37 protein-coding genes, 2 tRNA genes and 1 pseudogene are annotated in these 47,261 nt (G+C 63.7%); 26 read left to right on the top strand and 14 right to left on the bottom strand.

The genetic code is table 11. From position 1 onward, the window contains the following. Positions 1-161: 161 nt before the first annotated feature. Both GNK13_RS20105 and GNK13_RS20100 read right to left on the bottom strand, forming a co-directional pair. Entirely contained in the window at positions 162-1,049 is an 888-nt protein-coding gene (locus GNK13_RS20105) for a TlpA family protein disulfide reductase (RefSeq protein ID WP_164104344.1), read from the bottom strand. A gap of 523 nt (positions 1,050-1,572) precedes the next feature. Next, positions 1,573-2,130 (bottom strand): TlpA family protein disulfide reductase, encoded by a 558-nt coding sequence (locus tag GNK13_RS20100; protein WP_164104343.1) that lies wholly within the window; start codon positions 2,128-2,130, stop codon positions 1,573-1,575. Between the two features lie 299 nt (positions 2,131-2,429). On the opposite strand from GNK13_RS20100, the gene GNK13_RS20095 reads away from it, so the two are divergent. From GNK13_RS20095 to GNK13_RS20085, 3 genes are all read left to right on the top strand, one after another. Next, on the top strand, positions 2,430-3,110 hold the full coding sequence (locus GNK13_RS20095) for an FHA domain-containing protein (RefSeq protein ID WP_164104342.1): 681 nt from the start codon (positions 2,430-2,432) through the stop codon (positions 3,108-3,110). A 192-nt stretch (positions 3,111-3,302) separates the two neighbouring features. Further along, a complete protein-coding gene (dnaE, locus tag GNK13_RS20090) occupies positions 3,303-6,899 on the top strand; it encodes a DNA polymerase III subunit alpha (protein ID WP_235935355.1) in 3,597 nt (1,198 codons plus the stop codon). Positions 6,900-7,422: 523 nt separating this feature from the next. Next, entirely contained in the window at positions 7,423-8,799 is a 1,377-nt protein-coding gene (locus tag GNK13_RS20085) for a DUF1598 domain-containing protein (protein WP_164104340.1), read from the top strand. A gap of 175 nt (positions 8,800-8,974) precedes the next feature. Here the strand turns inward: GNK13_RS20085 and GNK13_RS20080 are convergent, their stop codons facing one another. Both GNK13_RS20080 and GNK13_RS20075 read right to left on the bottom strand, forming a co-directional pair. Beyond that, on the bottom strand, positions 8,975-9,613 hold the full coding sequence (locus GNK13_RS20080) for a response regulator (RefSeq protein ID WP_164104339.1): 639 nt from the start codon (positions 9,611-9,613) through the stop codon (positions 8,975-8,977). Between the two features lie 208 nt (positions 9,614-9,821). Beyond that, the gene (locus GNK13_RS20075; RefSeq protein ID WP_164104338.1) at positions 9,822-10,019 is read right to left on the bottom strand and encodes a hypothetical protein; all 198 of its coding nucleotides are present in this window, start codon (positions 10,017-10,019) and stop codon (positions 9,822-9,824) included. 189 nt (positions 10,020-10,208) lie between these two features. Here GNK13_RS20075 and GNK13_RS20070 point away from each other — a divergent pair, with 189 nt between their 5' ends. The 3 genes from GNK13_RS20070 to sucD all read left to right on the top strand — a co-directional run bounded on the left by GNK13_RS20070 (position 10,209) and on the right by sucD (position 13,963). After that, the gene (locus GNK13_RS20070) at positions 10,209-11,702 is read left to right on the top strand and encodes a sigma-54-dependent transcriptional regulator (protein WP_164104337.1); all 1,494 of its coding nucleotides are present in this window, start codon (positions 10,209-10,211) and stop codon (positions 11,700-11,702) included. A 109-nt stretch (positions 11,703-11,811) separates the two neighbouring features. Then, the gene (gene sucC / locus GNK13_RS20065) at positions 11,812-12,996 is read left to right on the top strand and encodes an ADP-forming succinate--CoA ligase subunit beta (RefSeq protein WP_164104336.1); all 1,185 of its coding nucleotides are present in this window, start codon (positions 11,812-11,814) and stop codon (positions 12,994-12,996) included. A 94-nt stretch (positions 12,997-13,090) separates the two neighbouring features. Continuing rightward, a complete protein-coding gene (sucD, locus tag GNK13_RS20060) occupies positions 13,091-13,963 on the top strand; it encodes a succinate--CoA ligase subunit alpha (protein WP_164104335.1) in 873 nt (290 codons plus the stop codon). A 66-nt stretch (positions 13,964-14,029) separates the two neighbouring features. Here the strand turns inward: sucD and GNK13_RS20055 are convergent, their stop codons facing one another. After that, positions 14,030-15,427 carry an undecaprenyl-phosphate glucose phosphotransferase gene (locus tag GNK13_RS20055; protein WP_164104334.1) on the bottom strand — a complete coding sequence of 466 codons (1,398 nt, stop codon included), beginning with the start codon at positions 15,425-15,427 and terminating at the stop codon, positions 14,030-14,032. A 92-nt stretch (positions 15,428-15,519) separates the two neighbouring features. Continuing rightward, positions 15,520-16,530: a nicotinate-nucleotide diphosphorylase gene (locus tag GNK13_RS20050; RefSeq protein ID WP_164104333.1), complete on the bottom strand. Its 1,011-nt coding sequence runs from the start codon at positions 16,528-16,530 to the stop codon at positions 15,520-15,522. Positions 16,531-16,684: 154 nt separating this feature from the next. On the opposite strand from GNK13_RS20050, the gene GNK13_RS21580 reads away from it, so the two are divergent. Both GNK13_RS21580 and uvrB read left to right on the top strand, forming a co-directional pair. Beyond that, positions 16,685-17,065: a ComEA family DNA-binding protein gene (locus GNK13_RS21580; RefSeq protein ID WP_203329164.1), complete on the top strand. Its 381-nt coding sequence runs from the start codon at positions 16,685-16,687 to the stop codon at positions 17,063-17,065. A gap of 231 nt (positions 17,066-17,296) precedes the next feature. Beyond that, positions 17,297-19,408 (top strand): excinuclease ABC subunit UvrB, encoded by a 2,112-nt coding sequence (gene uvrB, locus GNK13_RS20040; protein ID WP_164104332.1) that lies wholly within the window; start codon positions 17,297-17,299, stop codon positions 19,406-19,408. Between the two features lie 228 nt (positions 19,409-19,636). On the opposite strand, the gene GNK13_RS20035 is transcribed toward uvrB, so the two are convergent. After that, complete coding sequence (locus GNK13_RS20035) at positions 19,637-19,849, bottom strand: hypothetical protein (protein WP_164104331.1); 213 nt, start codon at positions 19,847-19,849, stop codon at positions 19,637-19,639. Between the two features lie 370 nt (positions 19,850-20,219). On the opposite strand from GNK13_RS20035, the gene GNK13_RS20030 reads away from it, so the two are divergent. The 7 genes from GNK13_RS20030 (at position 20,220) to GNK13_RS20000 (ending at position 27,238) form a co-directional block, all read left to right on the top strand. After that, entirely contained in the window at positions 20,220-20,585 is a 366-nt protein-coding gene (locus tag GNK13_RS20030) for a hypothetical protein (protein WP_164104330.1), read from the top strand. Between the two features lie 240 nt (positions 20,586-20,825). Then, entirely contained in the window at positions 20,826-21,821 is a 996-nt protein-coding gene (locus tag GNK13_RS21575; RefSeq protein ID WP_203329163.1) for a hypothetical protein, read from the top strand. A gap of 59 nt (positions 21,822-21,880) precedes the next feature. Further along, positions 21,881-22,120 (top strand): hypothetical protein, encoded by a 240-nt coding sequence (locus GNK13_RS20020; protein WP_164104329.1) that lies wholly within the window; start codon positions 21,881-21,883, stop codon positions 22,118-22,120. A gap of 23 nt (positions 22,121-22,143) precedes the next feature. After that, positions 22,144-23,043: a tyrosine recombinase XerC gene (xerC, locus tag GNK13_RS20015; RefSeq protein ID WP_164104328.1), complete on the top strand. Its 900-nt coding sequence runs from the start codon at positions 22,144-22,146 to the stop codon at positions 23,041-23,043. Between the two features lie 301 nt (positions 23,044-23,344). Then, positions 23,345-23,626, top strand: coding sequence for a hypothetical protein (locus tag GNK13_RS20010; RefSeq protein WP_164104327.1), 282 nt, complete (start codon positions 23,345-23,347; stop codon positions 23,624-23,626). A gap of 323 nt (positions 23,627-23,949) precedes the next feature. After that, positions 23,950-25,350, top strand: a complete 1,401-nt coding sequence (locus tag GNK13_RS20005) for a toxin-antitoxin system YwqK family antitoxin (protein ID WP_164104326.1) — start codon at positions 23,950-23,952, stop codon at positions 25,348-25,350. Positions 25,351-25,477: 127 nt separating this feature from the next. Next, on the top strand, positions 25,478-27,238 hold the full coding sequence (locus GNK13_RS20000; protein WP_164104325.1) for a CARDB domain-containing protein: 1,761 nt from the start codon (positions 25,478-25,480) through the stop codon (positions 27,236-27,238). A 65-nt stretch (positions 27,239-27,303) separates the two neighbouring features. Here GNK13_RS20000 and GNK13_RS19995 read toward each other — a convergent pair. Then, a pseudogene (locus GNK13_RS19995) lies at positions 27,304-28,308 on the bottom strand (glycoside hydrolase family 15 protein); the annotation flags it as partial. Positions 28,309-28,376: 68 nt separating this feature from the next. Here GNK13_RS19995 and GNK13_RS19990 point away from each other — a divergent pair. The 9 genes from GNK13_RS19990 (at position 28,377) to GNK13_RS21815 (ending at position 41,529) form a co-directional block, all read left to right on the top strand. Then, entirely contained in the window at positions 28,377-30,218 is a 1,842-nt protein-coding gene (locus tag GNK13_RS19990; protein ID WP_235935354.1) for a TolC family protein, read from the top strand. A 252-nt stretch (positions 30,219-30,470) separates the two neighbouring features. Next, positions 30,471-30,935: a hypothetical protein gene (locus tag GNK13_RS19985; protein ID WP_164104323.1), complete on the top strand. Its 465-nt coding sequence runs from the start codon at positions 30,471-30,473 to the stop codon at positions 30,933-30,935. Next, on the top strand, positions 30,935-32,557 hold the full coding sequence (locus GNK13_RS19980) for a TolC family protein (protein ID WP_235935353.1): 1,623 nt from the start codon (positions 30,935-30,937) through the stop codon (positions 32,555-32,557). The genes GNK13_RS19985 and GNK13_RS19980 overlap by 1 nt, the downstream gene beginning before the upstream one ends. A 335-nt stretch (positions 32,558-32,892) precedes the next feature. After that, the gene (locus tag GNK13_RS19975; protein WP_315853009.1) at positions 32,893-33,720 is read left to right on the top strand and encodes a multicopper oxidase domain-containing protein; all 828 of its coding nucleotides are present in this window, start codon (positions 32,893-32,895) and stop codon (positions 33,718-33,720) included. Next, positions 33,717-33,956 carry a hypothetical protein gene (locus GNK13_RS22010; protein ID WP_315853008.1) on the top strand — a complete coding sequence of 80 codons (240 nt, stop codon included), beginning with the start codon at positions 33,717-33,719 and terminating at the stop codon, positions 33,954-33,956. The genes GNK13_RS19975 and GNK13_RS22010 overlap by 4 nt, the downstream gene beginning before the upstream one ends. A gap of 127 nt (positions 33,957-34,083) precedes the next feature. Further along, positions 34,084-34,620 carry a hypothetical protein gene (locus GNK13_RS19970; protein ID WP_164104322.1) on the top strand — a complete coding sequence of 179 codons (537 nt, stop codon included), beginning with the start codon at positions 34,084-34,086 and terminating at the stop codon, positions 34,618-34,620. A gap of 170 nt (positions 34,621-34,790) precedes the next feature. Then, on the top strand, positions 34,791-36,869 hold the full coding sequence (locus tag GNK13_RS19965) for an efflux RND transporter periplasmic adaptor subunit (protein ID WP_164104321.1): 2,079 nt from the start codon (positions 34,791-34,793) through the stop codon (positions 36,867-36,869). Between the two features lie 10 nt (positions 36,870-36,879). Next, positions 36,880-40,440: an efflux RND transporter permease subunit gene (locus tag GNK13_RS19960; RefSeq protein ID WP_164104320.1), complete on the top strand. Its 3,561-nt coding sequence runs from the start codon at positions 36,880-36,882 to the stop codon at positions 40,438-40,440. A 78-nt stretch (positions 40,441-40,518) separates the two neighbouring features. Further along, positions 40,519-41,529 carry a hypothetical protein gene (locus GNK13_RS21815; protein ID WP_235935352.1) on the top strand — a complete coding sequence of 337 codons (1,011 nt, stop codon included), beginning with the start codon at positions 40,519-40,521 and terminating at the stop codon, positions 41,527-41,529. A gap of 185 nt (positions 41,530-41,714) precedes the next feature. On the opposite strand, the gene GNK13_RS19950 is transcribed toward GNK13_RS21815, so the two are convergent. The 4 genes from GNK13_RS19950 to GNK13_RS19935 all read right to left on the bottom strand — a co-directional run bounded on the left by GNK13_RS19950 (position 41,715) and on the right by GNK13_RS19935 (position 43,635). Next, a tRNA-Lys gene (locus GNK13_RS19950) sits at positions 41,715-41,787 on the bottom strand. A 174-nt stretch (positions 41,788-41,961) separates the two neighbouring features. Next, on the bottom strand, positions 41,962-42,729 hold the full coding sequence (locus GNK13_RS19945; protein WP_164104319.1) for an ArsR/SmtB family transcription factor: 768 nt from the start codon (positions 42,727-42,729) through the stop codon (positions 41,962-41,964). A gap of 353 nt (positions 42,730-43,082) precedes the next feature. Continuing rightward, positions 43,083-43,171 (bottom strand) — tRNA-Ser (locus tag GNK13_RS19940). A gap of 83 nt (positions 43,172-43,254) precedes the next feature. After that, positions 43,255-43,635: a DUF3127 domain-containing protein gene (locus tag GNK13_RS19935; RefSeq protein WP_164104318.1), complete on the bottom strand. Its 381-nt coding sequence runs from the start codon at positions 43,633-43,635 to the stop codon at positions 43,255-43,257. Positions 43,636-43,987: 352 nt separating this feature from the next. On the opposite strand from GNK13_RS19935, the gene GNK13_RS19930 reads away from it, so the two are divergent. Continuing rightward, positions 43,988-45,103 (top strand): FAD:protein FMN transferase, encoded by a 1,116-nt coding sequence (locus GNK13_RS19930; protein ID WP_235935351.1) that lies wholly within the window; start codon positions 43,988-43,990, stop codon positions 45,101-45,103. A gap of 277 nt (positions 45,104-45,380) precedes the next feature. On the opposite strand, the gene GNK13_RS19925 is transcribed toward GNK13_RS19930, so the two are convergent. Both GNK13_RS19925 and GNK13_RS19920 read right to left on the bottom strand, forming a co-directional pair. After that, complete coding sequence (locus GNK13_RS19925; RefSeq protein WP_164104317.1) at positions 45,381-45,791, bottom strand: hypothetical protein; 411 nt, start codon at positions 45,789-45,791, stop codon at positions 45,381-45,383. Between the two features lie 97 nt (positions 45,792-45,888). After that, positions 45,889-46,650 (bottom strand): NTP transferase domain-containing protein, encoded by a 762-nt coding sequence (locus tag GNK13_RS19920; RefSeq protein ID WP_164104316.1) that lies wholly within the window; start codon positions 46,648-46,650, stop codon positions 45,889-45,891. 263 nt (positions 46,651-46,913) lie between these two features. Here GNK13_RS19920 and GNK13_RS19915 point away from each other — a divergent pair, with 263 nt between their 5' ends. Next, a complete protein-coding gene (locus GNK13_RS19915; RefSeq protein ID WP_164104315.1) occupies positions 46,914-47,198 on the top strand; it encodes a hypothetical protein in 285 nt (94 codons plus the stop codon). Positions 47,199-47,261 lie beyond the last annotated feature (63 nt).

Raw genomic sequence — 47,261 nt, 5'->3', positions numbered from 1 at the left:
AGCGGGGAGCGGGGAGCGGGGAGCGGGGAGCGGGGAGCGGGGGGGCCACGGAAGGACACGGAAAAGCACGGAACAGTACTGAGGGCTGAGGGCTGAGGGCTGAGTACTGAGGGCTTTAGGGCTTAGGGCTTAGGGCTTTAGGGCTTTAGGGCTTTAGGGCTTTAGGGGGTGGGGAGGAGGTGGTCGACGATGGCGGCGAGTTGGGCTTCGGATTGCATTCCGGTGACTTTGTAGAGCACTTGGCCATCGGGGGTGAGGAAGAGCGTGGTCGGGTAGCCGCGGAAGCCGGGGATCTGTGCGGTCGTCGAGCCGTCATCGACGAGCAGCGGGTAATTCACCTGCAGCCGCTTGCCGATCTCGGTCGCTTTGCGGCGGACCTCGGCCGCTTCGGCAGGGTCGGCCGAGTCGCAGGTGATCCCGACGACCTGCACGCCTCGCGACGCGTACGCTGCTTGAAGGGCCACGAAATCGGGGATCGCCTTGCGGCAGGGACCGCACCAGGTCGCCCACACGTCGACGACGATCAACCGGTTGCGGGTCTCGCGGCTGCTGAGCGAGGAGCCGTCGAGCGTCGGCAGCTCGAACGCAAAAGGAAAGGGTTCGAAGGCGGCGATCTGGCGGGCCAGCTTTTCGTCTTCCGAGGCAGCCGGATTGGGGAGCGAAGCGACGACGGCATCGAACGCGCGGCGAGCAGCCCCGCTGACGCTCGACGCTGCAGCGAGTTGCACGTCCGGCGCTGGGGCGGCTGCGGGCGCCGGCGGCTCGCGGTCACTTAGCGGCTCGCGGTCGCTCAGCGGCTCGCGGTCGCTCAGCCGGGCTGTCGCTCCGGCGGCTTCGGCTTTGGCGGCTGGGGCTTTGGCGGCTGATGCTTCGGCGGCTGGGGCTTTGGCGGCTGGGGCTTCGGGCGCTGGCGTTTCGGCCGCAAGGGTCTCGGGAGCCGGCTGGTTGTCGCCGAGCGAGCCTCGGCTGCGGGCGAACCGGGAGAGCGAGTCGCAGCCGGCGAGGAGGATCGCGGGCAAGGCGAGCGCGAAGAGGATGCGGCGGGTCATCAGCAGGCTTCTGCGGGGCGAGAGATTGCGGAGGAATCGGCCCGCTGTACGGAAGACGCAAGATCGGCGTCAAGAGGAGCCCGGGAGGGCTGCAGTTTTCGGGTTTCGAGGATCTGAAATCTGCTGACTCTAACGGAATCGATGTGGGCGTACCTGGTCAGGGAAACAACCACGAATCACACGAATCACACGAATCACACGAATGGGGGCCACGGGAGGATACGGAAAAGCACGGAAAAGGGGAGGGACCGCCGATAGCACGGAGAACGCGGAGTTCGAAAGCTAATCGTCCGTGGTTCAGCTCCCCGCCTTTCCTTCATGCTCTTCGTGTCCTTTGTCGTTTCTCGGTCGTTCGGTCATCCGTGGGCTCACGCTCGCGTACCTAGATTCCGTCAGTGTCAGGAAATCTGAGATCCTGAGATTCTGAGATCTGAGATGGGGTTTCTTCTCGTGCTCGTGCTCGTGCTCGCTGAGTACGAGTACCGCTTCGCTGAGTACGAGTGCGGGTCGTGCTTGGCTGGGGCTAACTTTGGGGGAGAGGCTGGGTGGGTTGGGAGGCTTCTTCGAGGAGCGGTTTGGCGACCGCTTCGAGTTCTTCTTTGGAGTGGAGTCCGACCAGTGTGTGGCGGATTTTCCCTTGGCGGTCGATGAACAGGACGTTGGGGAAAGTTCCGAAGCCGGGGATTTGAGCTCCGGTCGCGTCGTCGCCGATCAGGAGCGGATAGTTCACCGGAACTTCCGAGGTGAATTTTTCGATCGCTGCCAGCGCTTCGTCGGGAGTCCCCATTTCGTAATTAATGCCGACGATCCGCAGCCCTTCTTCCCGATACTCGTCTTGCAGTTCGACGAAATGGGGAATGCCCATGCGACACGGGGTGCACCAGGTGCCCCAGACGTCGACGATCACGACTTGGCCGGCAAAATCGTCGAGCGAGACGGTTTCGCCTTCGGTGCTGACGAGCGTGAAATCGAAGGGGCCGTAGGTTCCGGCCGGTGGCAGGACAGCACGCTTCGGCGCGAACGCGAGGTAGGCGGCGACGGCCACGAGGAGGAGCAGAAGGAAGAGGAGTGCGGAGCGCATGGCGGGAAGTTCCTCAGCGGAGGGAGTGGCTCGGGGGTGAGCCGAATGGGTTGCGGGTGGAAACAACCGTACGGTTAAAATGACCAGGATGGGCGGAGTCCGGTGCCAGGGCGGGCCGGGTCCGGCGGCGGGGGCATCGGTGGAGGTCGGTCCAGCGTAGGAAAGGATGGCCTCGGGAGCGAGATGGCCGCCCGGTGTGGCACCGAACTCCTCAGGTGGTAGGCTGTAGCGGCTCGTGTGCAATTGAAATGGTTCGACTGCGGCATTTCGGCCGTCGCTTCCGGGAGGTTCCTCGTTCGATGGGACGCGTGACGATTACCGTTTTGCAGGGCGCGGACCGCGGCCGGGTATACCGCGACCTGGAAACGCCGGTGACGATCGGCCGCGAGGAGGGGAACACGATCCAGTTGAACGACGAGCGGGTGAGTCGCTGCCATCTGAAAATCCAGCAGGACAGCGACCGGTTTGTGCTGACCGATTTGGACAGCACGAACGGGACCAAGGTGAACGGCCAGGAGTGTCAGCTGCGGATCCTTCGCTTCGGCGACATCGTGACCGTCGGCCGCAGTCTGATGCGGATCGGGAGCGAATCGGAAATCGCCGAGCGGATGGCGGTGTTGCAGCCACCCGACGAAGGGGAGCGGACGCGGGGCCGCGACGTCACGGCGGCCAGCGAAGGCTTGGCTGCGTTCGACTTCGAGATCAACCACCTGAGCGGCGAGCAGACGGTCGGCCTGATGGGGCTGGTCGAACCGCCGGCAATCCCCGAAAAATTGACTCCGGGGCAAGCGGCCCAGTTGTGCGAGATCCTCGAGTACCTGCAGGGGCGTCTGCAACCGCTGATCGACGCCGCCGAAGTCAATGAAGCGGCGCACCGCGTCACCCTGCCCTTCAACGCTTGGCAGCGGATGCTCGACGCCCAGGCGCGTCTGGCGATGCTCGTCCGCCAAGTCGCCGATCCCGAGTGGCCGACCGGTTGAGAGTTCCGTCAGCGAGAGTCCCGTCAGCCGTCGGGCGCTAGCCCCCGGTTCCCAAAACGCTCGCGCGAGAACCGGACGCTCGCGCGTGGCGGCTGATGAACGATCCAGCCTCGCGCGTGGCGGCCGGTTTCCCCCGCTGTCCCGCATTGATACTTCGTTTTCTGATCCGCCGCAGCTTTCAGGATGACTGCCGTGATTGACGTGAATCCCACGCAACCGACCACTGCGCCCCGTCCGTTCGTGCACCTGCACTGCCATAGCCATTACAGTCTGCTCGATGGTGCCGGTTCGATCGGCAAGCTGATCAAGCGCTGCGTCGACCACGGGATGAACTCGCTGGCTCTGACCGATCACGGCAATCTGCACGGGGCGCTGGAGTTTTACCGCAAGGCAAAGGAAGCGGGCATCAACCCGATCATCGGCTACGAGGCCTACATCGCGCCGGGGAGTCGGTTTGAGAAGGGAGGGGCTGGGACGAGCAAGGATGCCAGCTACCACCTGACGCTGCTCGCCCAAAACCGCACCGGCTTTAAGAACCTCGTGAAGATGGCCTCGGCGGCGATGCTCGAGGGGTTCTACTTCAAGCCCCGGATCGACAAAGAGCTGCTCGAAGCCCACCACGAAGGGATCGTCTGCTTGTCGGGCTGCGTGAGCAGCGAGTTCAGCCGCGCCGTGCTCCGCGGCACCGACACCGCCGAAGCCGAGCGGGAGGCCCGCGAGGTTGCCGGTTGGTTCCACGATTTGTTCGGCGATCGCTACTTCATCGAAGTCATGAACAATGGCGTCGATATCCAGCGGATGCAGTTGGAAGGGGCGGCCGACATCGCTCGCAAAATGGGCTTGCCGCTGGTGGCGACCAGCGACACGCACTATGTCGATCCCGAAGATGCCGAAGCACAGGATGTGATGCTGTGCATCAACACCGGGAGGTTTCGCACCGATAGTTCGCGGATGCGGATGGATGGAAATCAATATTTCCTCCGCAGCCCGGAGCAGATGTATGAGAAATTTCCTGGGCTCGAGGATGCGGTCGCTCGCAGCCAAGAGATCGCCAACAAGGTCGACATCGATCTCGAACTCGGCAAGCACTACTTTCCAAAATTCGAATGTCCGCGGCAGCTGACCCCGGCAGAGTATCTCCGCGAACTCTGCATCAAGGGCTTGAAAGAGCGGTATGAGGGTCGGGAAGACCGGATCAAGGACGGGGAGTTGTCCGAGGAAGTCATCGCTCGCCTCGATCGTGAGATGGGGGTGATCGAGAAGCTTGGATTTCCCACCTACTTCTTGATCGTTTGGGACTTTGTCGAACACGCGCGGAGCAAAGGGATCTGGGCGACCGCTCGTGGCAGCGGCGTGGGGGCTCTGGTCTGTTATGCGCTCTACCTATCCCACGTTTGCCCGCTCCAGTACGACTTGCTGTTTGAGCGTTTTCTCGACGAGAGCCGGTTGGAGCCGCCGGATATCGATATCGACTTTGACAAGGATCGCCGCGGCGAGGTGATTCAGTACGTTAAAGAAACATACGGGCATGATAACGTTTGCCAGATCGGGACGTTCGGGACGTTGGCCGCCCGGGCTGCGATCAAGGACGTGGGGCGAGCGCTGGGCATACCGTTGGCGCGGGTCAACCAGATCACGGAGATGGTCCCCGACGAGCTGAAGATTACGATCGCCAAGGCGCTCGAGAAGAGCGACGATCTGCGGGTCACGTATGACAATGACCCCGAGATCCGCGAACTGATTGACCTGGCACAGCGGATCGAAGGATTGGCCCGGAACATCGGCACCCACGCCGCGGCGGTCGTGATCGCCGACAAACCGCTCACCGAGTACGTGCCGCTCGGCCGAGTGCCTGGCAAGCAGGACGTGATCACCCAGTGGGCGATGGCCGACGTCGAAGCGGCCGGCTTGCTGAAGATGGACTTTCTGGGGCTTCGCAACCTCACGATCCTCAGCAAAGCGGTCGGATTAATCGAGCAGACCACGGGCGAGAAGATCGACCCGCTGAAGTTCCCGCTCGACGACAAGCCGAGCTATGCGCTGTTGCAGCGTGGAGAGACCAAAGGGGTCTTTCAGCTGGAATCGGGAGGGATCCGCGATTTGCTGCAGCGGATGAAACCTGACCAGTTCAGCGACATCATCGCGACCGCCGCGCTCTACCGCCCAGGGCCGCTCGAAGGGGGTATGGTTGACGATTACGTCAACATCAAGCACGGGCGGCAACAGCCCGAGTACAAGCACCCGGTGCTGGAAGAAGTTCTTGCCGAGACCAACTCGATCATGGTCTACCAAGAACAGGTGATGCGGATCCTCAACCGCCTAGGGGGCATTCCCCTGGCAAACGCCTATACCTGTATTAAGGCGATCAGTAAGAAAAAGGTGGCCTTGATCAACCAGAACCGTGAGCAGTTCCTCAAGGGTTCGGTTGAAAACGGACTGAAGCAGGTTGAAGCGGAAGAAATTTGGAATCTGATCGAGAAGTTCGCCGGCTACGGTTTCAATAAATCGCATAGTACTGCCTATGCGTTGATCGCTTATCAGACGGCCTATCTGAAGGCCCACTATCCGGTCGAGTTCATGGCCGCGCTGCTTTCAAGTGATATATCTTCGCGGAACTTTAAACGCAAAGACGCCCTCGTCGAGCACATGGAGGATTGTGCTCGAATGGGAATCGAAGTGGTCAATCCCGACGTCAACCACAGCGATTCGGATTTCGCGGTCAACGACGGCAAGATCATTTTCGCGCTCTCGGCAATCAAAGGCTGCGGCGGTTCGGCTGCCGAAGCGATCGCCGCCGAGCGGGCGAAAGGGGGACCGTTCAAGGATCTGTTCGATTTCTGTGAACGGGTCGACCCCCAGGCCTGTAACCGGTCGTCGATCGAGACGCTGATCAAAGCAGGGGCGATGGACGGCTTCGGAGCGCGGCGGAGCCAGTTGGCTGCGATGGTCGAGCGGGCGATGCAGAGCGGTGCAGCTGCCCTGGCCGACCGGCGAAGCGGGCAGGCGAGTCTCTTTGGAGGTTTCGAGGAGGAGGAGAAAGCGCAGGAGACACCATCGATCGCCCTGCCCGATATTCCCGAATATCCCGAGAAAGAAAAGCTGTTGGCCGAGAAGGAAGTGCTGGGCTTCTATTTGGCCAGCCATCCGCTGGCGGAGTACGAACCGAAGCTCGCCGCCTTTCGAACGCACACGACCGACCAACTCGGTTCGGTCAAGGATCGTGCGGAAGTCATCGTCGGCGGGATGATCGGCTCGATCAAACTGGCCCACACCAAGAACAGCAAGCCCGGCGCGCCCTCGAAGTATGCGAACTTCGATCTCGAAGATATGGAGGGGGCCGTTCGCTGCATTCTGTGGCCCAACGGCTACGCGGAAATGGGAGAAGCGGTGCAGCCCGACGCGGTCCTCCTGGCGCGGGCGGTGGTCGACAAACGGGGCGGAGGTGACGAGGTCAACCTGATCATCAACGAGCTGATCCCGCTGGCCGAGCTCGACAGCCGCTATACCCGCGGGATCCGTTTGCAGATCGAGGAAGCCCAGCAAGAGTCGGGGCTATTGGCGCAGGTTCGCGAGATCATTCGCGGATACCCCGGCCAGCAGGAGCTGATGTTCTCGCTGAAGCTTCGAGACGGGGCCCTGGTGCATCTCCGCAGCGGTCGTTATCGCGTGGAGGTCAATCCCGAGCTCCGGCAGCGGCTGGAGGATCTGCTCGGCAGCGGGAGCTACCGCCTGATGATGAATAAGCCCAAGGTCAACAGCGGCGGCGGCGACAAGCGACGGCGGGGCTAAGTTCTGTCCGCCAGCGTGGGGCGACATCCTCCGGGGGGAGGGGCGTGTGAGGAACGAGCGGGGAGGGCGTGCGCGACGTCGAGCCGTGAGCGAGACTCCCTCCAGCTAACCCTCCCCGGGCCTAAGAGCCCGACCCTCCCGCAAGCGGGAGGATGATGTTTTGACGTGCCGTTTCTACTTCTGGCGACCTTCTCCTCCGGGCTTTTCCCCATCTCACACCATCCCGTCCCGGGGGGAGGGTAATGGAAGGAAACGCCTGAGATCGCGGTGAAGTGCGTCTTTTAGGTGGTCGGTCGCATTCCAAGGGGGTGGTCGCAGGCCGCGCGGTCGGCTGCGATATTTTCTCGAGACCTCCCATTTTGTTGCTGCCGCCAGGTTCTTGAATTACTGTGGTGCAACGGCGATGTCCGCAACGGGCAGCGCTGCCTGCTGCCCGGCGGCGAGTCGGGGGGCGGACGTCGCGGGTTCCTTTTCTAAGCGGGTTGATGCGATCGCCCCGAGTCAGATCGAGAAATTCAAAGCCATGAAATCGCTGATGCTTCATCGCGCTGCGTCCCTGTTGTTTGCCTTGCTGGTGGCGTTGCTGTGTTCACCCAGCGTCTACGCTCAGGATGAAGAGGAAGACGTTCCGCCGATTGCCGGTGTCGAAGTCAATCCCGAGGGTGTGCTCCGTGTGCGGCGGGTCGCTGCGAACGTGGGCCGCGAGCGGATCATGGCGGCTCGCCAGCAGTTGGGAGCGGAGTTGGCGGCGAAGAGCGAGCTTCGCAAAGTTTCGCTGAACCGGCTCGAGGCGGCGATTGCCAAGCGGGTTGCCGCGGGCGAAGAACTGACCGACGCGATGCGTGGCGTGGCGGGTTTGACCGCGGTTCGCTACGTCTTTTTCTATCCCGATTCCGGGGACATCGTCCTGGCTGGACCGGCCGAGGGTTTCGTCGTCGATGGAGCGGGACGGACGCGGGGGATCGAGTCGGGAATGCCCACGATTCTGCTCGAAGACCTGGTGACGGCGCTGCGGGCTTATCCGGCCGGTGGCAAGGGAACGAACGTGATCAGCGTCTCGATCGACCCGACTCAGGAAGGGTTGCAGCGGCTGAATCAGACGATCAGCCAGATTCGGAATGTGCCTCGCGGTGGCGAGCGGGCGGTCGCCGCGGCGCTGCGGGATAACCTCGGCCTGCAGACGGTCACGATTCGAGGCGTCCCCGACACCACGCACTTTGCCCAAGTCTTGGTCGAAGCGGATTACCGCATGAAGTTGATCGGGATCGGCCTCGAGCGGTTGCCGATTCGGATGCAGAGCTACGTCGAGCGTTCGACCGCCCACAACTCGGCCAACGCCATGGAACGCTGGTACTTTGAACCCGACTACGAGTGCGTGCTGGTTAGCGAAGACGGCCTGGGAATGGGGCTCAGCGGGAACGCGGTGCGGTTGGTCGGTGCCGCGGAAGTCGTCAGCGCGGGGGGCGAGCGACAGAAGCGGGCTCGCGGCAACCGGGCCAGCCAAGCCTTCTGCCATGACTTCACGACTCGCTTCGACGAGATCGCCAACGCGGTTCCGGTCTATGCTCAGCTGCGAAATCTGATCGATTTGTCGATCGCCGCGGCCTTCATCCAGGAGCAGGATTACTACACCCAAGCGGGTTGGGATATGGGCGTGTTGCTCGACGAGTCCCAACTGCCGGTGGAAACGCTGGTCGCTCCGCAGCAAGTGGAAACGGCCGTCAACGCGATCTGGAAGGGCAATACGCTGCTGACGCCTCTCGGCGGCGGCGTCAACGTCCAGCCGAAGCGAGCCCTGAAGAGCGACACGCTAGTCCGCGATATCAAGGGCGAGCTTCGTCAGCCGCGACAGCAACTGGAGCCTAGCGGTCTGGGGCCTGATCAGTGGTGGTGGGATTGAGCGCCAGCTAACGAGTGATTCCGGAGACGTTGAGCGGTCTGCCTCCCGAGCAGGCCGCTTTTTTTTGTGGTTGAGGGGCGCATAAAAAAAGAGGCTTTTTGGCAAAGCCTCTGCGTCTGGCGGGCTGCGGCGGAGGGATTCCCTCGCCGCGGCGACTCAGTTTGAGACGGGTGTCTCAGACCACGCCCAATTTGACGGCACGGACAGCGGCGTCCGTTCGGTCGGCAGCGTTGAGTTTGCGGAGGATGTTTTGGACATGCTCCTTCACGGTTTCGACGCTGATCGAGAGCGAGCGAGCGATTTCTTTATTGCTCAGCCCAAGCGCGATATGGCGGAGCACTTGGAGTTCTCGCACCGTCAGCGGCAGATCAAACTCTTCGCCGTTGTGGACAGCTTCTCCGTCCATTGCCCCACGGATGCGGTGGAGGATGCTGTCGGAAGAGGGGGCTTTGCGATCGGCCGCGCGGTGGATGGCATCGAGGATATGCTCCCGCGAATCCCCCTTAAGCACGTAATCGCTGGCTCCGAGAGCGACCGAACGGGCAATGTAGGTTGGGTTGTCGTAGGTGCTGAGCATGACCACCGGGAGATCGGGGAAATCTCGACGGATGAGATCGAGTGCCGCCAATCCATCCATCCCTTGCATCCGCACGTCCATCAACACGGCATCCGGGGGGTTGGTGGTCACGTAATCGACGGCTTCTTGGCCATCGCCCACGATACCGACGATCTCAAGTCCGGGGCTCTGAAGGAGCGTGGTCACGCCGCGGCGGACCACCTCGTGGTCATCAACGATAAGAAGCTTAAGAGACATGGAATCCTCGGGCATACGTCCTCGCGAATCGAGGACTTCTTTTGGTGAAAAGTAGTGTTGGGTGCCGAGCGGTCAAGCGAGTCGCCCATGAGCGGCTCTCCGCGCGGACTTAGGTTGATGTTCCTCGGCGATGACACAACTGTAGCTCCGCTTCCGGCATTCCCTGCGGTGGGAGACCGAATGGCGGAGAGCTTGCTGCGACACGACATCACCGACAACCGGCGACTTCAGCGGGTAATAACACGAAACCTTGGGGGGGAAGCAGGAATTTCTCCAGGCCTGCGACGAAACGTCGCAGCGGCCGGCAGGCGTGGCCCAGTCGCACGGTGTCTTCGCCCAGTCGCACGGCGTCTTCGCCCAGTCGCACGGCGTCTTCGCCCAGTCGCGTGGCGTCTTCACGCGACATTGTCGCGTGGCGTTGTCACGTGGCGTTGTTATGGGGCGTTGTTATGGGGCATTGCCGCGGGGGCGAGTCGCACATTTTGACTGGTGAGAGTTTGCAACCTAGATACACCTGACGGCGAAACCGGCAAGTTCGTTCCGTCGCTCACGAAATATTTTGAAAAAGCAGCATAACCGTCAGATTGCACCTGTCATGTCCACGCTTCCCAATCTTCTGCTGGTTGACGACGATCGCCATCTCGCAGAGTCCATGGCTCAGTGGCTCTCTGAACAGGAAATGCACGTCGATGTGGCGCACAGCGTCGAGGCGGGGCGACGACGCCTGGCCAGTGGTTCGTATGAGTTGCTGATCACGGATCTACGGCTCGATGATGGCGATGGGTTTGAGCTGATCGGCTGGGCCAAAAAACACTGCCCTGGTTGTGAAGTCCTCGTCGTCACCGGCTATGCGACTCCGCAGACGGCTGTCGAAGCGGTTCGCGCCGGAGCGTTCGATCTGCTGACAAAGCCGCTGATCGATGAAGAGCTTTCGCTGGCGATCAGCCGAGCTCTTTCGCATCGGGAAATCGAAGCCGAGAACGCCCAGCTCAAGCAGCAATTGGATCGTCGGTTCGGGCTAGAGCATATCCTGGGCCATGACTACCGGATGCTGAAGATTTTCGACGTGATCGAGAGCGTCGCCGACGCTCGGGCGTCGGTGATGATCACGGGCGAGAACGGGACGGGCAAATCGATGATCGCCCGCGCCATCCATCGTCGCAGCAACCGAGCTGAGCATCCCTTCGTCGAAGTCGCCTGCGGAGCGCTTCCCGAAACGCTTCTCGAGAGCGAACTTTTTGGGCACGTCGCGGGTGCGTTCACCGGAGCCCAGGGGAACAAAGTCGGCAAGTTCGAGTTGGCCGATCGCGGAACGCTATTCCTGGACGAGATCGGTACCGCCTCGCCAGCGCTGCAGGTCAAGCTGCTGCGGGTGCTGCAGGAGTTGCAGTTCGAGCCGGTTGGCGGCACCGAGACGCGGACGGTCGACACGCGGGTGATCCTCGCGACCAACGAGAACTTGGCCGCGGCGGTCCGCGAAGGCCGCTTTCGCCAGGACCTGTTTTACCGCGTGAACGTGATCAACATCGAGTTGCCCCCGCTGCGGGAACGCGTCGGCGATATTCCGTTGCTGGTCGATCACTTCCTTCGCGGCGCGGTGGCGACCTCGGGCCGTCAGGTGGAAGGATTTGATCGGGCGGCGATCGAGCGGATGCAGCAGTATGCGTGGCCGGGGAACGTCCGCGAGCTGGAAAACGTGATCGAGCGAGCGGTCTTGCTGAGCCGCGGCTCGGTGTTGACAGTCGACGATCTACCGCCGGAATTCCATGGCGGCCCCAGCTTACCTGCCGCGCGGCAGCCGAGCGGAGCGGCAGCGATGCCGGGCTTTGCGGGGCAGGCTACCCAGGCGGCTAGCGACAGCGGTTGGGGTGCGGCTCCGGTCGCCTTCTCCTCCAGCACGGGATATCGGGGGCAGAGCCTTCGCGACGCCTTGGAGGAACCGGAGCGGCGGATCATCCTCGAAGCGCTGCGGCGGCATGAATGGAATCGGATCGCGACGGCCGAGACGCTGCAGATCAATCGCACGACGCTCTATAAAAAAATGAAGCGGCTCGGGTTGGACGATCCGCGGCTGCAATTCATGGCCTAGTGCCGCCTTTCGAGTGGTTTCGCTCGATCCTATAATCCCCGCCAAGCACCGGGTCGCTTTCCGGTGCACACGAGGATCGCTCCACGAGGATCGCTGCGGGATTAGCCGGATGAAAATACACGAATACCAAGCCAAAGAACTCTTCCGCCAAGCGGGAGTCCCGGTCCTCAACGGTCACGTGGCCCGGACTCCCGAAGAAGCCGCGGCGGCCTTCGACAAGCTCGGTGGCTCGCTGGCGGTGATCAAAGCGCAGATCCACGCTGGCGGCCGAGGCAAAGGGACGGTCGCTGAGCATCCCGAGCAGCGCGGCGTGCAGCTGGTCCGCAGCGCCGACGAGACCCGCGAAGTCGCTTCACGCTTGCTCGGCAATCGCCTGGTCACGATCCAGACCGGCGAGCCTGGGCAGACCGTCAATCAAGTCTTCATCGAGCAAGGCTGCGACATCGCCCGCGAATTGTACCTCGGCATCGTGCTCGACCGGGCCGTCGCCAAGCCGGTGTTGATGGTCAGCGCCGAAGGGGGCGTGGAGATCGAAGAGGTTGCCGCCGAATCTCCGGAAAAGATCTTCAAAGAGCATTTTGATCCGGCCGTCGGACTCGATAGTTACCAGGTCCGCAAGCTGTGCAAGAAGCTGGGGATCGAAGGCAAAGCGGTGCGTGCCGCCGAGACCTTCATGAAAGCGGTCTGCCGGACCTACGTCGATCTCGACTGTGCCATGCTCGAGATCAATCCGCTGGTGATCACCGGTGACGGGCAGATGATCGCCCTCGATGCGAAGGTCACCTTTGACGACAACGCCCTGTTCCGGCATCCAGACATCAAGGAACTCCGCGACCTGTCGGAGGAGGAGCCGGCCGAAGTGCGGGCGGCCGACACCGGTTTGAGCTACGTCAAGCTCGAAGGCAACATCGGCTGCCTGGTCAACGGGGCCGGATTGGCGATGTCGACGATGGACATCATCAAGTATCACGGCGGTCAGCCGGCGAACTTTCTCGATGTCGGGGGTGGGGCCAACACTCAACAGGTGACCGAAGCGTTTCGGATTCTCTTGTCGGATCCCAACTGCAAAGCGGTGCTGGTCAATATCTTCGGCGGGATCGCCCGCTGCACCACGATCGCTGCCGCGATCATCGAGGCCGGGAAAGAGGTTGGATTCAATATCCCCTTGGTCGTGCGGCTCGAAGGAACGGAGGTCGAGGAAGGCCGCAAGATGTTAGCCGAGAGCGACATCGACATCATCACGGCCAACGACTTGACCGACGCGGCTCAAAAAGTGGTCGCCGCGATCAGCTGAGCGGCTGGTTTCTCCACGCTCCGTTTTTGTCCTTTTTTGCCCAGCACTCGCGGCATCCAGACCGCTGCCTCGAATCACGCACGGATACCCATACATGTCCATTCTCGTCGACGCAAATACTAAAGTCATTTGCCAGGGAATCACTGGTAGCGCCGGATCGTTTCACACCCGCGGCTGTAAGGAATACGGCACGCAGATGGTCGGTGGAGTCACGCCGGGCAAAGGGGGCCAAACGGCCGAAGGCCTGCCGGTGTTCGACACCGTCGAAGAAGCGGTCGCCGAAACCGGTGCCGACGCGACGATGATTTTCGTCCCCCCGCCCTTCACCGCCGACGCCATCCTCGAAGCCCTCGACGCGGGCATTAAAGTCATCGCCGCGATCACCGAAGGGGTGCCGGTGTTGGATATGGTCCGCGTGTATGAGAAAGTCCGCGCGAGCGGGGCCCATCTGATCGGACCGAATTGCCCCGGTCTGATCACTCCCGGTGCTTGCAAGATCGGCATCATGCCGGGTTACATCCACCAGGTCGGCAAAGTCGGCGTGATGAGCCGCAGTGGAACGTTGACCTACGAAGCGGTTTGGCAAACCAGCAACCTCAAACTCGGCCAGAGCACCTGTGTCGGTTTGGGAGGAGACCCGATCGTCGGCACCAGCTTCATCGATCTGCTGGAGATGTTTGAGCAAGATCCGCAGACCGAAGCGATCTTGATGATCGGCGAAATTGGCGGTTCGGCCGAAGAGGAAGCCGCCGCCTACGTCAAAGAACATGTCACCAAGCCGGTCGCCGCCTTCATCGCTGGCCGCACCGCCCCGCCCGGCAAGCGGATGGGGCACGCCGGGGCGATCATCAGCGGCGGCAAGGGAACCGCAACCGAAAAGGTCGCAGCCCTGGAAGACGCCGGCATCGTCGTCGCCCCCAGCCCGGCCGATATGGGCAAAGCCGTCCTCGAAGCGATGGGACGGTAGGAGGTAGCAGGTTTCAGGATTTGAGATTTTTGCCTGAAACCTGAAACCTGCTCCCTGAAACCTTTTTCAGTACGCTTCTTCTTGGCGCCAGGCGACTTGGAGCGTCTTGGCTAGGATTTTGAGATCGAGCCAGATCGACCATTGGCGTATGTACTGGTGGTCGTATTCGACTCGCCGCTTCATTTTGTCCAGCGTCTCGGTTTCGCCCCGGCATCCCGAGACCTGGGCCAGGCCGGTGATGCCAGGCTTGATCTTATGGCGCAGCATATACCCGCGAATCAGACCTCGGAATTCTTCGTTATGAGCCGTGGCGTGGGGACGGGGGCCGACCAGCGACATGCTGCCGTCGAGCACGTTGAATAACTGCGGCAGTTCATCGAGGCTCGTCTTTCGCAGGATCGCGCCGACCCGCGTGATCCGCGGGTCATTCTTGGTTGCTTGGCGGACTACCGGTCCGTCGTCGCAGACTCGCATCGAGCGGAATTTCCAGACGCGGATTTCTCGCCCGTCGAGCCCATAACGGCGCTGGCGGAAGAACACTGGGCCGGGGGAGGAGAGCTTGACTGCCACGGCAATCGCGAGCATCGGTATCGCCGCGATCGAGAGGGCCGCGAGGGTGAGCACGACATCGGCCACACGCTTGATATAACCGTCGACGCCGTAGAGTGGATTTTCAAACACGCTGACCGCCGGCAATCCTCCCATCGAAGTCCACCGCGAGTGGAGCAATTCAAAGACGAAGAAGTCGGGCACCAGGTAGACCGAGGCGGTCGAGTCGCTGAGGCGGTCGAGGATGTATTTGATCCGCTCTTCCGCTCGCATCGGGAGCGTGATCATGACGATGTCGACCTGGCCGGCGCGGGCCTGCTCGACGAGCCGATTCAGGTTTCCTTCGAGTCGCTCTTTGGCGGAATGGGGGGCGAGTCGCTTGGCGTCGCGGTCGTCGTAGAAGCCGTTGAGATGGAAACCGAGTCCCGGGTCGCGACGAATGTTGTGGGCGACTTGGCACCCCAAATCGTTTAGACCGGCGATCGCTACCGTGCGGGTTCCAATCCCCCGCTGCTGCAAAGCCCGCTGGAGGATCCGCAGGCACATGCGAGCCAGTGCCACCAGGCAGGGCGCGACGACGATCCAGCCGACCATCACCGAGCGGGGCAGCAGGTTGGCGTAGCGGGTGAGGAAGCCGATCAGGGCGAGCGTCAGGACCGTCAGCGTCCAGGTCCCGACGATCGCGATCACTTCGCGGTCGGTACTGCCGCCCAGCCACTGCCGCTGGAGGCCGGTCAGTTGGCTGGCCAGAGGAAAGACGACGGCGGCGAGCAGCGCCGCACCGATCGTCACGTCGTCCAAAAAGCCGAGCGCCGCCCACTGCACTGCATAGAGCGAGAGCAGAATGCAGGTCGCATCCAGCGTGGGTTGAACAAAATCCCACACCGAGCGGTGCTGGCCAATCGCGGTGGACATAGTGGGCAAAATCGGAGTGAGCAGGTACTTCGCGGGTCGTGCGGTCGCGGTCCTGCTCAAACCTAGCTCGTAAAACGATCAGTCGAGATCGCTCATCGCGACCAATCGAGCCCCAAGTCGAGCCAAACCGCCTGGTGCGTCAGCGCTCCGCAACTGATCCGATCCACACCGGTCTCGGCGATCGCACCGATCGACTCCAGCGTTACCCCTCCCGACGCTTCCAGCTCCACTCCCCTGCCCGCCGCGTCGCGGAGCTCGACTGCCCGCCGCAGATCGGGGAGCGAAAAGTTGTCGAGCAGGACGATGTCGGGGGCCGCCGGGAGAACTTCCTGGAGTTGGTCGAGCGAGTCGACTTCGATTTCGACGATCGCCGGCGGGGTGTGGTCTTCCGCCAGTTCCCTCACGCTGCTCTGGGATGCCGAACCGGGCTGGGATGCCGAACCGGGCGGGGATGCCGAACCGGGCGGGGATGCCGAACCGGGCGGGGATGCCAAGCTGCGGGCGCGGCGGACGGCTTCGGCTGGGGAGAGTGGCAGGCCAGCGGTTCCAGCCAAGGCGAGGTGGTTGTCCTTGATTAAGAAGCCGTCGTAGAGGCCGCTGCGGTGGTTGTGTCCGCCACCGCAGTGCACGGCGTACTTTTCCAATCTTCGCCAACCGGTCGTCGTCTTCCGCGTGTCGTAGAGTCGAGCGGCCGAGTCGGCGATCTGAGCCACATAGGCCGCGGTCAACGTCGCTACGCCACTCATCCGCGAGACGACGTTCAGGATCAAACGCTCCGCGGTGAGCAGGTCGCGGGCATTCCCCTCGATCACCCCGAGCGGTTGCCGCGGCGCGAAGCGATCCCCATCTCGCAGCTCCGGTTCGAACGTCAGATCGCCGCCTAGGGCGTCGATGATCCAGGGGACGGTCACCAAACCGGCCGCGGTTCCCGCACAGCGAGGTACGACCTGGCACCGTCCGCGGACCTCGGCGGGAACGGTCGCCGCGGTCGTCCAGTCCCGTTGGCCGGCCAAGTCCTCGGCGATCCCCAGCTCAATCAGCTTCCGCAAATCGGCTTCGAGTCGTTCGTCGGCGGTCACCGTTTGGTAGTCGGCAGCGTGCATGGGGGCGTCCCTGCGGGGGCGATGGTGGCGGCTGGCTTGGCCAGCAAGTTGTGCGTCAGAATAGCAGAAACGGCATCGTTTCCAGGCCCCGCCTGTAGCCCTGAGCCCGTAGCCCCTGACCGCGGGTGCTTCGCATCGCGCCCGGCCGACACCCGTGAATGCTCCCAGCCAACTCGAATCCGGCACCGTGGTCGACCGCGAGGAGCCGCTCGCGATCGGAGATGCCCGGGGGACGGTCGTCGCGCTCGCGGCAATCGTGCTGGCGGTGTGCGCCTGGTGCCTGGAGGCGACGAGCCGCGGCGCTGGCGAGCCTCAGCCAGCCCCGGTTCGCTTGCGGCTCGAGTTGAATCAGGCTTCGGTGGAAGAGTTAATGCTGCTGCCCGGGATCGGTCCTGAGTTGGCAGGCCGGATTGTGGAGCATCGCGAGACCGAGGGGCCGTTTGATTCGCTCGAGGCGCTCGACGCGGTCCATGGAATCGGTCCGGCGAAGATCGCCGGCGTCGCACCGTACCTGACGGTCGCCGACGAGCCGTAGCCATAGTCGCCTTTCGCGGATTTTTGCTATCAGCCGCAACGCGCTAGCGTCCGGTTCCTCGGGAAATGCAAAGAACCGGACGCTAGCGCGTGGCGGCTGATGGTCTGAAGTAGATTCTGACAGAGCCCATGGCCCCAGTGCGAAAGGCGACTATGCGGCTTGTCGCGGGCTCTGGAGGGCCGACAATGGAGCTCTTGCCACTGAATTTCTGCCCATCGGTTGCCGATCCCTATGACGCTTTCGCAATTGCAGGCCGCCGGCTTCGAACTGGCCAGCCCCTTCCCTCCCGCCGGCGATCAACCGGCTGCGATCGACAGCCTGGTGCGCGGGTTCCATGCGGGAAAGAAAGTGCAGGTTCTGCTCGGGGCGACCGGCACGGGCAAGACGTACACGATGGCCAACGTGGTCGCTCGGGTCCAGCGACCGACATTGGTGCTGAGCCACAACAAGACGCTCGCGGCCCAGTTGTACGCGGAGTTTCGCGAGTTCTTTCCGCACAACGCGGTGCACTACTTCGTCAGCTACTACGACTACTACCAGCCCGAAGCGTACATCCCGCAGCGCGACGTCTACATCGAAAAGGACGCCTCGATCAACCAGGAGATCGACCGGTTGCGGTTGGCGACGACCAGTTCGCTGGTCAGTCGCCGCGACGTGTTGATCGTGGCCAGCGTCAGCAGCATCTACGGTTTGGGGTCGCCGGAGGATTACAAGCAGTTGGTCGTGGGGCTCCGCAAAGGAGAGACGACCCGCCGCGATCACTTTCTGCTGAAGCTGGTCGACATCCAGTACGAGCGGAACGACGTCAGTTTTGAGCGGAGCAAGTTTCGCGTCCGCGGCGACTGCATCGAGCTCTGGCCGGCCTACGAGGAGTTCGCCTACCGGATCGAGATGTGGGGCGACGAGGTCGAGCAGATCTCGATGATCCAGCCGGTCAGTGGCGAGGTGATCGGTACGCAGGACGAGCTGTACATTTACCCGGCCAAGCACTTCGTGATGCCCGAGGACCGGATTCAGCGGGCGATCCGCTCGATCCGCGAAGAGCTCGAGCAGCAATTGGAAAAGTTCAAGGAACAGGGGAAGCTGCTCGAAGCCCAGCGGCTGGCTGCGCGGACGCGGTTCGATTTGGAGATGCTGCAGGAGGTCGGTCACTGTCCGGGGATCGAGAACTACAGTCGACCGCTCTCGGGGAAACCGCCCGGGGCGACGCCCGACACGCTCTACGACTACTTCCCCAAAGACTTCATCACCTTCGTCGACGAGTCGCATGTGACGATTCCGCAGGTCCGGGCGATGTACGCCGGTGACCGGAGCCGCAAAACAACCCTCGTCGAGCACGGGTTTCGGCTCCCCTGTGCGCTCGACAACCGGCCGCTCAAGTTCGAGGAGTGGGAGGCCAAGACCGGGCAGATCGTGTTCGTATCGGCGACCCCCAGCGACTACGAGTTGGAGCAGACCGGCGGCGAAGTGGTCGAGCAGATCATCCGTCCGACTGGGTTGCTCGATCCGGTGATCGCGGTCGAGCCGGCCCGCGGGCAGGTCAATCATCTGCTCCAGGAGATCCGCCAGCGGACCGAGATCAACGAGCGGGTGCTCGTGACCACGCTGACTAAGCGGTTGGCCGAGGACCTGACCACGTTCCTGCAGGAGCAGAACGTCCGCTGCCGCTGGTTGCACAGCGAGCTCGATGCGTTTGAGCGCGTCGAGCTGCTGCAGGAGCTTCGCGAGGGGCGGTTCGACGCGCTGATCGGAGTGAACCTGCTCCGCGAAGGACTCGACTTGCCCGAAGTTTCCTTGGTGGCGATTCTCGATGCCGATAAAGAAGGTTTCTTGCGGAGCGAGACGAGTCTGATTCAGACGATCGGGCGGGCGGCGAGAAACGTGAACGCCAAGGTCATCCTGTACGCCGACAAGATCACCGCCTCGATGCAAGCGGCGATCGACGAGACCGAGCGGCGGCGGCAGATCCAGAAGGAATACAACCGCGAGCATGGAATCACGCCCGAGACGGTTCGCAAGACGATTCGCGCCGGGATCGAAGCCGACGCGGCCCAGCGCCGTCAAGCGACGCAAGCGGCCCAGGGAGGCGAGGTCGCCTACGTGACGCTCGAGTACGTCGAGGAGCTCGAGCGGGAGATGCTCGCAGCGGCCGAAGAGCTGGAGTTCGAGCGGGCCGGCAAGCTTCGCGACCGCGTGCTGCGATTGAAGGACGCGATCGGCCGCCCCTTGGCCGAGGTCGAGAACGAGGCGAGCAGCGGCTCGGGCCGGGAGGGCAAAGGCCGAGGCGGGAAAGGCCGCAAGCGGAAGCAAGGGGGAGCGATCCCGCGGCCGAAAAAGCTGTAAGGCGACTCAGTGCTATCTGGCTGGGAGCCGCTGGGCATTCGTCCGGATGATTCATCAGCCGCCGGGCGTTAGCCCCCGGTTCTCAAAAACGCCGTGAGAACCGGACGCTAGCGCGTGGCGGCTGATTTCAGAATGGGTCCCAAGGTTTTGCCCAGCGCACGAAAAAAGCCGGCCGCGGGGATCGCGGTCGGCTTTTGTCGGATGCGAGAGCGCTCCGCTCAACTTAGCTCACTCGGTCGGCTCGGTCTCGACGACGTCGGCTTCGACGCCTTCAGCCGGGGGAGTGGCCGGAGCGGGAGCGGTGGTGGTGTTGCTATCTTCGGCCGGAGCGACGACGTCGACGTCGACCGGAACTTCTTCGTTCTCAGCCGGGGGGCAGCCGAGGGTCACGCAGCACACAAAAGCCGCAGCCGCAGTCGCCAGAAATCCGTGCAATTTCATAGTCCAAGTCTCCAGTGTGTTTGAAGAAATACGCCGACTCGCTCGTGAAACACATCGCTCGCTGGCCTGTCACCAGATGATAGCGCCGTGATCACTATCGCCATAGGGGGTGCGTCCGAGTGTTCGGTCTGATTCTCGCATTATTTGCAGTAAATGCAGCACCCGCACTTGTTTTTTCTCGACTTTTCAGAACTCTGCGATACGCCACGGACGTTACGACTGCTGCAATCCGAACGGAGCCGGGGCCGAGCCGAGGCGGCCTCCAATAAAGACTCTCCGGCAGGCGACCCTCACGCCGAAGTTGCTGGTGCATTACCCGTAGGAAGGCGGGTGTGTGGCAACTCGCAATCACCAAGGGATGCTGTGAACCATGCCCATTGACAAAGCGCCGACCGACAAAACGCCGACTGTCAAAACACTGATCGCCGTGGCGGTGATGCTGGCTGCGACCGCGGGAGTCACCCGGGGCGACGATCCGCTGCCGCCGATCGAACTGTTCGACGATGCTCCCTCGGCGGTCGAACTTCACCGCTCGATGCCGACGGCTGCGGAGCTGCGGCAGGCGCGGGCCCTGGAGCGTCGTCGCCAGCGGATCGCGCGGCTCGAAGCGCAGGCCTGGGCGGGCTACTCGCCCCTCCGCCCCAACGTGGATGCCGACCCCTACACGCGGAGCCGCGATTCGGTCGTCCGCCCGCAGCACATCTGGTCGGTCTGGGATTTCGTCCGGGTGCCGTAAGCGAGGCGCCCCCCTCAGTCTACCGCTGCCGGAGAAGTGCTTTTCATCAATACCCTCCCCCCGGGAGGGTCGGGCTCACCGTTGCCCATTGCCCTCCCCGCTCGTTCCTCGTGACCCTCTCGGGGAGGAGGGTGATAAATTTTGCTGATTTTGCTGATCCTGCGGCCGGCGGCGGACCGATCGATAGCTGTGGGGGTGGAGAGACGTGCGCGCGGACCGTACTAGCGGCAACCTTGCGCCATGACGACAGCGACCATCGAACGCCTGACGCCGCTTCCGCGGTCCGCGGTGCTGTGGCTCTTCAGCGGCGGCCTCGCGTTGCTCTTGAGCGGCTGCAGCCTGGTCCCCGACTTTCGGCACCGCGAGCGGTTCCATAACCCGCTCCCGCAACTGCACCGGATCGCGGTCCTGCCGTTCTTCAATCAGAGCAGCGAACCGACGCTGAACCAGACGGCGGTCGCCGAAGCGTACTACGCCGAACTGCAGCTGATCCCCGGCTTCGAGGTGCTGCCAGTGGGTGTTGCGGCCGTGGCCTGGGACCAATTCGTCGCCCTCCGCGGGGAGCCGCGCGAGGGAGCCGACTTCCAGGAGCTGGCGCGGTTTCTCGGCGTCGATGCAGTGGTCGTCGGAGCGGTCACCGATTACGACCCCTATAGCCCTCCACGGCTGGCGATGACCGTCCGGTGGTACGCCGCTGATCCCGCTTTCCACCCCGTTCCGGTCGGTTACGGATTGCCGTGGGGGACGAAGGCCGAGCATCAGATCCCGGCTCGGATCGTGCTCGAGACCGAGTTGGAAGTTGCTCGCCAGCAAATGGAAATGCTCGCCGTGGACGCCCCTGGCGATCCGGCGGTGGGTTCCGCGGTTGTCGCTCCCGGCAGCGAGCCAATTGCACCTGGCGGTGAGTTCGTTGCACCTGGCGGTGAGTTGGTTGCACCTGGCGGTGAATTGGTTGCACCTGGCGGTGGACTGGTCGCACCGGTGTTGGGCGAACCGGTGTTGACGCACACTCGGTTGTATCGCGGCGACGATCCCGACTTTACCGAACGGTTGGCCGATTATGTCTACGCGCTCGATGACGGTCGGCTTGGCGGGTGGCAAGGCTACCTAACCCGCAGCGACGACTTCATCCGCTTTTGCTGCAGATTGCATATAACCGAAATGCTTGAAATGCGGGGGGGACGCGACAAAAGCGACCTCATCCTGCGGTGGCCAATCAGCCGATACTGGCGGTAGCGTGGTCGGGCAAGGCTGCCCGCTGGGACGTGCGATTCTGCTAACCGGGCGAGACAGGGATGGATAAGGAAATCAACGTGCTGGCGTTGGTCAAAGGCGAGGAGCGGTTCCTGTTCCTCTTCGACGATCAGAATCGGACCGAGACGTTGCGGACGTTGGGACGCTTTGCCGCCGATCCGGAACTCGATTTCACCTGGTACGACGCCGCCGTCCTGAGCCGCAAGATTCGCGAAGCGGCCCGCGAGCCGGTGGCTCCCCAGCTCCCCAGCCGGATCGAAGCGACCCTCCGCGACCGCTAACCACCTCAAACCTGAGCCGTTTCGTGCGCCGCTCCATCGGTCAATTCCTCCGCTACCTCGCCGCCGAACGCAATGCGTCGGAGCTGACGATCAAAGCGTATCGCGAAGACCTGATGGGATTGGTCGACTATTTCGAGCACGAGCGGGGGAGCTGTCCGACGCCGGAGTCGCTCGCCCCGCAGGACCTGCGGAGTTTTCAGGCGGCGCTGCAAGAAGCAGGCTACGCGCGGACGACCATCTCCCGCAAACTCGCCTCGCTCCGCAGCTTCTATCGCTACGCCCAGCGGCAGGGAATTGCGACTGGAAACCCGGCCAAGCCGCTCCGCAATCCCCGTCGACATCGCAAGCTGCCGCACGTGCTCAGCAGCGAGGAAGTGGGACGGTTGCTGCAGGCTCCGCCGGCACGCGATCCTCAAGGACTCCGCGATCGAGCACTCCTCGAAACGATGTATTCGGCCGGCTTGCGGGTCAGCGAACTGGTCGGGATCAACGACGAAGACATTGACTTCGACGAGCAGATCGTCCACGTCCGCGGTAAGGGGAGGAAGGAACGGATCAGCCCGCTCGGTTCCTTCGCGCTGGCCGCGATCCGCGAGTACGCTCAAGTCCGGCTCCGCCACCCGGCGCTCGAAGGGACCCGCCAGGCGCCGGTCTTCACCAACCGGTTCGGCAAACGGTTGACGACTCGCAGCGTCGGCCGGTTGCTCGAAAAACATATCCAAACCGCCGGCCTCGACAGCCGCACCAGCCCTCACACGCTGCGGCATTCGTTCGCCACGCACCTGCTCGATCGCGGCGCCGACATCCGCAGCGTTCAAGAATTGCTCGGCCACAAGAGTCTAGCGACGACTCAGATCTACACGCACGTCAGCGCCGCCAACCTCCGCGCGATCTACGAGCAAGCCCACCCCCGGGCGCTCTGAAAAGCTGCCCATAGTCGCCTTTCGCTATTGAGCCGTAGGCGCTAGCCTCGGGCCCAATCCGCGTCACGCCGTGGGAAGACATGGCGCTGCGGAGGCGTCGAAGTCCAGGTTCGAACCGCTCAGCGGCCCACCGAACCCGCGGCTAGCGCCGTCGGCGCATCGAAACCCGCGGCTAGCGCCGTCGGCTCATCGAGACCCGCTACTTTCGCGGAGCGAAAGGCGACTATGGGCCCCGGAACAGGGTTTGCGTCGTCGCCAGGAGTAAGAGCGGAGACCTTACTCGCGATGGGGAGATGCGCTGATGACGAATTCCGATGAGCCGCAGGGCCGCACTGCACCGCAGGGCCAGAATGCACCGCAGGGACAGAATGCACCGCAGGAGCCGAAGCAAAAGCCCTCGGTGCCGCTGGAGAAATTGGTCGAGCGCGGCGCCCATAACGCCGATACCGAGGCGGCCGATCGGCTGGCGAGCGAAGCGGCCAAAGCGCCCTCGCCGGAAGTCGAGGCTCCCGATCATACCTACCCGGAAGGGGAGGAGGCGGTCGTCGATCTGGTGGAGAACAAACGTCGGCAGAAATCGTAAGTCTCGGCCGCTGGATCTGCCGATGCTGTCTCCGAGTGGCCCGTGAGGGTCCTAGCGTCGTAGCTCAGTGCCGCGATCTCCGGACGACCGAAGAGGTCCGGGGGTGAGGATTCTGACGGCTGTGAAGTGGTTAGCGGAGCTAATCGCTTCGGCAGCCGAAAAGAAGAGAGCCAGGCTCCGTCGGTCGACTTTCCCGCTGGGCTGCCAGCGCAGTCTGGGGAGTTGTGGTGGACGGGTCGGCTCGCCGCTGTGACGCCGACGCATTTTCGTCCAGCACAGACCCCGGCATCGACGGACCCGATTTCTCGAAAAGGAATTCACATATGATCCAGCGATCGACTCGCTCTCGAATGGCACTGGTGATGGGGTTGGCCGCCCTCGGCGGGCTGGCCAACGCCCAGGAGCCGTACCGCATTAGCTTGCTCAACGCCCCGGCTCCCCTGCTCGATCCGCCCGCTGCGGAAGACGACGCCGCGGCTTCGTTCGGTGAAGCCGAAATCATCATCGATGACTCCGAGGCGGCGGTCGGGGCTGCCCTCTCGGACCAGCAACCGGCCGCTCCGCTGAGCGTGCTGGACCGCCAGAACGCCCGCCCCGTTGGCGAAGGGGCCCGTCCCGTTGACGAAGGGGCCCGCCCGCTCGGTGAAACCGGCCGCGCCGTGACCGCAACCGGCCGTCCGATCGGCGAAGCGGCCGGTCCGGTCGAAGTCGTCCAGGAACGCTATCCGGACGGCAAAGTCAAGATCCGTCGCGAGATGACCCTCGACTCGGTAGGCAACTACATCCTCCACGGCGAGTGGAAGATGTGGGACCCCCAGGGCGTGGAAATCGCTTCGGGCGAGTTCCAGAACGGCCAGCGGCACGGGACGTGGACGCGGATTTTGAACGCTCGCGACGCCGAGCTCTTCGCCACCCGTCCGTACAACGAATTCCAAGGCCCCTTCACCTCGCAGGCGTCCTTCAAGGAAGGCCAACTGCACGGGAAGTGGATCATCGTCGACAGCCAGAAGCGGGTCGTGAGTGAGATCTCCTTCGTCGACGGCCAACGCGATGGTCTGGCGATCTGGAACTACGCTTCGGGCAAAAAGGCGCGGCAGATCGACTACCGCAAGGGAGTCATCGACGGCAAGCTGATCGCCTGGGACCAAAGCTCCAAAGTGATCGCCGATGATGTCTACCAAGAGGGTCGCAAGCTGGCTCCCAAGGTGACCAACGGCAACAACGGCCAGAAGCAGTCCGAAGGCATGTACCTGTTTGCCAAACAGGTCGTCGAACAAGCGGACGATTGGTGGAACACCCGCCCGGCAAGCTACTCCACCATCGGCCAAGACGATCGCCATGGGCGGTGGATTTCCTGGCACTCCAATGGCCAGAAAGAGTACGAAGGGACCTACCAGAACAACCAGCCCGAAGGCCAGTTCACCTGGTGGTATCCCAACAGCCAGATCCGCGTGAGCGGCAACTATAAGCACGGCAAAGCCCACGGCGAATGGTCGTGGTGGTTCGAGAACGGCCAGAAATCGGAAAAGGGGCAGTACGAGGAAGGGGAACCGGTCGGCTCGTGGGCCTACTGGAAACCCAACGGCATGCTGCACCACAAGTCCGACTTCGACGGCCAGCAGAACACCGTCGCCGCCGACGTCGATGCCAATGAGTCGGTCGAGCCGCCCAAGGCGCGGACGTCCTTCAAGGGAGCTCGCGGCTTCTCCGGAAGCAAGCTCTAAGACTCCCGAACCGCTTCTTCACGAAACGCTGCGGAGGTTCGCTCCGCAGCGTTTTCGTGTCGCGGCCGGGGATCGCAGTCGAGATCGTTCTCCCTTCACCGGCTCTCTCGTCTCTGGCGGTACTTCCATGCGTCGCACGTGCTATCGTCTCGGGCTGCTCGGGCTGGCTTGGAGCATTGGGCTGGCTTGGATCATTGGGCTGGCCGGTGTGGGAGGGCTCTCTGCCGCTGGTGCTCCACCAGCCGATGTCCCGCTCGCGGAGGTTTCGCTTCGACCGCTCGACGGTCCAGCCGCGGTGACGCAGCCGGCCGCAGAGTCCAGCGAAGACGCAGAAGCTTATAACGCCGGTGGGGCCTATGACGCCGGTGAGGCCAGCGGATCCGCGGCGGTACCAGCGGTCGAGATGCCGCACGGCGTCCGCTTTGGCAGCGACGTGCCCTCGCTCCGCGTCCACACCGAGGGACCCGACACGCTGGTCGTGGGCAAGCCGGCCGAATACCAAATCACCTTGGCGAACCAGAGTGAGTTCGCCGCCGGCCAGGTCAGCGTCCGCGTCCAGATTCCGAGTTGGGTGGAGCTGAATCAGCAGGCGGCGACGGCGGGAGCCATCGAAGGGCAAGCGGCAGCCGACGATGGGAGCGGGCAGCTGGTGTGGCGCGTCGAGCGGCTTGCCGCCCGCGGCGTGCAGACGCTGACGCTGATGCTCGTGCCCCGCGCCGGTCGCGCGTTTGACTTGGGGGTGGATGTTTCGGTCCGCCCGAGCAGCTCGGCGACCAAGATCGCTGTCAAAGAACCCAAGCTCGAGCTCCGTCTCGAAGGCACTCGTGAAGTCGTCTCGGGCGAGCCGGCACGATGGACGATCACGGTGGCCAATCCAGGGACCGGCGAAGCCCAAAACGTCCGCCTCGAATTGTTCTCTGGCGACGCGAAGGTGGGAACCGAGCGGATCGACCGCATCGCCGCCGGCGACCAGCGGATCGTCGACGTCGCTCTCCCCACGCCTCGCGGCGGTCCTCAGCAGCTCCGGGCGGTCGTGGTCGCCGATCCGGGCCTCTCCGCCGAAACGTCCACCCGCTACTGGGTCCGGCGGGGCGAGTTGGGGGTCCACGTCCAGGGGCCCGCCTTCGAGTACGCCGGCTCCCGAGCGACCTACGAAGTCCGCGTTCGCAATACCGGGGACGCGGTGGCCAAAGACGTTCGGATGCAATTCATGCTGCCCCCCGGAGCCAAGTACATCGGCCGAGTCGAGTCGGGTGCGGCCGATCCCCAGGAGTTGCCCGCGGGGTTGCAGTGGACCATCGCCAGCATCGCGGCGGGGAGCGAAGAGGCGTTCCGGATCGGCTGCGAGCTGAGCCGTCCGGGAAATCATCGAGCGACCGTGCAAGCGGTGAATGCCGAGGGGCTGCAGGCGGCGGCCGAGGTTCACACGCAGGTCGAAGCGTCCGCCGATCTGCAACTGCAAGTGATCGATCCGCCGGGGCCGCGTGCAGTCGGCTCGGAAGTGGAGATCGAAATTCGGGTAACCAATCGCGGTACCGCCGCGGCCCGCCGCGTGTACATCTCCGCCCTCTGCGACGCAGGGACCGAGCTGGTCGACGTCACCGGCAGCGCCAGCATCGAAGCGGGGCAGATCTTTTTTCAGCCGCTCGACGAGCTGGCGGCTGGTGAAACGTTCGCCGAGCGGGTGACGATCCGCGCCGCCGACGCGGGAGGCCGGATCTTCCGGGTCACCGTCGAGAGCGAAGAGCCCAAACTGCAACTGGCCTGCGATGAGCACACCCGGTTCTTCGTCCGCAACGAACTGCCGCGGCACGATCCACGACTGGAGGCCAGCGAAACCACCCGCACCGCCGCTCCGCTGCCGCTCCGCAAAATCCCGATCCGGTAGAGCGAGAAACGGGCCGAGCTACGAGAAAGGGCCGGTTGAGAGTGCAGCGTGTCGTGGAGACCGCTTTACGAGGCTCGCTCAGCCTCGGCGATATGGAGTGCCGCGCGGATGAGGCCCAAGTGGGTGAATCCTTGAGGAAAGTTCCCGAGCAGTTCCCCGCTGTCAGGATCGATTTCCTCGGCGAGGAGTCCGAGATCATTTGCGTAACCGCAAATATGTTCGAACAGCTCTTTGGCTTCCTCCACTCGCCCGGCTTGCGCCAGATTGCCGACCAGCCAAAAGCTGCACAGGGTGAAGCACCCCTCGCGGCCCGGCAGCCCGTCGTCGTTGAGGTAGCGGTAGAGAAGGCCATGGTGGCCGAGTTGCCTGCGAACCTGCTCCACGGTCGAGAGGAACCGAGGATCGGTCGCAGGCAGGAAGCCCACCAGCGACATCGTCAACGCGCTCGCGTCCACCGTCGTGCTTCCAAAGGACTGGGTGTAGGCGCCGACGCTCTCGCAGTAACCCTCGGCGACGATCGCCTCTCGAATCTGCTCTCGTTCGCGCCGCCACACTTTAAGATTTCCCTCGAGCCCTGCGTCTTCGGCTAGTTGCAGGGCCCGATCGAGCGCGACCCAGCAGTACAGCTTGGAGTACAGGAAATGCCGCGGCTCGCCACGCAGTTCCCAAGGCCCGTGATCTGGCTCTCTCCACCCGCGAGCGGCACAGTCGGCCAGTTCCCGGAGGAGGTTCCAGAGCTGAGGGCGGACGGGGCGCGGGAGGCGTTCCAGACACAGGACGACCGCGGCGAGGGCGTGACCTTCCGCATCTCGCTGCGTCTGACCGGCGGCGGCATTGCCGATCCTCACCGGACGGGAGCTGCGATAGCCTTCCAGGTGATCCAGCACCCTTTCCTCAGGCGTGGGACGGCCGTCGACGCTGTACATGATTTGCAAGCCGTCTTCGCCTGCTCCCCACAACCGCTCCAGCCAGGAGATGAATTGCATCGACTCGTCGTGGTAGCCGAGCTGCTGCAGGACGTCGAGCATCAAACCCGAGTCGCGAAGCCAAGTGTAGCGATAGTCCCAGTTGCGGGCACGAGACTGTCTGGCTGCGTCCGGTCAGCGAAGCTCTGCGGGCGGCGGCGGTTTTCCGGGAGATGGCAGTTACACCTGCCCGAAGAGAAGGTTGGGAAAAATTCAGCGGCGTCGGTTGCCATTGCCACCGGCTCGATCCGATCGGTCGTCGCTCCGGAGTGCTGGTCACAGCAGGTGCGAATCTGAACATGAAAACGACCCTCCGTCGCCCGCAGCTGAGTGGCCCGCAGCTGAGTGGCCCGCAGCTGAGTGGCCCGCAGCTGAGTGGCCCGCAGCTGAGTGGCCCGCATGCGGCCACTGACCGCAGACTCCGACTGCGAATTTCCCTCTACCTGATGGGGGCTGCCGCCGTAGCTGGCGGGTGCGTCGCTCCTGGTGCTCCGAAAACAGTCCCCCTCGCGGTCCGCCACGCAAGCCAGAGGAGCCACACGACCGCAGAGACGCACGCAGTGCTGGACAAGCGGCCTTCCTTCGAGCAGCCGAGTAACCGGGCTGACTCTTCCGAATCGAGCCTTCTGCCCGACGTTCGGGTCGCTCCGGTCGGCCACGTCGTCGAGGCCAAGCAGGTCGTTTTCGACCAGTCTCCGTCAGACGCACTACCGGGCGGCAATGCTGAGGGATCGGACGCTGAGGAGCGGAATGGACTGGAGCCCGCCCCGGTTCCCACTGCTCCGCAGGATGCTCCCACACCGCAACCCGTCGAGTACTTCATCGCCGAGGCGCTGCGGTCCCATCCGCGGCTCGTTTCGGCTCGACTGCGAGTCGCTGCCGCCGCGGAGCGGATTCCGCAGGCGGTGGCGCTGCCCGATCCGATGTGGAACAACACCTTCTGGCCGATCGAAGACCAGGCGTTGCAAACAGCCGGCGGCCGAATCGCCCATCAGATGGCACTCCAGCAACAAGTCCCGTGGCCGGAAAAGTTGCGAGCCCGTGGGGCGATCGCCAATCGCGAAGTGGGGATCGCTCAGGCGGAGTTGGAGCAGGCCGAGCGGGAGATCGTCGAGTCGGTGCGGTTGGCTTACGCCGAATTGTGGTACGCCACCGAAGCGATCGCGGTGGTCGAAGACAATCGCGCGCTGGTCGCCGATCTGGTGACGCTGGCCGAGACTCGCTACCGCACCGGCGGAGCGCAGCAGGACGTGCTGCGAGCGGAGCTGGAAGGAGAGCGGCTCGAGGACGAGTTGATTCGGCTTCGCCGCCAACGGGAGGCGGCTCAGGCGGACCTGGCCGCGCTGCTGCAGCGTCCGCTGGAGCTAGCGCCAGAGCCGGTGCGGGAGCTGAATCTGCCGGAAAGTGCCGGGGAGCTTAACCAGTTGGTCGATGCCGCGCTGGCCTGCAATCCGGAGCTGCGGGAGTTGGCGTGGCAGATTGCCCGGGATCGCGAACGGGTGCGACTGGCCTGCCTGCAGCGATACCCCGATCTGCAGCTCGGCGTCGGTTGGTCGGCGGTGACCGAGGATGATGCGCTGAGCGGGGTCGCCAATGGCCACGACAACCTCAGCTTCACGCTCGGCGTGACGCTGCCGGTGTGGCGGGAGAAGATCGACGCGGGGGTGCGTGAAGCGGCGGCCAACCGAGCGGCCACGGTGCGGATGCGGGAAGCCGAAGAGGATGCGATCTATGGGAGGATCCGTCGGTTGTTGGCTGAAGCGGAAGGGCTGTTTCAGCAGCTCGAACTTTATCGCACGCGGATCATTCCGCGAACCGAGCGAACGCTGCAGCTGGCGACGGCCGATTACCGGGGCCAGCAGACCGACTTTTTCAATCTGATCGACATCTACCAGGAGCTGCTCGTCTACCAGGTGCAGGTCGCACGGATGGAAGCGTCGCTGGCGGCGACCTTGGCCCGGATCGACCGCGAGGTCGGCTGCCCACTGCCAACGGGGAATGCCAGGCCCGAGTGAAGCCTGGACGGCGACAGATCTGGGAGGTCGGAGCCGCCACGGCAAGATTTGCCGGTTATCCGGGCTGTGCCGCCTCCAGCGGCGGCGCCCCGCGGATTTCGCCGGAAACGGTCGGCTGCCGAACCTGAGGGTCCGAAAGAGTGAATGACCCAGGGGCCCCGCCAGAGGAGCGGGTCCCGCAAACTCGATCGGGCCGCGGGAGCGGACAGGGACGCCGATCGATCCCACACGGCGAAGAGGAGTTCGGGCGTGGTGCATCGGGGTTTTGCATGGAGTGGCAGCTTTGCAGCCACGCGGATCTTCGGGGCGGCGATCGTGGCCGCCGCGCTCGGCGGGTTACCGGCGGTCGCCTCGGCCGATGAGCCCGACCTGACCGACGTGACCGATCCGGTCGCGGCGCTCCCGGCGGAGTACCTGCCGCCACCGCCGCCGAAGATGCTTCCGCCGCGCGATTGCCTGCAGTGCCCGGGCCCTGCCCCGGCGGCTCCCTGCTTCGCTACCCACCGCGGCTTCCTCTACTACGGCAGCTACCCGTGGGATGACGATCCGGCCAATGGTTTCGATGACTGCCCGGGAGGCCGCTGCGGACGTCCAGGAGCGGCGCTGTCGCTGTGGTGGATCGGGATCCACAACCCCAAGGCGGCTGGTGCTCACCGCCACCACGCTTCCCACCGGGGCCACCATCACCGCTCCGCCCCGCTCGGAGGAGCCCGCTGATGAAACGTCCATTCTGTTACACCAGTGTGTTCGTGAGCTTGGCGCTTGTCGGCTGTGCGTCTCCCTCGGCTCCGCTCGGCGGACTGTCGACGATGCCGGCGGGGGCGGCTGGGGCGTCGCCCACGACCGCTTCGATCGCGAGTCGCGAAAGCGCAGCTGTCTCGGCTCCTGAGTCGAATGGGGTGGTCTCGACGGTCACCTTCCAGGACGAGTCGGCTCCCACTCCGCCCCGGCGGCAGTTGCTCGATGAGCCGGCGATCACGCCCGAGCGACCGTACTCGTCGACCGAACCACGAGCGCCGGTCGAGAGCGGGAACGTCTTTTTACCGGTCCCTGCGATCCCGCCGACGCCGAGCGTTGCTTGGGAGCTTTCAGCGATGGCGTTCGACGGCCAGCCGATCGAGGTGGCGCCGCTCACGCTGACTGAGCTCGAAGCGATCGCCTGCCGCAGCAACCCGACGCTGCTGCAAGCGCGGGCGCAAGTGCAGGGGGCGCTCGGCAAAGCGATCCAGGCGGGGCTGTGGCCGAATCCGACGTTGATCTATCAAGCCGAGCAGATTGGGCTCAACGACACTCCGGGCGAATTCCATGGAGGTCTGGTGCGGCAGCGGATCGTCACCGCGCATAAGTTAGATTTGAGCCGCGAAAAATTTATGGCTCGCACGCGGACGGCGGAATGGGTCGCGCTGGCCCAGCAGTATCGCGTGCTCAACGACGTCCGGATCCACTACTTCCGAGCCCGCGGTCGCCAAGAAGTGGTCGAGGTCCAGCGGGAGCTGTTGAAGAACGCCGAAGACCACGTTGTCACGTTCCGAGAGATGTACAACGTCGGGCAAGCAACGCGGGCCGAGGTGCATCAAGCGAATGTAAGATTACAGAACCAGCGTCTGAATCTTCTAATGGCAGAGAATGATTTTCGCCAAGCATTTGAAGAGCTGACGGCGCTCAGCGGTGTGGATCTGCCGTCCGGCGGGCTCGAGACGCCGCTCCGCGGGGAACTGGAATTGATCGACTATGACCAAGCCCTGGATCGCTTGCTGCAGGAGAGCCCACAGATCGGTGCCGCTCGGAGCAAGCTCGAAGCGGATCGCCTCACCATCCGCCGTGAGATTGCGGAACCGGTGCCGGACATCATCGTTGAAGGAGGAGCCGGTTACAACTTTGTCGACAGGCAGACAGTCGCCGCAGCAGGAGTGATGATGGAGGTGCCGGTTTTCGACTGGAACCAAGGGACCATTCGCCAAGCCGAGGCGGATTACTCGCGGCAAGTCGGAGAGTTGCGGCGGACCGAGTTGGTTCTGCGGCAGCAGCTCGCGCAGCAGTATCGCAACTATCTCACCGCCGTTCAGCAGGTCCGCAACTATGAGCAAGTGATTTTGCCCGAAGCCAAGTTGGCGTACGACCTGCGGCTGCAAAGCTATGAGGACGATCGAGCTCCCTGGACCGATGTCCTGCAAGCTGAGCAAGACTACTTCACGCACCGCGTCGAATATATCCGCAGCTTGATTATTTGGCGGGAGAGCGAGGTCAGCATCATGGGCTTTCTGCTGCATGGCGGGCTGGCTGATCCCCCCAATCCCACGCCGCCGGGACACATCGACGCCGTGCCTCAGCCTCGCTAAAGGCAACTCGAGCGGCACCGCAACCCGCCGAGGGGGGAAGTTCAATCGCGAGCTTCCCCCCTCGCTGCGTTGCAGCGTTGCGCCACTGTCGCTACCGCCAGCCGGCCAAGCCGATGCCGCACGGAGGCGGGATAGACCTCGGTCTAGAATGGCTGATAGCGATTGAGTCCAGAGATTGCATCAGCCGCTGGGCGCTAGATCGGATCAGCCGCCACGCGCTCGGCTCTGTCCCCCTGAGCCGACGGCGCTAGCCGCGGGTTCTGCAGCGGAAAGCGAGCCCGGTGGCGGCGGACGAATAGTCCCCGCTAGATGTCACCCACCTGAGAGAGGCTTCGATGAGCGACGACAACAGCCGACGGGAATTTTTGCGCCGCGGAGCCGTAGCGGCTGCTGCAGGAATCGTGGGGGGAGGATCCGCCGCGGCGAACGGCCAAGATCCGCCCGCCGCCGAGGCTCCCCCTGCCGAAGATCGAAAAGCGAGCGGTGCAGAGGCGACCGCTGCGGAATCGAGCGAGCGGCTGCCCGAAAAATTCCAGGAGTACTCGCGGTACCGCCCCAGCTATGGGGGACCACCTGAGAGCGACAGCTATATGGGCAAGCTGGTGCCGGGGCTGCGCGCTTCGGGCCTTCCTCCGGTCCGCGTCGAAGCGCCCGATCTAGGCAAGCTGCCGTGGAAGATGGTCAACGGCGTCAAAGAGTTTCACATCTACTGCGAACATGTCCGTCGCGAGCTGTTGCCGGGCAACTGGATGGACTTTTTTGGCTACAACGGCAGCATGCCGGGACCGACGATCGAGGTACAACAGGGGGACCGCGTGCGGTTCGTGGTTCACAATCAGCTGCCCGAGCCGACCACGATTCACTGGCACGGTCTAGAATTACCGGTCGAGGAGGATGGTGTCCCGGGGCTGACGCAAAAGCCCATCCCGCCCGGCGAGACGTACGTCTACGAATTCGACCTGCACCAGGCGGGGACGTTTTTCTATCACTCGCACATGCCGATGCAAGAAGCCTTTGGCATGGTCGGTTTTTTTATCATCCATCCCGCGGTGGCTCATGACCCGCCGGTCGACCGCGACTTCTTGCTCCTCTTCCAGAACTTTCGCATCGACCCGAACCAGACGATCCCGCTGGCTTCGAAGTCCCCGGCTATCCGCAGATGATGCAAGGCCAGGAGATGACGCCGGCCGAGATGCAAAAGATCGAAGGTCGCCGCGAGACCCGTGGGATGCGGCCGATGTGGCACATGGGCGTCAAGGGTCTAATGACCGTAGTCCGCGTGCTCCCGGACGACCTTTACGATCTCGTGATGCACAGCGACGAGAAACTGCAGCCCGGGCAGGTGTTTGAAGAGATCAAACGCCGCCGCGGCAAACCCGAAGGCAGGGAGGAGACCTAGCTGCCGGCGAAATTTTTTGGGGCGTTGCGGATGCAGCAAGCTCGGGCCTGCCCGTCCCCCGCGATCGCGGTAACGCTTTTTTTGCTCCTCTTGCCGGTTCGCTGCGTATAGTGGTAAGAGTCCGCCATTGGACGCACTTTTTCCGCTCAGGCAGATCGACGTGTTTGGCTTTCGCCTCTTCCGCACCGCCGCTTATGTGCTGCTCATCGCTGCTGTAGTGATGCAGCCAGCCGCTGCGCTCGGCGTGGGGGCCTTCTGCCAAGCGGCCGAGGGAGGCGTCTGCTGTGCCGAGCCGGCTCTCGACGCTGCAACCTGCTGCCGCGATTCCGATGCGTCCTCCTGCTGCGGGGGAGATCCCGCCGCGGCAGGCGAAAGGGAACGAAGCTGTTGCTGCGAACATGCGATCGTGGCGGGCGATTCGCTGGCGGGCGATTCGCTGGCGGAGGTCGAACGAGCCTGCACGTGCGGGCGCGTTTCGCAGCCGCTGAGTGATGCCGGTTCGCGTTCAACCAATCAGGACCACCGCACCCCGTCGCAGCTGGCCTTCGCTGCCTTCGCAACGACCGACGCCCTCAGCGGCGGCGAGTCTCGGCGCGGGGGCGTGGCCTGGCCGCCCTCTCCGCCGCGATTTTCGCAGCGCTGTCTCTGCATCTGGCGACTGTAGCCTTGCCGCGGCGGGTGGTTGCTGCGCCCGTCGCCTCTCCGAAGCACGCATCAAGCCATTCGGTTTTTTGCCTCCCTGCTCCATTCCCTCGCCGCCAACGGCGACGTGCGCTTGTCGCTGAGCGAACGGCCCCGAAGTGAGCCTCGGGCTGCACTTGCAGAGACTCTTCGATGAATCCAGACGAACATCCGACCTCCGCCTCGCCCGCTTCCCCACCGCAAACCCCCCCACCGCAAACCTCCCCCCCGCCATCTGCCGAGAGCGGCGGCCCGGTGGCGCCGCGGCCGGGGCAAAGCCGACTCCGATGGGTGGGCTGGGGAGCAGTGAAAGTGGCCGCGTTCGCCGCCCTTGCCACGCTCCTGTTGTTCCTGGTCGGGCTGGCTCAGCGAAGCGGCTGGCTTGGGGCCGCCGGTCGCGGAGCCACAGAGGACTCCGCGGCTGCGAGCGGTGGCGATGAGGAAGCGCTCTACATTTGCCCGATGATGTGCACTCCGCCCTCGACCGAACCGGGCCGGTGCCCGGTCTGTGGCATGGAGTTGGTTAAAGCCTCGAGCGGTGGAGGGGGCGATGGGATTTCCGTCACCATCGAACCGGCTGCGCGGCGGCTGCTCGGGATTCAAACCGCGGTGGCCCAGAAGGGGGCGGTCGAGCGAACGATTCGCACCATCGGCTCGATCGATTACGACGAAAGTCGCTTGGCGACGATCTCCGCGTACGTCGACGGCCGACTGGAAAAAATGTACGCGGATTATGTGGGAGTGCCGGTTAGCCAAGGCGACGATTTGGCGTTGATCTACAGCCCCAAACTCTACTCGGCGCAAGCGGAGTATGTCGCCAGCCTCGAGGGAAGCTCACTCCAAAGACTCGGCGGCAATGTCAACCTCACCGAGTTGGCAGAGGAAAACCTGAGTGAACTGGGAATGACCGCCGCGCAGATCGAAGATCTCCGCAACACCCGAAAACCCCAATCCCGGATCCGCATCTCCTCGCCGCAACGCGGTACGGTGATTGAAAAGGCCGCCGTCGAAGGCGACTACGTCAAGACGGGGCAGAAGATCTATCAAGTGGCCGATCTCAGCTCCGTGTGGCTGATGCTGGATTTGTTTCCCGATGACGCGGCCGTCGTTCGGTTTGGTCAGCAGGTGGAAGCGGAGGTCCGCTCCTATCCGGGAGAAGTTTTTACCGGCCGCGTCGCCTTCATCGATCCCACGGTCGACGCCAAGACGCGGACGGTTCGCGTTCGCGTGGAGATGTTGAATTTCGATGGCAAGCTGCGTCCGGGGGACTATGCCACGGCCCGCGTGTCGGTCCCCGCGGTGCCGAGCGATCAGACCTACGATCCGGCGCTGGCGAATAAATACATCAGTCCGATGCACCCGCAGATCATCCGCGATGCTCCCGGGCAGTGTCCGTTGTGTGGGATGGATTTGATCCCCACCTCGCAGCTTGGATTTTCCAGCGAACCGTTGCCCCAGCAGCAAGTGGTCACGGTGCCGCGGAGCGCGGTGCTGATGGCCGGAGACAATAGCGTCTTGTATGTCGCCACCGAGCCTGGTCGGTTTGAGGTGCGACGCGTCTCGGTCGGCATGCGGACCGACGACGAAGCGGTGATTGTCGCAGGGCTGGCCGCCGGTGAGACTGTCGCGACCGACGGAAATTTTCTGATCGATTCGCAGATGCAGCTGTCAGGAAATCCGTCCTTGCTGGATCCCTCGAAAGCGCCTGCTTATCCGCCCGGTCCTCTGCCGCTGCCCGAGAGTGAGCCGGCCCTACTAGCCGACCAAGCCGGGGCGGAATTTGACGCTGCGTATGCCGCCTACTTCGACGTTCAAGCGACTCTCGCCGCCGACCAGACTCCTCCCCCTGCCGCAGTCCGTGCGCTGGCGGAGCATCTTTCGCAGCTGGTCGTGAGGCCGGAGTTGCCCGACGCGGCGCGACAGGAGCTCGATCGGGCTCGCCGCCACGTGGCCCGCCTGAACGCGTCCCTCAAGGAGGCTCGAGACGCATTTCGCAGCATCAGTCATGCGTTGCTCCGCGCGGCAAGCCAAGTGCGCGGCCCGGAGACGGCGCGAGGGCTGGCCCACTTCTACTGCCCGATGGTTCCCGGTGGTGGAGGCGACTGGATGCAGAGCAGCGGGGAGTTGGCCAACCCCTACTGGGGAAGTGAAATGTTGCGGTGTGGCGAAAAAGTCCGCGAGCTGAGCATCCGCGGCGGTGCGGCTCTTTCGAACTCGACGCGGCAGAGCTAGGAGCGAGCGGATGTTGAACGCGATTATTCGATTCTGTGTGAAAGAGCCATGGTTGGTCGTGTTGCTGGCCGTGGGGATCGCGGTGGCTGGCTGGGTGAGCTTCCGCCAGGTTCCCATCGACGCGATTCCCAACGTCGGGGAAAACCAGGTCATCGTGCTCACGCCGTGGCCGGGCCGCTCGCCTAAAGACATCGAGGACCAGATTACCTATCCGCTGAGCGTCTCTCTGCTGGCGGTCCCCGGCGCCGAGTCGGTGCGCGGCAAGAGCCTGTTTGGCTACAGCTTCGTACAGGTAACATTTGCCGATGGCATCGATTTCTACTGGGCTCGGAGCCGCGTCTCCGAGCAGCTCGGATCGGCGGCCTCACAACTACCCGATGGCGTCACTCCGCAACTCGGGCCCGACGCGACGGGGCTCGGGCAGATCTACTACTACACGCTGCAGCCTCCCGCAGCAGGCATGAATCTAGCAGACCTTCGCAGCCTGCAGGACTTCGTGATCAAGTACGAACTGCAAGCGGTGGAAGGGGTTAGCGAAGTCGCATCGATCGGTGGCTACGTGCGGCAGTATCAGATCGAAGTTGATCCGGACGAGCTGCGCTACCATGGCATCGGGCTCGCCCAAGTCATGGAGGCGATTCGTGGCTCCAACCTTGACGTGGGGGCAAAAACTCTCGAAGCGACCGGGATGGAGTTTATCGTCCGAGGCAAAGGTTTCCTCGGGTCCGACGGGGACGCCGCAAAGGCGATCCGCGACATTGAAGAGACGATCATCGTACAGCGCGACGGGGTTCCCGTCCGTGTTCGCGAGGTCGCCGACGTGCAGCTCGGACCTGACTTCCGCCGCGGAGCGCTCGACTACAACGGGGTCGAGGCCGTCGGAGGCGTGGTGGTGATGCGGTATGGGGAGAACCCCGGCCAAGTCATCGATGCCATCAAAGCCAAGATCGCGCAGATCGAACCGGCGCTCAAAGGGGTCAAGATCCATGGTGTGTATGACCGCAGCGGTCTGATCGACGAAACGATCGCCACGCTGACGCACGCCCTTCGCGACGAGGTGCTGATCACGGCGCTGATCATTCTCTTGTTTCTGCTGCATATCCGCAGCAGCTTTATCGTCGCCATCTGCCTGCCGACCGCCGTGCTGTTGTCGTTCATCGCCATGCACGTCTTCGGGGTCGATGCCAACATCATGTCCTTGGCCGGGATCGCGATCGCAATCGGGACGATGGTCGATATGGGCATCATCGTCTCGGAGAACGTCTATCAACATCTAGCGGAGTGGGAGAACAGCGAATCGATCGCCCCGCACGGCGAGGGCACTGCGCCCGAAAGCGAGCGTGCGGCGGAATCAAAATCCCGGAGTGACGTGGTCTACGACGCCTCGGTCGAAGTCGCTCCAGCAGTCGTCACGGCGGTCGCCACGACGATCGTCAGCTTCCTCCCCGTCTTCTTTCTCACCGGCCGCGACTACCGGCTGTTTTCGCCGCTGGCGTACACGAAGACGTTCGCCATCGCTGCAGCCATGGTCGCCGCAGTGACTCTCGTCCCGGCTCTCAGCCGGCTGATGCTTCGCAGTTCCCCGCGGAGCCGGTGGGCCGCTCTCCTCGCCGCCTTGGGACTCGCAGGGCTGCTCGGTGCGGCGGCTCATTTCCTGTGGGGAGGCGAGCTGGCCGGTTGGCTCTCGCTGCCCCGCTGGACCATCACCCTCGCCACGGCGGCGGGGGGGGGTGTGCTGGGCTGGCAATGGACGCGGGAGCGAATCCGACCGATAGAAGAAATCCCCTCGAGCCGCTTTGTGCGTTGGATCTACGCCGCACGGCTTCGGCACGCTCTGAATCACAAACTCATCGCACTCTCTTTCCCCGCAGCTTTGATCGTGCTGGGCGTCGGAGCGTGGATTGGATTGCCGACCGTATTGCGGCCGGTGGAACGGGCGGCTTCGCTAGTGGGCGCCGACCTGAATTCCATCCCCGGCTACGTCGAAGCCAAGCACACCTTCATGGGGCTGCAGTCGGACGACTGGATCGCGCTCGATGAGGGGAGTTGGTTTTACATGCCAACGCTCTATCCGGCGGCCAGCTTCAGCCAGGCAGTGCAAGTCTTGCAAACTCAAAACGTGCTGATCAGCGGGATTCCAGAAGTGAAAGATGTGCTGGGCAAGATCGGCCGCGTCGAATCCGCGCTCGATCCGGCGCCGGCGGCGATGATTGAAACGTACGTCATGTTGGAGCCCGAAAGCGAGTGGCGGGAGGGCATCACTTCTCGCGATATCTGGGACGAGATCAACCGCGTCGCCACGCTTCCCGGCGTCACTCCCGCCGCCGCGTTGCAACCGATCGAAGGTCGAGTCGTGATGCTGCAAAGCGGCATCAAGGCGCCAATGGCGATCCGCATCTATGGCGATGACTTGCAGCCGCTTGCCGACGCCGCGATGGCTGTCTCCAAGCAGCTAAAAAGCTCGATGTATGTCAATGCCGGGACAGTCAATCCTGATATCGTGATGGGCAAACCTTATATTGAATTTTCGGTTGATCGCGAAGCGGCCGCTCGGTATGGCATGAGCACCGTGATGGTCAACGAGGTCATCGAGACGGCCCTCGGCGGAATGAATTTGATACGCACGGTGGAGGGGCGTGAGCGGTATCCGGTTCGCCTGCGCTACAACCGCGACCTGCGTGAACATGTCGATGAACTCGCCCGCTCCCCGGTCGTGACTCCGAGCGGTGCGGTGGTGCCGCTCGAGGAACTCGCGACCCTAAAAACCACCTGGGGACCGGGAGCCATCAACAGCGAGAACGCACGCCTCGTGGCTCATGTCGCGTTCATGACCAGCGGTGCGGCAGGAGACTTGGAATCAGTGGCCGCGGTGGAGCGGCAACTGGCAGAGGCTCAGCAGTTGCCGGAAGGAAACCCGAACCGCCTCGAATTGCCGACGGGATACTCGCTCGAAGCGGTGGGCAGCTTCCGCAATCAGATCGAGGCAAATCGCCGTTTAATGTGGATCATTCCCTTGGTCATTCTCGTCAACCTCGCACTGATTTACTTCCAATTCCGGAACCTTCCCATTTCCTTAGCCGTATTTACGGGAATCCCCGTCGCATTCGCCGGAGGAATGGTATTGGCCGGGTACATGGAAGTTGAGTTGAATACCGCGGTGTGGGTCGGGTTCATTGCCCTGTTCGGTCTGGCCGTCGACGATGGCGTGGTGATGGCGACTTATATCCATCAACTTTTGCAGCAGCGGCAGATTCACAGCATCGAGGATATTCGCAACACGGTCTACGAAGCAGGCCTCAAGCGAATCCGCCCCTGCATGATGACGACCGTGACGACGCTGGCCGCACTCATTCCCGTAATGCTCGCCACCGGACGCGGAGCCGATGTGGCGCGAGCGATGGCGATTCCCGTCTTCGGTGGAATGCTGGCCGAGCCCTTCACCTCATTTATTGTCCCGACGCTGTACTGCGCTTACTTGGAGACCAAGATGCGGCTGGGTTTGCATGATCCGGCCTGGGACAGCGGGGACGAAGCATCCTCCGAAGAAACGGACGCTGTCATGGCGGCATAAACACGAAAAGACCTGATTTCTGAGTGGAGGATGATGTTAGTTCCCGCTCACCAATTCCCTCCCCAATGGAGAGCAGAAATGAAAAGATTCACCTCAATTGGCCTATCGGCTCTGTTGATGTTCGCGATCAGCGGTCGGGAATCGCTGCGGGCGGAAGCCGAGTCGGCTCCGGAGAGTGGCGTGAACCGTTCGGCGGCGGCCCGAGGGCCCCACGGCGGACGAATCCATCAGACTGGAGGGGTGCAGATCGAAACCGTGGTCGCTCCTGGAGGTCTGCTGGTTTTTGGCTACGATCGACAGGGACAGCCGATCTCGCTCTCCCAAGGCCGCGGCATCGCTTCGCTGCAGATCGAAGGGGGAGCGAAGCGGTACCGGTACGATCTCCTTCCCGACGGGCGCGGCGCGCTGGCCGTGGCAGTCGATCTCTCAAAAATCGCCGGCCGGCAGGTCGAACTGAACTATCAGTTCGTTGGCCTGACGGCCGCCAGCGGTCCGCCGATCGGGCTGAGTGAAGTCAGCATCGTGCCGGAAAGCCCGCAGCAGCGAGCCGCAGCGGCAGCCGCGAGGCAGGCAATGCAGCAGGCTTCAGAGCGTCTCCAGGTGGTCGTTGCCAAAGCGACGCCCGCCGATGCAAAGCTGATCGCCCGACAAGCCACCTGCCCGGTGATGGACGAACCGCTGGGAAGCATGGGAGGACCGGTCAAGCTGGTCGTCGGTGACCGGCCGATCTTCTTGTGCTGCAAGGGCTGCATTAAGAAAGTTCAATCCGAGCCGGCAAAATATTTTGCTAAGGTGCATGGCGACGCTTCGGCCAACGCATCCGGAGCGCTAGCCGCAGTCGGCGGCGAACAAGTACGGCCGGGCGTGTATAAGACCGTTGCCGCCGATCTACCTTTCATCACGGCTCAGAAAACTTGCCCGGTGATGGACGAGCCGCTCGACAGTATGGGAGGGCCGTACCGCGTAGAAGCGGAGGGGCGAGCGGTCTATATCTGTTGCCCTGGTTGTGCCAAGAAGGTCGCAGCCGATCCGCAGAAATACCTCGCGGTGCTGGCCGAGAAAGGGGTGAACGCCCCGGAGTTGCGGTAACCCGCTGAGGTTTTCGCCCTCGGTCGCATCACGAGGCGCCTTCGGTCGCAGCACGAGGCGATGGTTCCCGATCTTCGCCGCCGCTTCTGGCGACGATAAGCTCCTGACCCCCCTCGTTGCTCTCCGGCAGCAGCGGAAATCGGCCGTGGAAGTGTACCGGCGGGAGTACCGGGGCGAAAAAAAAGTGAAGGTGCTGGGGCTCGAACCCAGGACCTACGGATTAAAAGTCCGTTGCTCTACCGACTGAGCTACACCTTCATCGGAATCGCCATTCGCAGCCTCAGCGGGCGGCCTTGGCGAATGGTCGCGAAGGAGAGTGAATATAGCGGTCGGGCCGCGAGGCGGAAACCGACGCTCGGAAAATTTCCGCTCCCCCGGCTCGCTCTCGATCCGCCGCGGCGCGTCCTCCGGAGATGCCTCCGAGGCGGAGAATCATTCGGGTTTCCGCGGTGCCGCGGCTTGCGGCGACGCACCGTTCGAGGGGGGGGCGGTGGCCGCGGGGGATGCGGCTCGTTCGAGCTCCAGGCCCTCGGCCCGCCATTCGACGATCCCGGCCCGCAGCCGCTTGGCCGCAACGCCCCGTTGGTTGAGCGCGTCGACTCCTTGGCGAGCCATCAAGCACCACGGCCCGCGGCAGTAGGCGACGATGTTCCGCTTCCTCTTGAGCGGCGTCAGGTCGGCCGTGTCGAGTTCCGGGAACGGATAGGACTGGGCCCCCGGTAAGTGCCCGCTGAGGTATTCCGCGCCGGGGCGGAGATCGACCAGCGTCACGCGTCCTTGGGCCACGTCCTCGGCGAGCGCGCCGAGCTGGAACGACCGCAGCAGATGCGGATCCTCATCCGCCTCGCGGGCCGCTTCTCGCAGCTCCGGGAGCAACACCTCGGCGGCACGCTGGGCCGCGGCGAGCAGCGCCAGCACCTCGTCCGACTCGACCCGACACCAGACCTCGCGACCCCGCTTCTCGTCGACCACCATCGCCGCGTCGCGAAGCACCTTCAGGTGCGCGCTGGTCGCCGCTAGGCTCTCGCCGAGTTCGCGAGCCAGCTCGCTCACCCGCCAGGCGCGCTGGGCGAGCAGGTTCAGCGCCCGCAGGCGGACGGGGCTCGCCAGAGCTTGACCGAGACGAGCGACCTGGAGGTGATGGGTGCGTTTCATGCTGAGATCATTATACGGCTCGATCCGCCAATGATCATCAGACAATTTGACGATTTCCAACTCCCCGCCGCTGGCGGCTCTCTTCTGCCGGCCTGTTTTTTCAGCTCCGAGCGGTCATGAACTGGGCCCTTCGCATCGGAGCCACGTTGAGCAGCTGCGATACCGCTGAGGGACTGAGGGGAGCGTGGGCGAAAGGAGCAACTGCACGGCGGGCAGGAAATCGGTGGGCCGGAAATCGGCAGGCAGGAAATCGGCTGGGCAGGAGAGTTGCCGAGGCAGGAGAGTTGCCGAGGCAGGAGAGTTGCCGAGCACGACGCTCGACCTTCGGCGGCCGGCACGTAGGCGGACCGCACGGGGGGATATCAGAGGATCCCCCCAGCACAGCAAAAAAGAAAAAGCGGAGCGGACAGGATTCGAACCTGCGGAAGGGTGTTACCCCTTCACCGATTTAGCAAACCGGCGCTTTCGACCACTCAGCCACCGCTCCAGGTGAGTCGCGGAATTCTTGCCCAATGGCTCCGCGAACGCAACCCATCTTTTCCCGCAAACTTTTTCGTCCCGCCCGAAGCGTTAGAACGGCGGTTCCTCGTCGTCGATCTCGTTGAACGCGTCGTTGACCGATCCGGCGTTGATCGCCGGGCTCGGGGCGCCGCCGCTGCCGCCGACCAGTTGGAACCGCATCGCTTCGGCGCTCAGGAAGTACTTCACCTCGCTCGCCGCGTCGCGCTGCCATTTGCGGCCGTTCAGGCGGTAGGTGACGTCGATTTCATCGCCCACGTTGAGCGAGTCGACCGAGTCGCAATCGTCGCGGGTGAACTCGATCGGCACATAATTGACAAAGCTTCCCTTGTCCTGCTCGAGGACCACCAGTCGCTTGCGGAAGCCTTTCGCTCCATACGTCTTGGTTTCCTCGATCATGTGGACCACGCCACGGACTTTCGCTTCGCTCATCCAAACTTACCTTCAGCTCCTGTGACTTCTCCAGCGGCGGAGGGTCTCTCCCGGCACGCCGCTTCCACGTCGATCCATCGTACCGCACCCGGCCGTTTTCGTCGCCCGGTGCCGGCCTCCCCCGCCCCGGTTGCTAAAATCGCCCACGGATTGCGCCGATTAGGGGAGGAGTACGCCAAGCGGTGCTTAGCGGTATTCTCGTGCTCAGCGGAGCGGTACTCGTACTCGTACTCAGCGCAGCGGTACTCGTACTCGAGCCCCCAATGCCCGGGCTATCCGAGGGAACGACGCTGCGCTCGATTCGAGCACGAGTACGAGCACGAGTACGAAGAAGAACAGAAGAAAGGGCGATGTGAACGCTGCTGACCGGTTTCATTTGCACATCTCCCGCCGGGCGATGGCGACCGATTTCGAGATCTTGCTCCCGCAGTCGCTCGAAGCGGGGCAGATCGATGCGGCGGTGCTCGCCCTGGAGATGCTCGAGCCGATCGAGGCGGCGCTAACGGTCTACCAAAAAGAGAGCGAAGTCTCGCGGCTCAACCGCCAAGCCTTCCACGAGCCGGTGAAGGTCGGTCCGCTGGTGCTCGATATCCTTCAGCACGCAGTGCGGCTTTCGGCGGCCACCCAAGGGGCCTTCGATGTGACCGCCGGCCCGCTGATCGACGCCTGGGGATTCACCACGCGGAGCGGGCGGAGGCCCACTGCGGAGCAGATCCGCACGGCTCGCGGCCACGTCGGCTGGCAGCACCTGGAGATCGATCCGGAGGCCAGTACCGTGCGGTTCGGGGTGCCCGAGATGCGGATCAACTTGGGGGCGATCGGCAAAGGCTACGCGCTGGACCGAATCGCCGCGCGGCTGCGATCGGCGGGGATCGGCGACTTTCTCCTGCACGGCGGCAACAGTAGCTTGATCGCCGCCGGCAGCGCGATCCCAGCGAGCGACCCGCCCCAGCGGCCCGAGTTGTCGAGCCCGCCCCAAGCGAGCCCGCCCCAATCGACCCGGCTGGGGTCGCCGGCGGCCGAGGATTCCGCCGCAGCCGAACCGGAACTTCAAGAGTCGGAGCCTCGCGAGTCGGGCTGGCGGGTGGGGCTACGGCATCCGACGCGGACCCAGCGGCATGCCGGCGGAATCACGCTCCGCGACATGGCGCTGGCGACCAGTGGTTCGGGGAAGCAGCACTTCCACTTTCGCGGTCGACGCTACGGCCATGTAATCGATCCTCGCAGCGGCTATCCGGCGGGAGACTACCTCTCGCTCAGCGTCCTCGCCCCGGCAGCGACCGACGCCGATGCGATCGCCACTGGACTGTTCGTGGGGAGCCGTGCGTTGATCGAACGTTACGCGGCGGAGCATCCCGAGCACGGAATCATCGCAGTTGCCGCCGGGGAACGCGAAGGCAGCACGCGGACGGAAACTTGGAACGTCTCGTCCGACGTCTGGAGCCCCCACGAAGAGGAGACGGGGTAAGAGGGGCCGGAGCCCTTCCCTCCCTTCCCTCGTTCGTACTCGTACTCAGCGAAGCGGTACTCGTACTCGTACTCGAAACGAGCACTAGCCTAGCCCGGATTATTCATCAGCCGCCGGGCGCTAGCCCCCGGTTCCCGAAAACGCCGTGAGAACCGGACGCAAGAAGCGTGGCGGCTGATGGATAATCCGGCCTAGCGCCGGGCGTTGGGGGATCGAGTACGAGTACCGCTTCGCTGAGTACGAGTACCGCTGCGCTGAGTACGAGAGGTGGCGGGGCTTACTTTTGGTAGCGGATGTCTTCCAGTTGCAGTTCTCGGAGCCGCCGCTGCCGCTCTTGTTCGGCTTCGCGTTCCGCTTCGTCTTGGAGCACCGAATCGCCGGCCGGCGGCGGGATTTGTCCCGCTTCGCCTTCGCGGGGCTCTTCGTCTGCGGCGCTTCCTGGAGCGCGGAGTTCGGGAGCATCGCCCGGGTCTTCCGCTGCGTGGGGATCGTCGGCGGCGTCGTAGGGGACGAGGCCGCCGGCCGGTGCAAACACGCTTCCGACTCGCCCGTGATCCCGATCGGTCCGCTGCCAGCGGCCACCGTAGGCGGAATAGGTGTCCAGTTCACACTGCTGGCACATCGAGCATCCGCCGCCGAGAGCCACGAGGAGCATGGTTGCGGCGGCGAGGTTGAGAGGTTTGCCCATGACGAAACGCCCACAGTCGACGGATGGATTGTCTTCTGTGGGTTGTATCGGTCGCACCGCTTGGTCACTTTAGGTTGACTTTGCGGGTCGGGGCGAATTAACGCACGCTGTTGCGATACGCCATGGCGCCGCGGACGTCCTGGTTGTCGCGAACCAGCTCGGTCAGCAGTTGCCACTCGGTGCGGTCGTCTCGCATGTGATCCGAGAAGAGCTGGGCGTACTCCCAGTCATTTTCGTCCTCGATCGCGAACCGCCAGTCTTCGCAGTCGAGCCCTTCGGGGACCGCGACGAATTTCAGGTGATACGTTCCGGGGGCCGACTGCAGCCAGCCGGCGAGCGACAGTTCGTCGGGGTCGCAGGAGAGGCGATCGACGTTGCGGCGGAGTCGTCGCAGGGCGTCGGCGTGGCAGACTTCGCCGGCGAGCCCCAGTCGACGGACCTGCTGCCAACCATCGCCGCTGCCGCAGTAGCCTACGTAGTCGAGCTCGACCGCCGCCTGGTGGGCGCGGGTCAGGAGGCAATCGATCAACGTGGGGTCGACGAAGGGGCGGTTGCCGGGCACGTAGGCGACCCAGTCGGCGCTGCACGCATCGGCGGCCGCCGCCAGCCGTTCGCAGACATGGCTGTAGGGCAGTTCGAGGACTTCGATCCCCGCCAACCCTGCCGTCAACAGCCCCGCGGGCATGCGAGAGCCGGTGATTACCACCTGGTTGATCCGCGCCGCCTCGCTCAGCCGGCGAGCGATCCGAAGCGGAACAGGCTGGCCCCCGAGCTGCCGCGCGGCAAACCGGCTGGCCACGCGCTGAGCATCTTCGGAACGGCAATCGCCAACATCAATGACCGCAATCGAGCGAGGCATCTCTTCCATCGTTTAGTCCTCTTGCGACGTGTTGCCAGCGGCGGCAAAGGGGGGCGGGGGGAGCGGATTCCCGTAAGGTACCGCTTTATCTAAACGGGTCAAGCTTCACCCCCGCTAGCACCTCGCCGCGAGCCCAACGGTTTCCGCCCTTTGCCCGCTCTGGGCAATCTGCGACAAGGGAGTCTCCGGTTCTGAAGCAGCGTTGTGGCAGCCCTACCGCGGCGTCCGCCTGCTGAGAAATGCGATCGCAAAGGAGTGCGAACATGACGGGATTCACCGCGATGGCGGTCGGCGCGGGTGCGTTTGCCCTGCCACTACTCGGCGTCCTCACGCTGCTGACCAGCAAGATCGCCAGCGGCGCGGCCGGGGCGATGGCTCAGCGACTCTTTTTCGCCACTCTCCTGCTCGCCACCGTGGCCACGTTTCGCACCATGATGGCCGGTGAACCGCAGTGGCTCTCCCACTCGTTGACAATCGCCGTGATGGTCGTCGGCGCCGTCGCCGTCCCGGCCGCCGGAGACGCAAGACCGGTGGAAGGTAGCAGGTAGCCGGGAGCCGGGAGCCGGGAGCCGGGAGCCGGGAGCCGGGAGCCGGGAGCCGGGAGCCGGGAG

This window comes from Candidatus Laterigemmans baculatus (genome assembly GCF_010367455.1).
Taxonomy (GTDB): domain Bacteria; phylum Planctomycetota; class Planctomycetia; order Pirellulales; family Pirellulaceae; genus Laterigemmans; species Laterigemmans baculatus.
The sequence above is the reverse complement of the archived record's forward strand: the minus strand, read 5'-3'. Positions and strand labels throughout refer to the sequence as shown.

What these genes read in the sequence shown, in the direction of transcription:
- GNK13_RS21815 (WP_235935352.1), top strand. Translation starts at nt 40,519, where the DNA reads ATGAAAAGATTCACCTCAATTGGCCTATCGGCTCTGTTGATGTTCGCG.
- sucD (WP_164104335.1), top strand. Translation starts at nt 13,091, where the DNA reads ATGTCCATTCTCGTCGACGCAAATACTAAAGTCATTTGCCAGGGAATC.
- GNK13_RS19965 (WP_164104321.1), top strand. Translation starts at nt 34,791, where the DNA reads ATGAATCCAGACGAACATCCGACCTCCGCCTCGCCCGCTTCCCCACCG.
- GNK13_RS19915 (WP_164104315.1), top strand. Translation starts at nt 46,914, where the DNA reads ATGACGGGATTCACCGCGATGGCGGTCGGCGCGGGTGCGTTTGCCCTG.
- GNK13_RS19990 (WP_235935354.1), top strand. Translation starts at nt 28,377, where the DNA reads ATGGCAGTTACACCTGCCCGAAGAGAAGGTTGGGAAAAATTCAGCGGC.
- GNK13_RS19935 (WP_164104318.1), bottom strand. Translation starts at nt 43,635, where the DNA reads ATGAGCGAAGCGAAAGTCCGTGGCGTGGTCCACATGATCGAGGAAACC.
- GNK13_RS20005 (WP_164104326.1), top strand. Translation starts at nt 23,950, where the DNA reads ATGATCCAGCGATCGACTCGCTCTCGAATGGCACTGGTGATGGGGTTG.
- GNK13_RS20000 (WP_164104325.1), top strand. Translation starts at nt 25,478, where the DNA reads ATGCGTCGCACGTGCTATCGTCTCGGGCTGCTCGGGCTGGCTTGGAGC.
- GNK13_RS20075 (WP_164104338.1), bottom strand. Translation starts at nt 10,019, where the DNA reads ATGTCGCGTGAAGACGCCACGCGACTGGGCGAAGACGCCGTGCGACTG.
- GNK13_RS20050 (WP_164104333.1), bottom strand. Translation starts at nt 16,530, where the DNA reads ATGCACGCTGCCGACTACCAAACGGTGACCGCCGACGAACGACTCGAA.
- GNK13_RS22010 (WP_315853008.1), top strand. Translation starts at nt 33,717, where the DNA reads ATGATGCAAGGCCAGGAGATGACGCCGGCCGAGATGCAAAAGATCGAA.
- GNK13_RS20070 (WP_164104337.1), top strand. Translation starts at nt 10,209, where the DNA reads ATGTCCACGCTTCCCAATCTTCTGCTGGTTGACGACGATCGCCATCTC.
- GNK13_RS20035 (WP_164104331.1), bottom strand. Translation starts at nt 19,849, where the DNA reads ATGAAATTGCACGGATTTCTGGCGACTGCGGCTGCGGCTTTTGTGTGC.
- GNK13_RS19920 (WP_164104316.1), bottom strand. Translation starts at nt 46,650, where the DNA reads ATGCCTCGCTCGATTGCGGTCATTGATGTTGGCGATTGCCGTTCCGAA.
- GNK13_RS19980 (WP_235935353.1), top strand. Translation starts at nt 30,935, where the DNA reads ATGAAACGTCCATTCTGTTACACCAGTGTGTTCGTGAGCTTGGCGCTT.
- GNK13_RS20095 (WP_164104342.1), top strand. Translation starts at nt 2,430, where the DNA reads ATGGGACGCGTGACGATTACCGTTTTGCAGGGCGCGGACCGCGGCCGG.
- GNK13_RS20080 (WP_164104339.1), bottom strand. Translation starts at nt 9,613, where the DNA reads ATGTCTCTTAAGCTTCTTATCGTTGATGACCACGAGGTGGTCCGCCGC.
- GNK13_RS20020 (WP_164104329.1), top strand. Translation starts at nt 21,881, where the DNA reads ATGGATAAGGAAATCAACGTGCTGGCGTTGGTCAAAGGCGAGGAGCGG.
- GNK13_RS20055 (WP_164104334.1), bottom strand. Translation starts at nt 15,427, where the DNA reads ATGTCCACCGCGATTGGCCAGCACCGCTCGGTGTGGGATTTTGTTCAA.
- GNK13_RS19960 (WP_164104320.1), top strand. Translation starts at nt 36,880, where the DNA reads ATGTTGAACGCGATTATTCGATTCTGTGTGAAAGAGCCATGGTTGGTC.
- sucC (WP_164104336.1), top strand. Translation starts at nt 11,812, where the DNA reads ATGAAAATACACGAATACCAAGCCAAAGAACTCTTCCGCCAAGCGGGA.
- GNK13_RS20030 (WP_164104330.1), top strand. Translation starts at nt 20,220, where the DNA reads ATGCCCATTGACAAAGCGCCGACCGACAAAACGCCGACTGTCAAAACA.
- GNK13_RS20105 (WP_164104344.1), bottom strand. Translation starts at nt 1,049, where the DNA reads ATGACCCGCCGCATCCTCTTCGCGCTCGCCTTGCCCGCGATCCTCCTC.
- GNK13_RS20100 (WP_164104343.1), bottom strand. Translation starts at nt 2,130, where the DNA reads ATGCGCTCCGCACTCCTCTTCCTTCTGCTCCTCCTCGTGGCCGTCGCC.
- GNK13_RS19925 (WP_164104317.1), bottom strand. Translation starts at nt 45,791, where the DNA reads ATGGGCAAACCTCTCAACCTCGCCGCCGCAACCATGCTCCTCGTGGCT.
- GNK13_RS20085 (WP_164104340.1), top strand. Translation starts at nt 7,423, where the DNA reads ATGAAATCGCTGATGCTTCATCGCGCTGCGTCCCTGTTGTTTGCCTTG.
- uvrB (WP_164104332.1), top strand. Translation starts at nt 17,297, where the DNA reads ATGACGCTTTCGCAATTGCAGGCCGCCGGCTTCGAACTGGCCAGCCCC.
- GNK13_RS21575 (WP_203329163.1), top strand. Translation starts at nt 20,826, where the DNA reads ATGACGACAGCGACCATCGAACGCCTGACGCCGCTTCCGCGGTCCGCG.
- GNK13_RS19975 (WP_315853009.1), top strand. Translation starts at nt 32,893, where the DNA reads ATGAGCGACGACAACAGCCGACGGGAATTTTTGCGCCGCGGAGCCGTA.
- GNK13_RS20010 (WP_164104327.1), top strand. Translation starts at nt 23,345, where the DNA reads ATGACGAATTCCGATGAGCCGCAGGGCCGCACTGCACCGCAGGGCCAG.